At 43.2% G+C, this 57,671-nt stretch carries 57 protein-coding genes, 6 tRNA genes and 1 rRNA gene (1 of these 64 running past the window's edge); 48 read left to right on the top strand and 16 right to left on the bottom strand.

Annotated features, from left to right (window positions below):
* On the top strand, positions 1-1,118 hold the 3' portion of the coding sequence (locus WC805_02180) for a hypothetical protein (GenBank protein ID MFA5967300.1). It extends 232 nt beyond the left edge of the window; 1,118 of the gene's 1,350 nt are visible here — the last part of the coding sequence; its start codon lies off the left edge, out of view; its stop codon occupies positions 1,116-1,118.
* On the opposite strand, the gene ychF is transcribed toward WC805_02180, so the two are convergent.
* From ychF to rpsF, 5 genes are all read right to left on the bottom strand, one after another.
* On the bottom strand, positions 1,119-2,210 hold the full coding sequence (ychF, locus tag WC805_02175; protein MFA5967299.1) for a redox-regulated ATPase YchF: 1,092 nt from the start codon (positions 2,208-2,210) through the stop codon (positions 1,119-1,121).
* Positions 2,211-2,336: 126 nt separating this feature from the next.
* Positions 2,337-2,894, bottom strand: a complete 558-nt coding sequence (efp, locus tag WC805_02170) for an elongation factor P (protein ID MFA5967298.1) — start codon at positions 2,892-2,894, stop codon at positions 2,337-2,339.
* A 4-nt stretch (positions 2,895-2,898) separates the two neighbouring features.
* Positions 2,899-3,159, bottom strand: coding sequence for a 30S ribosomal protein S18 (gene rpsR / locus WC805_02165; protein MFA5967297.1), 261 nt, complete (start codon positions 3,157-3,159; stop codon positions 2,899-2,901).
* A gap of 80 nt (positions 3,160-3,239) precedes the next feature.
* Positions 3,240-3,752 (bottom strand): single-stranded DNA-binding protein, encoded by a 513-nt coding sequence (locus WC805_02160; GenBank protein ID MFA5967296.1) that lies wholly within the window; start codon positions 3,750-3,752, stop codon positions 3,240-3,242.
* 112 nt (positions 3,753-3,864) lie between these two features.
* A complete protein-coding gene (gene rpsF / locus WC805_02155; protein ID MFA5967295.1) occupies positions 3,865-4,494 on the bottom strand; it encodes a 30S ribosomal protein S6 in 630 nt (209 codons plus the stop codon).
* Positions 4,495-5,030: 536 nt separating this feature from the next.
* Between rpsF and WC805_02150 the strand changes: the two genes are divergently transcribed.
* The 24 genes from WC805_02150 (at position 5,031) to WC805_02035 (ending at position 24,494) form a co-directional block, all read left to right on the top strand.
* Positions 5,031-5,118: transfer RNA gene (locus tag WC805_02150), tRNA-Ser, on the top strand.
* A 121-nt stretch (positions 5,119-5,239) separates the two neighbouring features.
* Complete coding sequence (locus tag WC805_02145) at positions 5,240-5,722, top strand: hypothetical protein (GenBank protein MFA5967294.1); 483 nt, start codon at positions 5,240-5,242, stop codon at positions 5,720-5,722.
* Complete coding sequence (locus WC805_02140) at positions 5,723-6,283, top strand: uracil-DNA glycosylase family protein (protein MFA5967293.1); 561 nt, start codon at positions 5,723-5,725, stop codon at positions 6,281-6,283. It begins immediately after the preceding gene.
* Entirely contained in the window at positions 6,280-6,651 is a 372-nt protein-coding gene (locus WC805_02135) for a VOC family protein (GenBank protein ID MFA5967292.1), read from the top strand. The genes WC805_02140 and WC805_02135 overlap by 4 nt, the downstream gene beginning before the upstream one ends.
* A 16-nt stretch (positions 6,652-6,667) precedes the next feature.
* Positions 6,668-7,042 (top strand): M48 family metallopeptidase, encoded by a 375-nt coding sequence (locus WC805_02130; GenBank protein MFA5967291.1) that lies wholly within the window; start codon positions 6,668-6,670, stop codon positions 7,040-7,042.
* Entirely contained in the window at positions 7,042-8,094 is a 1,053-nt protein-coding gene (locus WC805_02125; protein MFA5967290.1) for an acyltransferase family protein, read from the top strand. The genes WC805_02130 and WC805_02125 overlap by 1 nt, the downstream gene beginning before the upstream one ends.
* A gap of 13 nt (positions 8,095-8,107) precedes the next feature.
* Positions 8,108-8,374, top strand: coding sequence for a DUF3850 domain-containing protein (locus WC805_02120; protein MFA5967289.1), 267 nt, complete (start codon positions 8,108-8,110; stop codon positions 8,372-8,374).
* Positions 8,375-8,449: 75 nt separating this feature from the next.
* Positions 8,450-10,183, top strand: coding sequence for a DNA primase (gene dnaG, locus WC805_02115; GenBank protein MFA5967288.1), 1,734 nt, complete (start codon positions 8,450-8,452; stop codon positions 10,181-10,183).
* 15 nt (positions 10,184-10,198) lie between these two features.
* Positions 10,199-11,644, top strand: coding sequence for an RNA polymerase sigma factor RpoD (gene rpoD, locus WC805_02110; protein MFA5967287.1), 1,446 nt, complete (start codon positions 10,199-10,201; stop codon positions 11,642-11,644).
* Between the two features lie 536 nt (positions 11,645-12,180).
* Complete coding sequence (locus WC805_02105) at positions 12,181-12,357, top strand: hypothetical protein (GenBank protein ID MFA5967286.1); 177 nt, start codon at positions 12,181-12,183, stop codon at positions 12,355-12,357.
* Between the two features lie 89 nt (positions 12,358-12,446).
* The gene (locus WC805_02100; protein MFA5967285.1) at positions 12,447-13,886 is read left to right on the top strand and encodes a radical SAM protein; all 1,440 of its coding nucleotides are present in this window, start codon (positions 12,447-12,449) and stop codon (positions 13,884-13,886) included.
* A complete protein-coding gene (locus tag WC805_02095; protein MFA5967284.1) occupies positions 13,780-14,655 on the top strand; it encodes an MTAP family purine nucleoside phosphorylase in 876 nt (291 codons plus the stop codon). Before WC805_02100 ends, WC805_02095 begins: the two co-directional genes overlap by 107 nt.
* Positions 14,656-14,845: 190 nt before the next feature.
* Positions 14,846-16,489 carry an ABC-F family ATP-binding cassette domain-containing protein gene (locus tag WC805_02090; GenBank protein ID MFA5967283.1) on the top strand — a complete coding sequence of 548 codons (1,644 nt, stop codon included), beginning with the start codon at positions 14,846-14,848 and terminating at the stop codon, positions 16,487-16,489.
* A gap of 125 nt (positions 16,490-16,614) precedes the next feature.
* The gene (locus tag WC805_02085) at positions 16,615-17,931 is read left to right on the top strand and encodes a radical SAM protein (GenBank protein ID MFA5967282.1); all 1,317 of its coding nucleotides are present in this window, start codon (positions 16,615-16,617) and stop codon (positions 17,929-17,931) included.
* Between the two features lie 208 nt (positions 17,932-18,139).
* The gene (locus tag WC805_02080) at positions 18,140-18,676 is read left to right on the top strand and encodes an AAA family ATPase (protein ID MFA5967281.1); all 537 of its coding nucleotides are present in this window, start codon (positions 18,140-18,142) and stop codon (positions 18,674-18,676) included.
* 42 nt (positions 18,677-18,718) lie between these two features.
* A complete protein-coding gene (locus WC805_02075) occupies positions 18,719-19,111 on the top strand; it encodes an NUDIX domain-containing protein (GenBank protein MFA5967280.1) in 393 nt (130 codons plus the stop codon).
* On the top strand, positions 19,108-19,749 hold the full coding sequence (locus tag WC805_02070) for a Type 1 glutamine amidotransferase-like domain-containing protein (GenBank protein ID MFA5967279.1): 642 nt from the start codon (positions 19,108-19,110) through the stop codon (positions 19,747-19,749). The genes WC805_02075 and WC805_02070 overlap by 4 nt, the downstream gene beginning before the upstream one ends.
* A gap of 20 nt (positions 19,750-19,769) precedes the next feature.
* Entirely contained in the window at positions 19,770-20,249 is a 480-nt protein-coding gene (locus WC805_02065) for a hydrolase (protein ID MFA5967278.1), read from the top strand.
* Between the two features lie 168 nt (positions 20,250-20,417).
* Positions 20,418-20,993, top strand: a complete 576-nt coding sequence (locus WC805_02060; GenBank protein ID MFA5967277.1) for a hypothetical protein — start codon at positions 20,418-20,420, stop codon at positions 20,991-20,993.
* A gap of 141 nt (positions 20,994-21,134) precedes the next feature.
* Positions 21,135-21,470, top strand: coding sequence for a hypothetical protein (locus WC805_02055; GenBank protein ID MFA5967276.1), 336 nt, complete (start codon positions 21,135-21,137; stop codon positions 21,468-21,470).
* Between the two features lie 158 nt (positions 21,471-21,628).
* Positions 21,629-23,263: a PQQ-dependent sugar dehydrogenase gene (locus WC805_02050; GenBank protein MFA5967275.1), complete on the top strand. Its 1,635-nt coding sequence runs from the start codon at positions 21,629-21,631 to the stop codon at positions 23,261-23,263.
* 104 nt (positions 23,264-23,367) lie between these two features.
* Positions 23,368-23,847, top strand: coding sequence for a CxxC-x17-CxxC domain-containing protein (locus WC805_02045; GenBank protein MFA5967274.1), 480 nt, complete (start codon positions 23,368-23,370; stop codon positions 23,845-23,847).
* Between the two features lie 206 nt (positions 23,848-24,053).
* Entirely contained in the window at positions 24,054-24,332 is a 279-nt protein-coding gene (locus WC805_02040) for an RNA-binding protein (protein ID MFA5967273.1), read from the top strand.
* Between the two features lie 85 nt (positions 24,333-24,417).
* Positions 24,418-24,494, top strand: a tRNA-Met gene (locus WC805_02035).
* Positions 24,495-24,579: 85 nt separating this feature from the next.
* Here WC805_02035 and WC805_02030 read toward each other — a convergent pair.
* From WC805_02030 to WC805_02000, 7 genes are all read right to left on the bottom strand, one after another.
* Complete coding sequence (locus tag WC805_02030) at positions 24,580-25,521, bottom strand: PEP/pyruvate-binding domain-containing protein (GenBank protein ID MFA5967272.1); 942 nt, start codon at positions 25,519-25,521, stop codon at positions 24,580-24,582.
* Positions 25,522-25,595: 74 nt separating this feature from the next.
* On the bottom strand, positions 25,596-26,432 hold the full coding sequence (locus tag WC805_02025; GenBank protein MFA5967271.1) for a hypothetical protein: 837 nt from the start codon (positions 26,430-26,432) through the stop codon (positions 25,596-25,598).
* 36 nt (positions 26,433-26,468) lie between these two features.
* Positions 26,469-27,899 (bottom strand): PEP-utilizing enzyme, encoded by a 1,431-nt coding sequence (locus WC805_02020; protein ID MFA5967270.1) that lies wholly within the window; start codon positions 27,897-27,899, stop codon positions 26,469-26,471.
* Between the two features lie 245 nt (positions 27,900-28,144).
* Positions 28,145-28,219: transfer RNA gene (locus tag WC805_02015), tRNA-Met, on the bottom strand.
* Between the two features lie 17 nt (positions 28,220-28,236).
* Positions 28,237-28,650, bottom strand: a complete 414-nt coding sequence (locus WC805_02010; GenBank protein MFA5967269.1) for a septum formation initiator family protein — start codon at positions 28,648-28,650, stop codon at positions 28,237-28,239.
* Positions 28,651-28,815: 165 nt separating this feature from the next.
* Positions 28,816-28,890: transfer RNA gene (locus tag WC805_02005), tRNA-Met, on the bottom strand.
* Positions 28,881-29,117 (bottom strand): GIY-YIG nuclease family protein, encoded by a 237-nt coding sequence (locus WC805_02000; protein ID MFA5967268.1) that lies wholly within the window; start codon positions 29,115-29,117, stop codon positions 28,881-28,883. Before WC805_02000 ends, WC805_02005 begins: the two co-directional genes overlap by 10 nt.
* A gap of 254 nt (positions 29,118-29,371) precedes the next feature.
* Between WC805_02000 and tilS the strand changes: the two genes are divergently transcribed.
* From tilS to WC805_01890, 22 genes are all read left to right on the top strand, one after another.
* The gene (tilS, locus tag WC805_01995; GenBank protein ID MFA5967267.1) at positions 29,372-30,376 is read left to right on the top strand and encodes a tRNA lysidine(34) synthetase TilS; all 1,005 of its coding nucleotides are present in this window, start codon (positions 29,372-29,374) and stop codon (positions 30,374-30,376) included.
* Complete coding sequence (ftsH, locus tag WC805_01990) at positions 30,373-32,184, top strand: ATP-dependent zinc metalloprotease FtsH (GenBank protein MFA5967266.1); 1,812 nt, start codon at positions 30,373-30,375, stop codon at positions 32,182-32,184. The genes tilS and ftsH overlap by 4 nt, the downstream gene beginning before the upstream one ends.
* Positions 32,185-32,190: 6 nt before the next feature.
* Complete coding sequence (gene murJ / locus WC805_01985) at positions 32,191-33,780, top strand: murein biosynthesis integral membrane protein MurJ (protein ID MFA5967265.1); 1,590 nt, start codon at positions 32,191-32,193, stop codon at positions 33,778-33,780.
* Between the two features lie 665 nt (positions 33,781-34,445).
* Positions 34,446-36,221: a translation elongation factor 4 gene (gene lepA / locus WC805_01980; GenBank protein MFA5967264.1), complete on the top strand. Its 1,776-nt coding sequence runs from the start codon at positions 34,446-34,448 to the stop codon at positions 36,219-36,221.
* 117 nt (positions 36,222-36,338) lie between these two features.
* Positions 36,339-37,580 carry a hypothetical protein gene (locus WC805_01975; protein MFA5967263.1) on the top strand — a complete coding sequence of 414 codons (1,242 nt, stop codon included), beginning with the start codon at positions 36,339-36,341 and terminating at the stop codon, positions 37,578-37,580.
* A 162-nt stretch (positions 37,581-37,742) separates the two neighbouring features.
* Positions 37,743-38,219 carry a hypothetical protein gene (locus WC805_01970; protein ID MFA5967262.1) on the top strand — a complete coding sequence of 159 codons (477 nt, stop codon included), beginning with the start codon at positions 37,743-37,745 and terminating at the stop codon, positions 38,217-38,219.
* A gap of 90 nt (positions 38,220-38,309) precedes the next feature.
* Positions 38,310-39,014, top strand: coding sequence for a DeoR family transcriptional regulator (locus WC805_01965; protein MFA5967261.1), 705 nt, complete (start codon positions 38,310-38,312; stop codon positions 39,012-39,014).
* 100 nt (positions 39,015-39,114) lie between these two features.
* Entirely contained in the window at positions 39,115-39,666 is a 552-nt protein-coding gene (locus tag WC805_01960) for a nucleotide exchange factor GrpE (protein MFA5967260.1), read from the top strand.
* 5 nt (positions 39,667-39,671) lie between these two features.
* Positions 39,672-40,490: a hypothetical protein gene (locus WC805_01955; protein ID MFA5967259.1), complete on the top strand. Its 819-nt coding sequence runs from the start codon at positions 39,672-39,674 to the stop codon at positions 40,488-40,490.
* A 50-nt stretch (positions 40,491-40,540) separates the two neighbouring features.
* Positions 40,541-41,413 carry a hypothetical protein gene (locus WC805_01950; protein ID MFA5967258.1) on the top strand — a complete coding sequence of 291 codons (873 nt, stop codon included), beginning with the start codon at positions 40,541-40,543 and terminating at the stop codon, positions 41,411-41,413.
* Between the two features lie 89 nt (positions 41,414-41,502).
* Positions 41,503-43,407, top strand: a complete 1,905-nt coding sequence (dnaK, locus tag WC805_01945) for a molecular chaperone DnaK (protein ID MFA5967257.1) — start codon at positions 41,503-41,505, stop codon at positions 43,405-43,407.
* A 50-nt stretch (positions 43,408-43,457) separates the two neighbouring features.
* Positions 43,458-44,246 carry a hypothetical protein gene (locus WC805_01940; GenBank protein ID MFA5967256.1) on the top strand — a complete coding sequence of 263 codons (789 nt, stop codon included), beginning with the start codon at positions 43,458-43,460 and terminating at the stop codon, positions 44,244-44,246.
* A gap of 68 nt (positions 44,247-44,314) precedes the next feature.
* A complete protein-coding gene (gene dnaJ / locus WC805_01935; protein MFA5967255.1) occupies positions 44,315-45,397 on the top strand; it encodes a molecular chaperone DnaJ in 1,083 nt (360 codons plus the stop codon).
* A gap of 99 nt (positions 45,398-45,496) precedes the next feature.
* On the top strand, positions 45,497-46,003 hold the full coding sequence (locus WC805_01930) for a hypothetical protein (protein MFA5967254.1): 507 nt from the start codon (positions 45,497-45,499) through the stop codon (positions 46,001-46,003).
* A 24-nt stretch (positions 46,004-46,027) separates the two neighbouring features.
* Positions 46,028-46,417, top strand: a complete 390-nt coding sequence (locus WC805_01925; protein ID MFA5967253.1) for a hypothetical protein — start codon at positions 46,028-46,030, stop codon at positions 46,415-46,417.
* Position 46,418: 1 nt separating this feature from the next.
* Positions 46,419-48,065, top strand: coding sequence for a hypothetical protein (locus WC805_01920; protein ID MFA5967252.1), 1,647 nt, complete (start codon positions 46,419-46,421; stop codon positions 48,063-48,065).
* Positions 48,066-48,326: 261 nt separating this feature from the next.
* Positions 48,327-49,840, top strand: a 16S ribosomal RNA gene (locus WC805_01915).
* Positions 49,841-50,101: 261 nt separating this feature from the next.
* Complete coding sequence (locus WC805_01910; protein MFA5967251.1) at positions 50,102-50,434, top strand: hypothetical protein; 333 nt, start codon at positions 50,102-50,104, stop codon at positions 50,432-50,434.
* 10 nt (positions 50,435-50,444) lie between these two features.
* Positions 50,445-52,886, top strand: a complete 2,442-nt coding sequence (locus WC805_01905) for an ATP-dependent Clp protease ATP-binding subunit (GenBank protein ID MFA5967250.1) — start codon at positions 50,445-50,447, stop codon at positions 52,884-52,886.
* Positions 52,887-52,895: 9 nt separating this feature from the next.
* Entirely contained in the window at positions 52,896-54,620 is a 1,725-nt protein-coding gene (locus WC805_01900) for a hypothetical protein (protein ID MFA5967249.1), read from the top strand.
* A gap of 111 nt (positions 54,621-54,731) precedes the next feature.
* The gene (locus WC805_01895; protein ID MFA5967248.1) at positions 54,732-55,031 is read left to right on the top strand and encodes a hypothetical protein; all 300 of its coding nucleotides are present in this window, start codon (positions 54,732-54,734) and stop codon (positions 55,029-55,031) included.
* Complete coding sequence (locus tag WC805_01890; protein ID MFA5967247.1) at positions 55,012-55,776, top strand: hypothetical protein; 765 nt, start codon at positions 55,012-55,014, stop codon at positions 55,774-55,776. Before WC805_01895 ends, WC805_01890 begins: the two co-directional genes overlap by 20 nt.
* Positions 55,777-55,842: 66 nt before the next feature.
* Here the strand turns inward: WC805_01890 and WC805_01885 are convergent.
* From WC805_01885 to WC805_01875, 3 genes are all read right to left on the bottom strand, one after another.
* Positions 55,843-55,918 (bottom strand) — tRNA-Ala (locus WC805_01885).
* A 9-nt stretch (positions 55,919-55,927) separates the two neighbouring features.
* A complete protein-coding gene (locus WC805_01880; GenBank protein ID MFA5967246.1) occupies positions 55,928-56,140 on the bottom strand; it encodes a hypothetical protein in 213 nt (70 codons plus the stop codon).
* 20 nt (positions 56,141-56,160) lie between these two features.
* A tRNA-Ile gene (locus WC805_01875) sits at positions 56,161-56,237 on the bottom strand.
* 191 nt (positions 56,238-56,428) lie between these two features.
* Here WC805_01875 and recO point away from each other — a divergent pair.
* Complete coding sequence (gene recO / locus WC805_01870) at positions 56,429-57,184, top strand: DNA repair protein RecO (protein ID MFA5967245.1); 756 nt, start codon at positions 56,429-56,431, stop codon at positions 57,182-57,184.
* Here recO and WC805_01865 read toward each other — a convergent pair.
* Positions 57,181-57,671: tyrosine-type recombinase/integrase (locus WC805_01865; GenBank protein ID MFA5967244.1), on the bottom strand; the 491-nt coding region annotated here is incomplete at its 5' end. The two genes, recO and WC805_01865, sit on opposite strands and share 4 nt — an antisense overlap.

Here is a 57,671-nt window from a genome sequence, read left to right as displayed (position 1 = left end):
GCACCGGGAGCGTGTCCAATGTGAAAATTGAGCTACAAAGAACTGTAGCAGGGGCTTGGGAAACCTTGACGGCTTCCACAACTAATGATGGAGATTATCCGTGGCTAGTTACTGAGCCGGCTACTACCACAGCCACAGTGCGGATTAGTAGTGTCACGGTTCCGGCTATTACGGATAGTAGTGACGCTGTATTCACTGTCTCAGCTGTTCCAGCGGGGTCGAGCTCGCCTGGCGGTTATCTGCCAACTTACCCGATGATCGACAGTGTTAGTCCGATGAGTTTTTATTATGGATCTGCTACCGAATTAGTTATTCGTGGATTGGGGTTTGAAAATCAGGCTTGGGTTACGCTTAATCAAATTGTTTTCCCAGTTGAAAAACCACACACCCGAGATCTCATGACACTGAATCTTTTACCTAACACATTAGCTGTCGGAACTTATCGGTTGTGTGCATACAACGCACTTATTCAATCCGATTGCTACTCACATTTGATTACTGTCACAGATAAAACCCAAATCACACCACCTACCACGGGTGGGGTGAATGAGGAATATATCGCTGATTTAGTTAATCAATCTCCTGCGCTCACGTTGAAATATAAAGAAACGGCAGTACTTTGGGTAGAATTTAAAAATACCGGTACGGCCACCTGGTATCAGGATGGTGAAAACCCGGTTCGATTAGGCACGGACGCCAAGCGAGATCGCCGGAGCAGTTTTTATCATTCGTCTTGGCTGAAATATAATCGACCAGTGTTAGTCAACCGGGTGGTTAAACCGGGAGAGATCGGCCGATTTGAATTTACCATTCAAGCGCCCTGGACAGCCAAAATCTATACTGAAGCTTTTCGTCCTGTAGCAGAATGGAAAACTTGGATGAAAGGAAACAATCAAGTTGAATGGACGCTGACAGTTAAAAAACAAAGTTTTTGGCAAAAGATCTTCTCCAAACCAACTACCCCAGTTGTAATTAAACCGACAGTACCTTCAACAGGTGGAAAAGTCGAGTTGCCATTCCAGCCTAAAGAGGCGCTGTTATTTACAGATAATATTGAAAGAATTTATCAGAAAGTTACTCAGACTCTGACAAGTATTTTCTCTAAACTCCGCCAATAATTAGACATTGAATCGGAAGAGCATGACATCGCCATCTTGGACGATGTATTCTTTGCCTTCTTGGCGGGCTTTTCCAGCCTCGCCAGCGCCCTTCCAGCCACCGTACTGGACAAAGTCAGCGTAGCTGATAGTTTCGGCCCGGATGAAGCCTTTTTCAAAATCGGTATGAATTACCCCGGCGGCCTGGGGCGCTTTGGCGCCCAAGCGGATCGTCCAGGCTCGGGCCTCTTTGGGTCCAGCCGTAAAAAAGGTAATTAAATTAAGTAATTTATAGCCAGCGCGAATGACTTTGTTTAATCCGGGTTCGTCCATACCCAATTCTTTCAGTAATAAATCCTGATCTTCCATGCACATCTGCGAAAGTTCGGACTCGGCTTTAGCATTAAGGGCAATAATTTCGGGGAAAACATCCTCAACCTGCTGTTTGAGTTTTTCGATTAAGTCCGGTTGTTTTAGTTGTTCTTCGTCCACATTAGCCACATATAAAATTGGTTTACTAGTGAGTAAGCAGAGTTCTCGGAGCCAAATTTTTTCTTCATCATTGGCCGCAAAAGTTCTCGCCGGTTGTCCCGCATCGATATGTGATTTGATCTTACGCAAAAATTCTACTCGGGGCTGTAGTTTAATATCGGTTTTAGCTTCTTTGGTTTCTCGCCCAACGCGTTTTTCCAGAGCCTGCATATCCGCGATCAGAAGTTCCGTATTGATAGTCGAGATGTCTTCTTTAGGGTCTACGGCACCGCTGACATGAATCACATTGGTGTCATTAAATAGGCGCACCACTTCAATAATGGCGTCGCATTCTCGGACATGGCCCAAAAATTGATTGCCCAGGCCCTGACCTTCACTGGCACCTTTGACTAATCCGGCAATATCCACAAATTCTACGGCCGTGGGAACGCTTTTTTCAGAATTTTCTAATTTGGCCAGTACGTCTAGTCGGGAATCGGGAACAGGCACGGTACCGACATTAGGTTCAATCGTACAAAACGGAAAATTGCTCGCTGCCGCCTGGGCCTTGCCCATCAAGGCGTTAAACAGCGTCGATTTTCCAACATTGGGTAACCCGACAATACCGATTGATAATCCCATAACTTATTTTTTATCCGTCATTCTGGCAAACGAAGTGCGTCCAGAATCTTATATTAATTTATACGATCCCCGACGAGGCGAGCCTGCCTACCGGTAGGCAGGGATGACGACACAAGGAATATGTCGTCAATTAACCCGTTCGATGTAGCTGCCATCGCGGGTATCTACTAAAATCGTATCACCCTCTTTCACAAACATAGGTACTTTGATATGCATACCCGTTTCCAGGGTAGCGTTTTTAGAAGGATTAGTGACAGTGTCGCCCTTAACGGCTGGATCGGCCTGAATAATTTTAAATTTCATTTTCAGCGGCAATTGGATGCTAATTGGGTTACCGTTAAAATAAACCAATTCCACTTCCCGGCCTTCTGCTAGATAATTGGCATTATGACCAATTACGTCTTGGCTCAGGTTAAACTGCTCAAAGGTGATGCTGTCCATAAAAGTAAAGTTCCCACCGTCTTTATAAAGATATTGGGCTTTACTGCGAGTGATATCGGCTTCGTTGAACTTTTCACTCCTGAATGTCCGTTCGACATTAGCGCCAGTCAGTAAGTTTTTTAGAGTTGTGCGTAAAATTGCACCGCCCCGGCCCATTTTAGTGTGCTGATACCGCACTACTTCCATAGGGGCGCCTTCTAATTCGATAATGACACCAGTTTTAAGATCAGTGATGTCTAACATTGATTTAGTGGATGGTGTAAGGCATTAAAGCCAGATGCCGGGCCCGTTTTAGGGCTGTTGCCACCATGCGTTGATGCTTGGCACAATTGCCGCTCCGGCGACGCGGTTCAATCTTCATATACCGCGACAAATATTTGGATAGAGTTTTGACATTTTTATAATCGATATAATCGATCTTTTCATGACAAAAATGACAATATTTTTTGACTGTCGTAGTGTAGCGGGGGAAAGTTGCTGGTTTTTTCTTGAATGATTTAAAAGCCATATTTATTAATTATTATTTAATTTATTGTTCGAACGAAGTGAGAACTATAGTTCTCGGCATCTGCCTCGAACAGTAATTTTTTAAAACGGTATATCTTCGATATCAATTTCCTCGGCGGGAGCGGCGGTGGCGCCCACTGCCATCGGCTGAGGCACTGATCCAGCTGGTTCTACCGGGGATTCAGCTGCTGGCATAACTGTTGCTGGAGTGGTTATTTCTGGCATAGTTGTAGCTTCAGTAGTGCCGTTCATGTTAATTCCTTGCGGTTTATCTAAAACGATTAAGTCGCTCGCGATTACCTCGGTCTTATATCTTTTGACACCATCTTGGCCTTCCCAGTTCCGGGTTTGCAATCTACCTTCCACATACATTCTGCGGCCTTTTTTGAGGATTTGTCCGGCGATTTCCGCCAGTTTGCCCCAAGCTACAATATCGGTATATTCCACCGCTTTCTGGAGTTCACCGGCATTATCGTTCCAGCTTCTATTGGTGGCGATCGAAATAGCCGCCACGCTTTGTCCGGACGGAATGGTCCGGATTTCCGGATCGCGGACGACATTACCAATCAGCATTACTTTATTTAGATCACGCATTTCCTTAAAAGTTATTCACTATAACTTTTGTTTCAGATCCTTCGACTCCGTCCAGAAAGGACTCCGCTCAGGATGACAGAAAGAGTGTCATTCCGAGCTTGTCGAGGAATCTCTATTCTTCTTTTAATAATTCGTCTAATTTCTTATCTAATTCTTCTCTCCGCTTGGCCGCTTCATCGGCAGTCTCTTCTACCACAGGCTCAGCAATATCTACCACCTCTTTTATGTCATCATTCTGGCCTGCCTGCCGGTAGGCAGGGGAGCTTTCCTCTGGGGCGACTCCAGAATCTTTGGTTCCTGGAATATCCGCAACTATCGCCGGCGTTATCCTGCCTCTACTCGCTCTAGTCTGATGTGGCCGGCTCGGTTCCATTTTTTCTTTGGCTATCGTCGCGATCAAAACCGCTTCTTTCTCAGGTGTAAATAATTGCTCTGCCGTGATTCCTTCTTTTTCCAATGAGATAATCAAATGCCGAATGATTTCCGGGGTTAGTCTAATATCTTTATCGATTTCGGCAATAGCCTCTTTAGGGGAGTCGAAAATCAAGGTCTGATAATACCCAAACTCGGCTTTACCGATGGGATAAGCCAAGCGCTTTTTCCCCCAAGTATGTTCCTGTTGAGCCGAACCTCCCTTAGAGGCAATAGAGATTTTGACCTTGTCGACAATCTTTTGGACATCGAACTCTGATAGGTCAGGGGAGATAACCACAGCTAATTCATAGACATTATTTTCTTCCATAAGCAAAAAATTTCCTTTCCCATGGGGAATCCCCCTGAGCATGGTCGAAGGGGAGAAAAGGTTAAGTTATAAAGTAATCCGAGTGTAGGGCATTTTGCCCTTCCCGTCAACCCTATGTAGTTTCCTATGATTTTTTGTCATTCCGGACTTGATCCGGAATCTAGGCCTTTTTCTTCCCGTCATCCTGAACTTGTTTCAGGATCTCCAGAAATCATTTTTTCTGTTACCTTTCTAGAAAGGTAACACCAAAGTCCCAGCTCGTTCGTCGGGATTATTCATTGGCCAAATCCTCTTACCGCTTTAGGTCGAAACTCGGCCGATAGCACATCGGCCTCAAACATCTCCCCGCGCCAAGGATTTGGCTCAATTCAGAACATCCCTCCTCCAATGGCTGGCTTGGGCGTCATTCTGGGGAGCTTACAAAGCGACTCCAGAATCGTATACTAACTCCTGCTACAATAATAAGGTAATTGGTGTTATATTGGTGCACATTGGTTAAATTGGCAATTGGTTAATTGCGCCGAGAGGCGTTTAGTGGAGAGGTCGCATAGTGGCCTAGTGCACTCGCTTGGAAAGCGGGCATACCGCAAGGTATCGCGGGTTCAAATCCCGCCCTCTCCGCCACTCGACTCGCTTAACTATAAAGTTAAGCTCGCTCGTGGTCTACGACCAGAGCGGACAGTCGAGTGCCTCGAGCGTAGCCGAGAGGCGTTTACCAGCTGGAATAAACTAATAATTAAGAAATATGAAATACCAAGAAAGAATGGGGGAAAACAATATGGATAATGAAGAAGAGCGCGAGACTTTGGAAAAAATAATAGCTTTAGCTCAGCGCAATGATTCCGAGGGTTGGAAAGAGATAGATGCCACTTTGCCAGAAATTGCCGATAGCCCCGCGGTAGTGGAATGGGCCAAGGATAATTTAGATAATGAAGATTCTGGATTGCGCGATTTGGCCGCCAGCACTTTAGAATTAACCAATCAGGAATTAGAAGATTCCGATATAGAGAATCTACTTAACTTAATGCAGAAAACTGATGAAGAGAATCCTTACCCTAGATTCCGAGCTGCTTGTGCTTTAGCTCAGCGCAGTTCTGATGAACGGATTATCTCTCTATTAGACAAAATCCAATCTACACTAACCGAATTTACTGAAAATGAAGGTGTGGCCGATATAGCTAAAGGATATTTACAGAAAACGAAAAATACCTCAAGTCAGTCAGAGTAGATGGTAGAAGAAATTCATAACTGTGGCAGTATCCAAACTAAACCGCCTTCATTTTTCTTTCAACCAGGGGTCGGGGTTGGCAGTAAGGTTCTTATCCTAGGTGAATCGCTAGCTCGGAATGGTTGGGTTAATTCTGGAAAAGCTTTCTATACTCCGGAAGGTAAGTTGGTGCCTACGGGCAAACGACTGAACGAAGAGTTAGCTGGTCTTAATCTCACTCTTGAGAGATGTGCTTTTACAGAAATAGCCAAGTGTTATATAGGAAATAATCGTAAAATACTAAAATCTTGTGGTCTTCGTTCGGGAGATCATCTTTTGTCTCAGGTAAGCACATATCCAATAAAAATTATCTTTTCCTTAGGAGTAATTACCAAAGATATATTAGAAGAAGTTTTTGGCGTTAAACTGGTGATAGGGGAGATCAACCCGGTTGTTTATCAATATAAAAAACTGTTTATATTACCGCTCTGGCATCCATCCCCGGCGAGCCCACATGGACATAATAAAAACTTGGAAATCATTCTTAATAAAAGAAATAAGATAAAACGAATTCTATTATGATTAAAAGATTTCACTCCAACTTGTTTTTTGTCAGTAATCTCGAGCAAACCGCGCAATTTTATACGCAGCTAGGTTTTGATATACAAAAATCAGAAGATCAATTGAAGATAAAACTGGGCGATTTCACTTTAGTGTTCATTGATGAGAATAAAACTCCCATTCGGAACGAATCGGGGCTGCAACCAAAAGGACTAGGTATATATACCTATATAGAAGTTGATGATGCGGATAAATACTTTGAAACCATTCAGAGTAATGGTATTGTTCCCAGGACCGAGCCGAAAACCTGGCCTTGGGGCAAACGCGAGTTTGTCGTAAAAGATCCGGATGGATACAAGCTAGTTTTTTATTCACCGATAAGATCATAAGAACTAAAAGTCTGAATTGGCACGATTGGGCTCTATTGTTAGATTCAGGATCCGGCGATATAAAAGGGCCGAATTCTTAGAGTATAAAGAACAAGCTCGGGCATTGGTGTCGGAGCGACTAGCTCATTTTAACCGACAGTATCAATTTCCGATTAAGCGGGTTAGTATTCGGAACCAGCGCAGCCGTTGGGGGAGCTGTTCTAAAAAAGGCAATCTCAATTTTAATTATCGAGTGGTCTTATTACCCCTAGAAGTAGCGGATTATATTGTTGTGCACGAATTGTGCCATTTAGGGGAGTTTAATCACTCAAAAAAATTCTGGGAATTAGTCGCCAAAACCATCCCAGATCATAAGCAGATCAGAAAAGAGCTTCGAGGTAGGGTAATGTAATGAAGAATCAATCCAAGATTAAATCGAATCGCAATCCATATATTTCTTATCTGCGGGGATTAGCGATTTTGGCTATTATCACGATTCATTTAGTAGATTGGTCGGGGGCTGAACTTAGTTCGTTTGGCAAGGCCGGCCAGGAGTGGCTTTATTTGGGGTTGATATTTTTTGTAGCTCTAGCTGGGAGTGTAGTGTTTATTGCCTATGCTCGCAACACAAATTCTCCCCAGGTAGGCTGGCGGTTAGTAGGGCATGGATTAAAACTAATCGGTATTTATTATGCGTATAATTTAATAAAATTGTGGGTGTTTAATTTTGACACCGAACCATTCTATTGGCAGTTTAGTGAAAAAGGCTGGCTGGATCTTGGGCATGTTTTGACTTTAAAATCATTTACCGTTCCCATCAGTATTCTTTTGACTATCGGAGCTTATTTAATTATTTCTCCGCTATTTATTTATCTGGTTCAACGGGTCAAGTATTCAAGAATTACTATTGCCATCACCTTGTTATTAGTAGTGTTGCTGAATTACGGAGTGACTTGGCCGCATAACATGTTCACAGATTTTTTGTGGGCACGAAGCAATATTATGTTTCCCTTGGCGCTTTGGCTGATACCGTATTTGGCTGGTTTTTATCTAGCTATGTGGGGATTTGAAAAGTATGCCGGTAAATTATTCATCGGACTGGCCGGATTAGCTACGCTGATTTATTTAGTTTGGCAAACCGGTCCTAGCCCGTGGTCATTTAATTGGCACATCTATCCGCTTAACTTGTATGCTATTGTCGCTGGTTTTGCAGTCATGCTTGGGCTGGTCTGGCTACTAAAAATCATTAAACTAATCAAATCATCAATAGTTAAATGGATTCTGGGGGTATTGCAAGTGTTAGGAGATGCTTCGTTGTTTATTTATGTAGCACATTGGGTAGTGATTGATCTAACTTATTGGTTATTACCCTGCGATCATATGTTGATCTGGACAACGGTGCCTCTTGCCGTAATTGTCTGGCTGTTTGGTAGAATAAAAAGGTTGGATAGAAATAGTTATTAATTAGGGAGGAAATATGGCGATTGTAAAGAAGAAAATGTGGCCGGGATATCTCGAAGATATAGCCTCCGGCAAGAAAAAGTATGATTGGCGTCTGAATGATTTTGAGGTTAATGAAGGCGACACATTAGTATTAGAAGAATGGGATCCGGCTACCAAACAATACACCGGGAGAAATGTCGAGAAAAAAGTGACTTATGTGGGCAAGCTTGATCTTAAAAATTCTTTTTGGCCCACCGAAGAAATCCTAGATAAAGGTATTCAGATAATTTCTTTGGAGTAAGAGAGGATTAAATAAAGTTTGTGATCAACGGCTCACCTGTGAGCCGTTGAATCCCACAGGGTATAATGGTGGGTGATGGACCAGCTGGACGAAATCAAAGCCAAAGTAGATATTGTCGAGTTTATTGGGCAGTATCTACCCCTGAAAAAAGCCGGACGCAACTTCCGGACGGTTTGCCCATTCCATGGGGACAAAGACCCCTCGCTGATCGTGAGCCCAGATAAGCAGATCTGGCACTGTTTTGGTTGTGGGGCGGGCGGCGACATCTTTGGGTTCTTGATGAAAAAGGAGGGGTTAGAATTCACAGAAGCTTTAGGAGAGCTCGCCGAGCGTGCCGGAGTAGAATTAAAAACCCGACCGCGGGATTGGGGGGTCAAAAGCAAGTTGCTCGCTATCAACGAGCTATCGGCTAAGTTTTTTGAGAAATATATGGCAGATACGGTGGCGGGGCGGCAAGCAATGAATTACTTGATTAATCGCGGGGTGGCCCCGGAAACTATTACCAAATTTCGGTTAGGTTATGCCCCTGCTGGCTGGGATTTCTTGTTTAAATTTTTACGGCGCAAAGAATTCACCCCGGAAGAAATTGAAAAAGCTGGACTGATCGTCAATCGCAACGGTAAACAATACGATAAATTTCGTCATCGCTTGATGTTCCCCATCACAGATGTTGGTGGGAGAGTGGTGGGGTTTACTGGCCGGGTTTTGGATAATAACGATCAGCCTAAATATCTAAATTCACCCGAAACCCCCATATTTAACAAAGGCAGAATTTTATATGGCCTGTCAGTGACTAAAGAAAGTATCCAAGAAAAGAAAACAGTTGTATTAGTGGAAGGACAAATGGATGCCCTATCTTCGTACCAAGCTGGCGTGACCAATGTAGTAGCCTCATCGGGCACGGCACTTACTCTCGAGCAACTGGATATTTTGCGCCGACACGCCGAAACTTTGATTTTAGCCTTAGACGCCGATGGAGCGGGCAGTGAAGCCACCAAGCGGGTAATTGAATTGGCTTCGGCAAAGGATTTAGAAATCAAAATAGCTGTTTTAGAAGGATTCAAAGATCCGGATGAATGTGCTAAAGCTGATCCGGCCAAATGGCGAGCGACCGTCGCGGCAGCGATCCCGATCGTTGATTTTTATATCAGTTATGCTACTAAAAAATATGGCACTACTTCCGTTAACGATAAAAAGAAAGTTGTCGCCGAAGTGCTGCCAGCGATCAATTTATTAGGCAGTCCGGTCGAAAAAGATCAGTATGTCAAAAAACTTTCCGAAACGTTAGGTATCAGTCAAACCAATTTGTACGAGGCGTTGAAAAATCTAGAAGTTAAGCGTAAGCCGAATAAGATCGGCTTGCCTAAAGGAGAAATTAAGCCGGCAGACAGAACGGATTGGCTGGAAAAGCGGATTTTGGGCATACTAACTTTTAGGCCAAATTATTGGGAAAAAGTCCAGAGTGAGCTGAATAATCTGAAATGGCCCCACCCTTTTACAGAAAAAGTTTACGCGGAACTAAAAAATTGCTATACTGGGAGAGAATTTTCTCTTGACGGTCTGCTGGCCAAACTGGACTATCAGGAAAAGGTGGATCTCCTAGAAACTCTCATGACGACAGAGGAGTATTATGCCGATATGCCAGAGAAGGATGTGGAACAAGAGTTGAAATTTTACATTAATCTACTGAAGCAACGCCAAACCAAACTGACCCTGGCAGAACTCAATCGCCAGATTATTGTAGCCGAGCAGATGGGTGATGCAGTTAAGTTGCAAGAATTTTTAGAGGAATTCAACCGACAATTTTAATTATTTTATTTTTATATGGCGAAGAAACAATCAGCCAAGAAGTCTGCTTCGGCAAAAGCTAAGCAGAGAAAAACCACTATGCCTTCAAGAAAGAAGGCTAAATTTGCCAAAAAGGCAACTAAGCCGGTGAAAAAAACGGCTCATAAATTGAAGAAAGCGGTGAAGGCCCCGCACCGCGCAAAACCAGCGGCCAAAAAAGCAGCCAAGAAACCTGTCAAAGCAGTAATTAAACCAAAAAAGAAAATAAAAAAAATCGAAGAACTAGTTATTCCAGTCGTAGAACAACAGGAGCCGGAATTACAACTGGAAGACGAGATAGAAGAAGTTCAAAGTTTTAAGGATAAACTAAAAAAGTACAATTTTCCGCCAGAGATCGAATATTTATTACTGAAAGCGCAAGACCAAAATTTTGTTACGCAGCAGGAATTAAATCAAGCAGTTCCTGATGCCGAAAATAACATCGAGCTACTGGATAAGCTGTACGAATCCTTCTTAGATTTAGGGATAGAAGTGGTAGATTTGCGCGAGGATCTGATTTGGCAATCCGGAGCTTCGGATGTAGAAACTAAGAAAGTCCGCAAGAGTAAAAAACCGGTCAAAAAAGGATTGAGCGAAGAAGAATCCACCGAAGCGATTGGCGAAGATTCGGTGCGGATGTATTTGAAGGAAATTGGGCAGATCGCCTTATTGAAGAAGCCGGAAGAAGTGGCTTTAGCTAAACGGGTGGCAGCTGGCGACACGATGGCTGCCAAAGCCTTAGCCGAAGCCAACTTGCGGTTAGTTGTAAGTATTGCTAAGAAATATATCGGCCGGGGATTGTCGCTCCTGGATTTAATCCAGGAAGGCAATATCGGTTTGATGAAAGCGGTAGATAAATTCGACTACAAACGCGGGTTTAAATTCTCTACTTATGCGACCTGGTGGATTAAACAGGCCATTACCCGGGCGATCGCAGACCAAGCCCGCACTATCCGGATTCCGGTGCATATGGTCGAAACGATGAATCGCTTGGCACGCACTCAGCGGCAGATGGTGCAAGAGTTGGGTCGGCCGCCTTCACCTGAGGAAATTGCCAACGAAATGGGGATTGAATTAGAAAAGGTTAACCACATCCTTAAAATTTCACAGGAAACCGTGTCGTTAGAGAAATCTGTCGGTGATGAAGACGATAGCCTGCTGGGCGATTTTATCAAAGATGAAGATAGTTTAACGCCAGATGAACAATCCGCCCAAGATTTATTGAAGTCAGATATAGGTAGTGTGTTGCATCTACTTACCCCGCGGGAACAGAAAATATTAAAGATGCGCTTTGGCTTAGACGGGGAGTGGGCACATACTTTAGAAGAAGTCGGGCATGAATTTGGAGTAACGCGCGAGCGCATTCGCCAGATCGAAGCCAAAGCCCTCGCGAAACTCAAAAAATCTAAAGATTCTAAGAAATTAAAGGATTATCTCGAATAGGTTAGAATATATAGGTAAGTAATTTGACAATCCGGGGTAGCTCAGCGGTAGAGCAGTTGACTGTGATCATAAAACGCAGCCTTTGGTGGAAACGCCAAAGTGAACATCTTGGGATAACGGTGAAGACTAAGTCGTGAGATATGTTAACACCGTGGGAACCTCAATTTAAAATTGAGGGCGCCGTAGAGACTAGATACCGAGATGCCTAAACCTCTCCAAATGAGGCATGGTAAAGATATAGTCCACGCCATAATGAAAATTATGGATTTGTGTAATCAATTGGTCGTGGGTTCGAATCCCTCCCCCGGAGCCAAATAAAAACGAATCAAATGACCGAGGTGCCTATCTTGGTTGATTTGACTATTAGACTGATTATTAGGCCATATATGAGATATTTTCATATCCCCTTGCCATTGTCTCATTTGTGCCTGTAGAGACCGTCATATGGACTAATTCTGTTTAATGAGGTAAGTTTGGGTTAAGCAGAAGTAGTTCTGCATGATCTTTGACCTCAAATTCATGAAAAAGGAGGGCCAATGATGCCCAATAATGAGGACATTAAGCGCTACAAACTCTGCGGTGTTAAAGGCTGTTGCCCCACCGTGGAAGTCAACAAGCGCGAAGGCAACGTGAAGATCACTGACGATGATGGCAACCAGGTCAAGTTGACCAAGGAGCAGTTGCTCGAAGCGGCCGAAAAGGTAAGAGAGTAACCGACCGCAATTCGCTTTTGCGTACAGTGAGACCACATGTAGCCCCCGTTTGGACACGGGGGCTTTTTCTTCAGAAAGAAGGGATAATTATGGATCAGTTTTTCCAGGAATCTCGATTTCTTTGTCATTTGGAGCAGGATGGAATATCAGCACTTTTCCATCAATTACATCCGGAGCCTGTGTATTTGCCAACCACAGTTTGGAATGCCATGGATGGCAGGTTGCCGGGTAATCTCTGCTTGAATGATCTAGTCGTTGAACTATGCGAGAAAAAGATGTTGATAGCATCATCGGAGATCGACCAGCAAGAGTTGGAAGTTGCCCAGAAATGGGCAATCCAGCTCTTAGATCGGCCAACCATCCTGTATTTAATGTTGGCACAGAACTGTAACTTTGCCTGCGGATATTGTCCGATCCCCAAATTGGCAAAACAATACGGTGACAGTAAATTGTCTTGGGACGATGCAGTTGCCGGGATCCAATTATGGGAGAAACATATCGAGGACTTTTCAGGTGAAGACAGTGAGCCCTTCTTTCTAGTTTTCTACGGAGGAGAACCTCTATTGAACCGCCCAGTGTTCGAGAAGGTTTTGCCTTTTGTGGAAGCAGAGAAGGCTCTGGGAAGGCTACCCCAGAATTTGGAGCTAATGTTATGTACTAATGGCATATTGATCGATGAGGAGCTAGTCAAGCTGTTAGCGGACCATAAGGTTATGGTAGCAGTCGGCATTGACGGTCCTTCTGCAATCAATAACAAATCAAGGCGGACCTCTGCCGGGGAACCAACTTTTGCCGGAATTGCCCAGGCAATCAAAATCCTGACGGCTAACCGAGTAAAGGTTGTAGCATCGGTGATCATTAATGCAGAGAATATCGCCATCCTGGACGAGTATCCGAAATTCTTGCAAGATCTAGGCGTGTCCAAGTTTGGCTTTAATTTACTGAAAGGGAATGCTTTGTTAGAGTCTCCGTTAGCGATCGATCCGGACAGTTATTACCTAGCCGCTGCTCAGGGTGTCCTTTCCGGCTGGAATGATGCACATCAAACCGATGGCGATGATTTTTTTGAGTATCAGCTGGAGAAAAAACTGACGGCCTTGCGCCAAGCACTACCTTTTAGCATTGATTGCACTTGTTATGGCAGCCAGTTGGTAATTCAGCCTGATGGCCAAGTAACTAATTGTCCATTTCTTCGGTGTGATCAGGGACATGTTAGCGAACTGCCTGCTTCTTTCAGAATTGCTGACACTAAAACAGTGAAAGCTTGGAGGCAGCGTGTTCCTCTCATTAGTGATCGTAAAATCCTTGGCAAGAATTACGGCATGTTGGATGGTGGAGGATGTGCATGGGGAACACACGAGCTATTAGGCAGTGTTACTGCTACAGATGCAGGAAATACTGTCTTTACCCAGGAGATTACACATGGACTCATCTGGAGAATTCTTGAGCCAAACCGGCGATGCCAACTTCTCAACGGGCAAATCCCTTTCTGGAGTTATCGGTATCATCGGAGGATCGGGCCTATGTAGTCTGCCGGGGTTTAATATCCAAAAAGAAGTGGATGTAGACACGCCATATGGAAAACCTTCGTCTGCAATTAGTGTGGGCGATTGTAATGGCAGTCGAATTGCTTTTTTACCTCGGCATGGCAAAGACCACACCATCCTACCGCATAAAGTGCCCTATAAGGCCAACTTATTCGCGTTAAAATCCGTCGGCGCGAACCATGTTATTGCGACTTGTGTGGTGGGTAGTCTGCAGGAAAGTATAGCTCCAGGTACACTGGTGATCCTAGACCAGTTCATCAACTTTACCTGGGGGCGTGATGATACCTCGACGGTGGACTCTGAAGTTGTTCATCTTGGCATGAGTGCTCCTTATTGCTCTCACCTGAGCGGGATAATGGAGCGGGAGCTGGAGTTGAGCGGAATACCCCATCGGATTGGCGGAACAGTGGTTGTTATCCAAGGGCCACGGTTTTCTACCGTGGCGGAAAGCAAGATGTTCATGCTGTGGGGAGGGCATGTAGTCAATATGACTCAGTACCCAGAATGTTATTTTGCTCACGAGCTCGGAATTTGCTATGGCGCAGTCGCATCAGTAACTGATTACGATGTAGGAGTGCCTAGCAGTCTATCAATGCAACCTGGCAATATGGAGAAGGTTTTAGCCATCTTCCAGAGCAACACTGTCAATACACTAAAACTGATTTCCCGGCTGGCGGGGCATGCTACGGAACTGGTGACTTGTAACTGTGCGGGTACCAGAATAGCGGAGTATTACAAAGCTCGAAGTTGACCCAGTTAAATTTGAACCTGAATCTCCCCACAATCTGGGGAGATTTCCGTATGTGTTTATTCATGGACAAAGCTACCAGGTTGTGCTACCCTCAATTGTAAGAATGGGAACATTCTGTCCCCAGGGGGAAATGGGGCTTTGACAAATTTTTCTTAGTTCCATGAGAAAATAATAAAAAAGGAGCGAAATCATGGAAGTCAAGATTGAACGAATTGGCAAAACCTACGAGACCGTTACGGTCATCAATGATATTTCGTTTTCGTTGGAAAAAGGTCAGAAGGTAGGGCTAGTTGGTGGTAATGGCACGGGTAAATCAACTCTCCTGCAAATCATTGCGGGGTTAGTTGAGCCTGATGCCGGCACTGTCACTTTGCGCAAGGGCCTAACTATTGGCTATATGCCGCAGGACACCAGCCTGATGACCGACGAAACCATTGGTGACTATTTACGTAGAGTAACGGGTATTGGGGATCTGGAAGCCCAGCTTGAAACATCTCCAGAAGCAGTTGAAGAATACGAGAGCCGAGGAGGTTATTCTTTCGACTATCGAATGCAAATAACCCTAGCGGGATTCGGTTTGAGCGGTGTTGACAATGATCGATCGATTAACACATTGTCATCCGGTCAGAAAAGCAAGGTATTGATGGCCGGTGTGCTATTGTCCGATGCGGATTTACTGCTATTAGACGAGCCGACCAACAACCTTGATCTCTCAGCTTTGATTTGGCTCGAAGATTTTTTGATGCGATCACCAGCAGCTTGTTTGGTGGTTTCTCATGACCGCACGTTTCTTGATCGAGTGGTTAGAAAGATTTTCGAAATTGACTGGCATACTCGTTCGCTCAATGTTACTAATGGTCGATATTCCGACTATTTGGAACGGAGAGAAAAGGAACGCAGAAAACAGGCAGCTGATTATGAGGCACAACAAGAGGAAACTCAACGGCTGGTTGGGGCAGCTAAGTCTAAACGGGCTCAAGCGGCCAAAGGTGCCAACTTTCGCGGCTCCGCTAGCGACAAGTTTCTGCAAGGGTTTAAACGGGATCGGGCGGCCGGCTCTAGTCGAGCTGCAAAGGCAATCGAAAAGCGCATTGAGCAGATGGAGAAAGTTGAAAAACCGCTCGAGCGAGAATTGTTTCGCATCAATATCAGACCATTAAAACCCGGAGGATCCAAGGACATAGTATTGCAAGGTGTGGTTGCCGGATATGCCCAAAGCGGTTTTCAAATCGGGCCCATATCTGCTATTTTTCCTTACGGTAGCCGAGTGGTGATTCTTGGTTTGAATGGATCAGGCAAGTCCACTCTCCTCAAAACAATTGGGGGGGAGTTGTCGCCCCTAGCGGGGGAGGTGAGAGTCGGCAATGCGCTGATTATAGGCAATTTAATGCAAGAACATGACAATCTTCCTCGTGAGACAACCCTTTCTGATCTGTTAACGCAAAAAGGTCATTTGCCAGTTCCTGATGCATATGCTTTAGCTGTTCATTACGGTTTTAGTCCTGAAGAAATTGGCAAGACTGTGAGTAACCTTTCTCCCGGCGGGAGATCACGGTTGCTATTGGCGTTATTCTCTGCTTTATCGGTGAATACTTTGCTTCTTGATGAGCCGACTAATCATCTGGACATAGAAGCACTAGAAGCACTGGAAGAAGCAGTTACTCACTATGAAGGTACGATTGTGTTGGTGTCACACGATCGATATTTTCTCCAGAAGTTCAATCCCACTGACACCTATGTTCTTTCTGACGGTAAGCTCGACCGTCAACAAAACTACGAAGCATATTTGGCTGACGCTGAGCGGGAAGCTAAGCGACTGATCAATATGCTTTAAAGTAATAACCATTGAGTATTCCAACGGATGGCCGTTCTCGGCCATCCGTTTTTTTTTGTATCAACCATATTAATTAATATGTTATGATATTCTATCTTAATCTCGCTCTTTGAAAGGAGGCCACCATGACTGCCAAGTGGGTAGCAAAGGAAATCACCTTGATTTTTCCCCGTCCAGCGGAGGAAATTGAATTTAGATTATATCCACCGCTGGGATTGCTCTATTTGATAGCAGCTTTCCAAAAGAACGGCTGGGAAACTTCATTTATCAATGGCCAGCTCTTGGCCGAACATGATTACCAGGCTAGTATCGACAACATCCGGACTCGTATCATTGGCATCAGCACTACTATCACTGAAATTGGCGAGGCGCTACGTATCGCTCGATGTATCAAAGAAAATGATCCCCAGAAAATGATTATCTTTGGTGGACCCGGTATTAGTGCCATCACCCATGGGGGCTTATCTGCAGATAATGTAGATATGGTTGTCCAGGGAGAAGCCGAAAATTTTCCCGTGATGTTGGTTGATTTGTTGGCATCAGTTTCTTTGGAAGATTGGATTCGCCAAAGAAAATTGATTGGACCGGCAATGGTGAAATGCCAGCCACCGCAAGATTTGGATGCCATTCCAGAACCAAATCGCGAATTGTTGCCGTTGGAAAGATACCTGGAAAATCTAAGTAAAGAAGTGGGCATTTCCATCGCCACGATGTTTAGTTCCAGAGGATGCCCTTATGGATGTAGTTTTTGCGATAAGGGCGTTTCTGGGAAAGGCTTCCGGCCGCATTCACCACAACGAGTGGTTGGAGAAATGCAGTATCTCTATCAGCGCTACTCCGTTGACGAAATCATGCTCTGTGACGACTTCTTATGCTACCAGCGTGATCGAGTCATGTCGATTTGTGAAAAGCTGGTCAAAGGAGGTCCAACAATTTCCTGGAGTGCCGAAACCCGAGTTGATAGCGTTGACTTGGCGCTGTTAAGGAAAATGAAAGAAGCTGGTTGTTCTCAACTATGTTTTGGTGTTGAGTCGGGGAGCAATCGAATTCTGAGAGAACTCCATAAAGGATTCACTGACTCACAGGTGGCGTTAGCCTTCGATTTGTGCAAACAAGTCGGGATAAAAACCGGGATGTGCTTGATTGTAGCTATACCCGGAGAGACACGGGCAGACATCGAAGCGACTATTCGTCTAGTGCAGAAATGTAAGCCCTACGAGCTAGGGGTGTCATACTTAGTTCCTTTCCCGGGGACCGAGATCTACGACAAAACCAAATCATGGATTTGTCATCAAGACTACAGCCAGTGGCATCGTCGGAGCATACTTTACGACTATCCTTACGAGGTAGACCCAAGAGTAGCCCGAGAGGAAATTTTCACTGCTTTCAAAGCAACGGTCAACGATGGATACAGTCCGTTTCAATTCAAGGTTGATTATTGATCCTTGGTCGTTAAGCCAAAGAATACATGATCGCTCCAATGTTGGGGCGATCTTTTGAATCTCAGATAATTACCGTCTAGTATATCGACAGTGAGTACTGACAATTTACAATGTCATTTACCTGTGGAGCAATTAATCCCGATCCTAGGGCAAGAATAGCGCTTCCTCGAGTTTTACTCAGCCGCTTCTAAGGGGATACAATATCAATATGGAAAATAGTCCGATAGTATATTTTATTTCCGGTGTTAGCGGAGTCGGTAAGTCCTCAGTTATTAAGTATCTGAAAAGCCTGCTCTCAGCAGATGAATATGATATCCGAGATTTTGATGAACGAGGTGTCCCAGCTGGTGGTGGTCACGAGTGGCACAATGCCGAGACTCTCTATTGGTTAGAAACTGCTGCCGAAAATGCAGAGCTCGGGAAGTCTACTATTGTTTGCGGTTTTGTAGAACCGGAACGTTTTTGGAAAGTATACAGTAAAGAAAACCACCCTCCGGCTCAGCTGGTTTTGCTGCATGCTTCAAATGACACTATCAAAAAACGGTTGCTAAGCAGATACCAAACCCCAGAGAGTATAGCAGAAATCAGCAGGGCGGCAGGTGTTCCCTTAGATAAATTTATTGAGGATATCTTATCAGCTGCACCTTGGTTATACGACATATTCAAGAAAGAAGGCGCGCCCATTATTGATACGGAAAACAAAACACCAGAAGAGGTTGCTCAAGAGATAGTAAATCTTCTTTAGTAAAAGTTTGTATGCCTACTGCTGAGTTAGAATTGGTAAGATATGAATATGGAAATAAAGAATGATGCAGGAGAGATATTAAAGGCTGGTTGTGTAGTGGTTGATGGCTCTAATGTTCTTCTTGTCACCACTGAAGACAGAAGTGCCTGGGCTTTTCCAAAAGGACATGCCGAAACAGGTGAAGATATTGAGCAAGTTGCTTTAAGAGAAACGCTGGAAGAAACTGGCTATAAGGTAGAAATAATCAAGCGTTTACAAGATGTGGTTTACCACCATGGAGAAACTGGTGAACCTATTAGAGTAGCTATGTTTTGGGCTAAACCTATAGAAAAAATTGATGAAGGGGAAGGGAATGTTGAATGGGTGGATGCTACTAAAGCCAGAGAGTTAATTTGGCCAAACGGAATCCCTTTATTAGATGAAATAGGATTATGAAATTGCTTCTTACATCGTCAGGTTGGTGGAAATGTCCGTCTATTGGTGATGAGTTTATTAAACTGGTTGGCAAAAAACCAACTAACATCAGAATATTATTCGTAATCACCCCAACTAAATACGCTGACCGCGATAAATATATTCGTCGGCTATTTAGACAGCTTAAGGGAGTTAATATACCAAAGTCGAATATAACTTTTTTCCAGTTTGAAAGAAAAATTAAACCGGAAGATATAAAGGGAATAAATGTTATCTTTGTTTTTGGCGGCAATACCTTTGAATATCTTGCCGGTCTCAGAAAAACTGGCTTAGATAAAGTTATTAAGGCGTTTGTTAAAAAAGATGGGGTATATGTAGGGGTTAGTGCAGGTAGTTATGTGGCTTGTCCAACTATCGAAGCAGCTTCTTGGAAGCACGCCGATAGAAACTATATGAAACTGACTGATTTAAGAGGATTAAACTTGGTTCCCTTTCTAATTACAGCTCATTTTGAAGAGGGTTTAAGAGAAGTGATAACCAAAGCTGCCAATAAAGCTAAATATCCAGTTATTGCCTTAACTGACAAGCAAGCCGTCTTAGTTAAAGGCAAAAAGACAAAGATTATTGGCGAAGGTGAGAAAAATATTTTTAAATCATAATGAATAATAAATATATGGTTATGCAAACAATAAAATCAACTGGTTGCTGCGAACCTTTTAATCCGGAACCGTGGCAGGATAAAGAGGTAGTTTGGAATGACAAACTATTTGTCAAAGATCATATCTGTAATTTCTTGCACATACCGCTTGATATGGGGAAGAAGATAGTCAAGAATATGGGCTTGATTGAAAAAGCTAATGCTAAATCTCCCTACCAATTAATGTTGACTAATGAAAAATCACTGTGGGGTTCTGATATTTACATTGATGTGGCGAAAGATGTTCCGGGCGCGCAAATGGCAAAACTTTCCGGCACATTTTTAACTAAAATATTTGAAGGCCCTTACCAAAATGTGGGTAAATGGGCAGCCGAGATGAAAGCATACGTCAAAAGTCAGGACAAGGAACTAAAAAAGCTTTATTTTTCCTACACCACCTGTCCAAAATGCGCCAAGGCCTACGGCAAGAATTATGTGGTGCTTTTCGCGCAGATAAACTAATCTAATCTGCCGGCTTGGTGTCTGTTTATCAGTCGAGGTTGGCGAATCAAGGCGGGCAGCTCCGCCCCGGAGAATACATAGGGGAATAACTTGACCAGGAGCTAGTTTTCTTGGTATGTTTTAATGTCACCTAAAGAGGGAACTTGAAAACAAGGAGATGAAATCGAAATGAATTTAGATCCAATTTACTGGTTACTAAAAAGGTTTGTTCTGAATGGATTTTTCCATGCTGATCTCACAAAAGAAGAGCATAGATTCTTGCTCGACAATCTCAGTAAGCATCGAAAAGTACTATGGTTAAATGTAATAGCCGCCATAGTTGTTTATTTTGCTCTCGGAAAAACTCCAGAAAATGATATTGCTACGGTAATATTCGCTCTCTTAGCGCCAGTGGCTGTTATGGGAACAGCTTGGTTTACAGTTTCGTTTGGTGGCATACCGGCGAAGCTGATACAAGTGGCGATGATTATTACATTCTGGATGTTTTCTGCATTCACTGTGTCGTTCACTGCTTTGATTGTTGCAATTATATATGTAACCCCACCGATATCGTATATTGTTTGGTTGTTCATTTATCTAGCAGCTATCATTGCTTGTGTGCAGTACGACACAACAGATGGATTGAAAGCGGGTCTAGATGAAGCCGTATTTAAACACTCGCGGGCAGCACTGGTTTATTATCAGAAAAAGGGTATAAAACCAGAAGATCTATCTGCTAACCAACAGAACCAATCAGATAATTAATTTGTACGGATTATTAATCCCCGCAAGAGGTGATGGACTATCAAAACTTATACAGAATGCAATCTACCACCAGACGAAGTAGAACTTTTCTATCGCATATCTAAGGCAGTAAACAGACTGCCAGATGATATCGATGACGGTATGCTGGACTTAGCAGGTAAACAAACAGTGGTTTTGTCCTGTCATATCCTGGTGCGTGCGGCCGCTAAAGTGTACAACCTGAAATATCAGGATGGTTTTTTCCCTGCTATTGGATTCGAACATAGTTGGCTGCTTACTCCGACAGGGAACGTTATCGATGTTTATCCGGTTGGGATAGTGGGCGGTCCAATTATGATTGACCCGACGGTTGGCCATCTGATCTACTTACCCAAAAGTATAAGGTCTATTTCGTGCGGTCGGTTCTCTCAGCCCTGGTTTCGCAAAGCTGTTACGAAAGTAACTGCGATGTTGCGTGAAATCGATGCAATAAAATAGCATGAATATTAACCCCCTGAATGATTCAATTCAAGGGGGTTTTCTATATCAGCAGGTAGGCCAAAATATTATCTGCTATGGAGGCGGAGAATTTTGGTATATCTATATAAGAGGTAGAATTGGTAAAATGAAGTCGTCATTATTAACCATCTATTTATATGAATACGACAGAAAAAATAGGGGTAGTATTGGGGGGTATATTAGTTATCGCTGTTGTATATTTTCTTATCAAAGGGTACAAGTTGCCAGCCAGTCAAAATACAATAAACAACCAACCAACTCAAGAAGTTGCTATTAAGTTAATAGCACAGGGGTTTACTTCTCCTGTCGCTTTTGTTTCGTCCAATGATGGTACGGGCAGAATGTTCTTGGTAGATCAAGTCGGAGTTATAAAGGTAGTCACTTCTACAGGAGAAGTGTTAAAAGACAATTTCTTGGATCTGCATAGTAAATTGGTAAAATTAACCACGAACTATGACGAGAGAGGTTTGCTGGGGTTAGCCTTCCATCCCGATTTCAAAACCAATGGCCGCTTTTTTGTCTATTACAGCGCGCCATTAAACAAGACCGCACCAGCAGGATGGAATTGTACTAACCGTGTCTCCGAATTTAAAGTCAGTGCCAGTAATCCGAATATAGCTGACTTGAGTTCCGAAAAAATAATTTTACAAATTGATAAGCCGCAGTTCAATCATAACGGAGGGCATATTGCATTTGGGCCGGATGGGTACCTCTATATTCCTACCGGCGACGGTGGTCAAGGCAATGATGTCGGTCTGGGGCATTCTGCCAGTGGTAACGGCCAAGATCTTACTACTTTGTTAGGGAAAGTTCTGCGGATCGATATTGATAAAGGCGATCCCTATGCTGCCCCTCAAGATAATCCTTTTATCGGCAAAGACGGTAAAGATGAAATATTCGCTTATGGCTTCCGTAATCCTTATCATATTTCTTTTGATGCGGGAGGAAACCACGAATTATTCGTCGCCGATGTCGGCCAAAATTTATGGGAAGAAGTAGATATAGTTAAAAAAGGGAATAATTACGGTTGGAATATCAGAGAGGGGAAGCATTGCTTTAGTGCGCAAACTCCCGATCAATCACCAGCAGAGTGTCCCACTACCGGAGCTAAAGGTGAACCGCTGGTGGATCCTGTATTCGAATATGGTCATCCGGGTAATGGGGGCGTGGGGATAGCCAATGTCGGAGGATATGTCTATCGAGGGGCAGCCCTCGCCGGCTTAACAGGCAACTATGTGTTTGCCGATTGGAGCAAAAGTTTTACTGCGGGCGATGGCGGCGTGTTCGCTGCTCTAAACAATAAAGGAAGTTGGTTATGGCGGGAGTTAAAAATTTCCGGCAATAGTAATGGACGCTTAGGTTTGTTTGTCAAAGGAGTAGGGCAGGACGATATGGGCGAATTATATTTATTAACCACCGAAGCGCTCGGCCCCAGCGGGACTAGCGGTAAAATATTCAAGTTAATTCCGGCTGAAAGCAATGTACCGAATAATTCAATCAATAATTCAACTAGTGGAATGAACAACAAAGAAGAAAGAGTCAGTATCAAAAATTTTGCTTTTAGTCCGGCCACTCTCACTATCCCGGTCGGGACGAAAGTGACCTGGAAAAATGAGGATGCGATGCTCCATACTGTGACTAGCCAAGGCAACTTTGATTCGGGCAATTTAACTCAAGGAAAAGAATTTTCTTTTACATTTAATACCAAGGGGACATTCAGTTATATTTGCACCCTCCATCCCTTTATGAAAGGGAAGATAGTTGTCCAATAGAAATCCTTGTTTTATCTAGAATTTCAACGGCTCAACCAGTTGAGCCGTTGAAATCAAAGTTTCTACTTGCTTCTTAGGTGATACTGGCGTATAGTACCAGAGCTATGAGAGATTTTAACCAGCGGGGAGGCAGTCGAGGGGGGTTCAAATCAGGCGGCAACAGGGGTTTTGGCCGTCCGAGTTTTGGCGACCGCGACCGGGGGCCGGTAACTATGCACAAAGCCACTTGTGCCAGCTGCGGAGAGGCCTGTGAGGTACCTTTTCGCCCTTCTGGCGACAAACCGGTATATTGCAGTGCTTGCTTTAGAAACACCCAAGACGGTGGCGATAGGGCTCCCAGAAAGGACTTTGGCCGTCCCAGCTTTGTCAAAAGCCCAGATTATAGGAACACTGGCGGCGGAGACAATAAACGTGAGTTCGAAGCCATTAACGCTAAATTAGATAAACTTACAGTGTCTATCAATCGGTTGGTAGATATCATGGCAGAAAACAAAACTGATAGTAAAACAGAGAAAGAATCAGTGCCAGTTACTAAAAAAGTGGCAGTTAAGAAAGCCGCTGTCAAGAAACCCAAGAAAAGTTAGTTAAAAACCAATTTATCAGCCGGCTAAGCCCTTGCAGGGGTTTTTTAATGTGTTCCATTGACTTTTGGCGGGGATAGGATAAGATAAGCCAGTTGCGGGTTTCTTGTGTAAAGTTCCCTCTGGTCAAAAGCAGTTTGCCTATACCCGAGGATCTAGCCAGGAAAGTAGATCGACCGCGGGTATATTAAGTATTATGTGAGGTAACTATGGGCAAGAAATTGTTTGTAGGTGGACTTCCTTGGGCTATGACCGACGAAGATTTAGGTAAGTTGTTCGCCGGTGTTGGTACAGTGGAATCCGCTACTATCATCAAGGACAAGATGTCTGGCAAATCCAAAGGTTTTGGTTTTGTAGAGATGTCTACCGAAGAAGAAGCTCAAGCAGCCATCTCTACTGTGCATGGCACAGAAGTAGAAGGCCGCAATATTACCGTTAGCGAAGCTCGGCCGATGACTGATCGTCCGGCTGGCGGCCAACGGTTCTAAATTTGCTTTATCAAACAAAACGGCTATTCATAGCCGTTTTGTTGTAGACAACCATCAGTTTCTCTGCTAACATTACAGGCGTCGCCGCGGGGTAGAGCAGTCTGGTAGCTCGCAAGGCTCATAACCTTGAGGCCGTTGGTTCGAATCCAACCCCCGCTACCAAAAAACTGACATTCTTTCTGAATGGCAGTTTTTTGTATGCTGTGATTCAAATTCAGGAAAGCAGAGTAAGATATTTAATTCTCGTTTATAAAGTAGTTATAGGCCTAGACTGCACTATATATAATCTATTCTTTTCCATAGCCCATTCGATATCGCAGGGAAAGCCGTAATGTTTCTCAATGTTTAAACAAATTTTAGCTAAATCAATTATCTTGTCATCAGCTAATTTCTGTTTTCCTCTATCTGCTTGTGGTATCTCTTCTTCTTTCGTTGGAGCATCTTTGGCTTTAATAATCATCATTGATTGTTCAGAAATGTATTTATTGGTAATATCCAAAGTAGATTTATTGATTATATAATTATCTGGCGTGATTTTCCCGCCGACGATAGCTTCCCCTAAACCATAACCAGCCTCAATAATCATTTGATTTTCATCCTTTGTTACCGGGTGAACCGTAAAGACTATGCCTGAAACATCGGATTGAACCATCTTTTGCACTACAACTGCAACGGAAACTTTTTCTAGATTCATCTTGTTCTCAAATCTGTAGAATATTGCCCTGGGTGTAAAGAGTGATGCCCAGCATTTCCTGATACAATCCAACAATGCATCTTCGGTGACATTTAAATAGCTTTCTAGTTCACCGGCCCATGATGCTGCTGATGAATCTTCGGCTGTTGCGGAAGATCTTACGGCGACATAGATAGTATTTAGTTCTGAAAATTGCTTTAAAGCTTCTTGGGCAATGTCTTCAGGAAACGGCATATGGTGAATAATGCTTTGAATTTCAGCAGACGCGCCATCAACCGAATTAATGTCTTGATGATTAACCTTTTCTAAAATCGCTTCAATATCGGCTTTAATCTCGTTTTTTTCCAAAAAATGGTCAAACGAACCTGCTAACACCACAAATCCCGGAGGTATTGGGATATTAATCTGTACCATTTCACCAAGCGAGGCGCCTTTTCCGCCAGCGATATCCGTATCTTTCTTAGTAAGTTCGTGAAATAATCTGGAATATTTCATTTTTATTTATTATTTTTTATCATACCTTTATCAACATCAACTCCTGCTGCATCTCCATCTTTTCGAAGTTGATTTTATTCATGCTCGTTTAAATCAATCTCCAAGCGATCACCATACGAAAATTTACCATCAATTATTTTTATTGGTTCTAACTCTTGAATGCCTGTTGCATTAACTTTTTCGTATCCCTCCAAATTTACTTTACCGTCATTTGCAAGATAGATGGCCAACGCATCAAGACCCACGCTTTGTCCTACGCCGCCGATAATTAATGGATTGTTGGGAATATATTCTTTTGCGAGATCTGACAATCTTTTAATTCCATACAAATGCTCTTCTGCAACCTGGGCTGGGCTAGGGCCTTCGAGACCGTCTAAATGGCCCTGATTATTCAGCCATTCCTTTAACATTTCTTTTTCGTTGCCATCGCATTTTTTGCTCAGTTCATTATAATATGCGATTGGTTCGTTATCCTTGCCAATCCATCTATTCTTTTCTCCGCTAAATTCTTTAATAAATAATGGGGCGGAAATTATAAATTTTTTATCCGGGCTCGAGTTAATTTTTTCTGACAATTCTTCGATCGCTTTATTAAAACCTTTTTCAAAGTCAATACTATCATTGGCAATCAATTCAATGTTGTTATTCTCTCTTTGGGATAAAATATTATTAATTTCTTCAGTCAAGGCTCTAATGGTAGATTTAGTTCTTATTTGTTCTGATGCCCCGCCTAGCCACATGACAGTGCCTTCCTCAGCGTTATCAAGTAGGCCAAGCCACTTGCTGGCTTCCTGTTTTGCCAATTCCACTCCTTCGTTTGACAATCCTTCATACTCTGTCGAATCCTTTCCTTTTTTGCTATGCCTTGCCATAACAAAATCAGTCTCAGGAACAAATCGTTCATTTTCCATACTATATCCTTAAATTACTATTTTCTTGATATTTTATTATTGAATTATTTTTACTACTCCATGGTTTGCTTTTACCTCCACGGTCATGCCATCTTTCAAGACTTGAGTCGCAATTTTAGTACCAATTATACAGGGGATGCCTAACTCCCGAGAAATTATTGCGGCATGGCACGTTATACCTCCCTCGTCGGTGATTATGGCAGAGGCTTTTTTCATGGCAGGCAAATATTCAGGCCTGGTCATGCTTGCAACCAGAATGTCGCCCTCCTGAACTTTATGTATAGAATCAATATCCGTACATACGATTACTTTACCTACAGCGTATCCGCTGGAAGCAGTCATTCCATAAATTTCTTGTACTTGTTCTACGATTTCTTTTTGCATATCTTTCATAAATTCTGTAAAAACTTTACCGGTAGCAATAATAGGTTCTTTTGGAAATGAATATAGGAAAACAACTCCGTCTGCTCTCTGTTTTAATTCTTCAATAAAGTTTTTAGATTGATACTTTTCTTCTCTAATTTCAGAAGGAATCATTAAATACATTAAGTTGCTAGGAATATTAATTTTTTTGGCTAATTTATCTATTAATCGATCTAGATAATCTACTGCGATTAAAATATTCTTTTTTCTTTCATCTTGCCAATCAGTTAAAAAGCTTAGAACATTTAATTCATTGATTAACTTTTGAGGTAAATTCAATTTGTTAATTATTTGTTGCCGGTCTGGTTTATCAATCTTTGGCCTAGCCTGATTATTATATTTACTTTGGTCTAAAGACGCAGCTTCTTTTAGTACTTCATTTAGAGTTAAGGCATACCTTCCCGCATATCCATTACGAATCCAATAAAAATTCTGTACTATCTTTTGCGCTAATTTTTCTTTGACGGAATTATCATGCGAAGTGGCAATAGCGAAAATGAGCGTTTCATATTCTGATGCAAATGATGTTTTTGTAGGGCTTGTTAAAACTACGAACATATCATTTAACTCTTTTGCACTTTGAATATATTTACCAAGATCATTTTTAATTTTAAAATCAGCCGTTAATGCAAACGGCTCAATGACATGTGCTACGCCCATGGATAACACTAAACACCGAAGAGCAGTTTCGACAAGTTTTTTTGTTTCTTCGATTGTAATGGTGTCGATATCGATACCGTCAATTTGACTATAATGTTGGTTATTTTCTTGTATATCTTGATCGTATTTTGTCTTAAGTTGAGCTAAATAATTTGGATTTTCTTCAACTTTTTTTCTTATTAAATTACCTACGCGGTTTAAGTCTGAATTACAATACGACATACCCCCGTAGTTATTCTTACATGTCATTAAATAATCATGATAGGTAACGCCAGTGTATTCACTGGCGTATTCGTTGCATTCAAATGCCGAACCTAAAAACACTGGTTTTAAGTTAAATGATTGACTATACCATTCTTCTTTGACAGCTTGTTCTAAGTTCATACATTTATTATTTAATCAGACTCTTGTGGTGGGCCAGGTAGGGATCCGCTTCGCTAGAACCCGTCGGTATTCGGGCTATCTCATACCTCCTCGGACCCTTGCGGTTCCGACACCTGCTAATAACATATTAGCAGGTTGCCTCCACTGCGGGAAAACTCTAGTTTTCTAGGGCCCCTTTCCCAAGGTTCGATCCCTGCACACAAACAAAAGAAATGCCATCCATCAAAAGATGACTGCCATTTCTTTGGTGGGCCAGGTAGGGATCGAACCTACGACCAACCCCTTATGAGGGGGCTGCTCTCCCGCTGAGCTACTGGCCCAAACTATTTAAATTATACTATCCTAGGATGTAATCCCACCACTTTTGCGGATTGCTTAACTGGGGCTGATCTTCTGGCGCCGGCTCAGTTTTGGTGTTGCCCGGGTCGGTATGAATAAAGTTGTCCTGGGGGATAGCGACTACTTGCTCACCAGGCTTCTTATAGCCTAATTTACGGCGAGCCTCTTTTTCTCGAAATGACTCTGTCTTTAAATAAGCGATCAGATTTTTGAATTGCAGATTCTCATTGCCTAACTGCACAATTTCTACTTTGAGTTTGGCAATTTCTTGATTAATCTGGTAATTTTGCCATAAAGCCTCGCCATTAGCGAAAAACATATAAGCAAAAACAATCATACTAGCTAAGACACCGAATTTAATGTTCAGTTTTTTTCGACTGATAAATTTTCGGATGGGATTATCTTTCCACATAGCCTAAAATCATACCCATCATCCCATAGTTAATGATAGGTGATCAATGTATGACAGTTGTTGCTGTACATGCTTGGCGCAGCCAGGCGAAGCCCCTCCTCAATTTCCCTGAACATTCTAAGTTTAGTTTTTAGCCAAGCACAGAAATTGGGGAGGGGCGAAGACTGGTGCCAGAGGCGAGATTCGAACTCGCGACCAATGGCTTATGAGTCCACTGCTCTACCACTGAGCTACCCTGGCAATGATTTAAGAAATTCTTTACCGAATCCAGATTTCAATTTCTTTTCTATTTGTCTCGCTTGTGTCCTATTTCCAACTTCTTCTTGGTGGATTAATATCCAAGGTTTCCAGAATCTAGTTGACTTAACAGTTCCTTTATTATGTTCATTCAACCTACGTAGAACATTTGCCGACATACCTACATATATTCTACCTGCACTGTTTCTAATGGCATATACAGAATACATAGTTGCTAATGTTGTCCACTGCTCCCTGCCTGCCGGCAGGCAGGTACCACTGAGCTACCCTGGCGTGCTGTGCTATATGTTGATGAACCACTGCGCAGTCCTCCGAAGCGCTATCTAAATTGGGAGAGACAAATGATATATTCCCAATAAGATGAAGCGTAGGAGGAAGCTACCCTGGCAAGTTGCTCCTATATCGTAACTTAATTTAGATTAGGTAAAAAGCTGAAAATTGTAAATCCCATTATAATGGGGGCATGGAGATTAAAGATAAGCTGGTTTCTGAACTAAACAGCCGCTATTTCCCCTCAAAAGGCGCTACCTTAGTTGTGGCGGTGTCCGGGGGGGTAGATTCGGTGGTTTTGTTGTATATCTTATTATTGTTATCCGTTAGGTGGGATTGGGAAATCATTGTTGCTCATTTCCATCATCAATTAAGAAAATCAGCGGATCGGGATGCTAAATTTGTCGAAAAATTGGCTGCCAGTCTCGGGTTGAAGTTTATTTTAGGATCTGCAGATGTAAAGAAAATCGCTGCTACCAATAACCTCACCATTGAAGAGGCCGGGCGGAAAGCGCGGTACGAATGGTTGCGCAATATAGCTGCAAAATATAAGGCCCAAGTGATTGTGACTGGCCATACTGCCGACGATCAAGTCGAAACTGTGGTTATGCAGTGGTTGCGCGGGGGATTAGTGCGAGCTTTAGCCGGGATGCAAGAACGGGAGGAGGGCAAAATTTGGCGGCCATTGCTGCATTGCTACAAAGCAGATTTACAAAAATTTGCTAAACATTATCATCTGCAATTTCACGAAGACACAAGCAATAAAAATCCAATTTATACGCGCAATTTGGTGCGCCATCAGATTCTGCCAATTTTAAAAAAGGTTAATCCGGGGCTAGAGAAAGTTATTTTGAGGAATGCGGATACTTGGGCCGAGCTAGAAACGTGGCTGGACCAATATGCGCAGAATTTATATAAAAAAGTAATTTTCTCTTGCAGAAAAGATGAGATTAAGTTCGATGAAACTAAATTTCTAGGACTAGTTGGTTTTTGGCAAAACGAATTATTTTTGCTGGCTATTAAAGACTTGAAAGGTAATCGCCAAGATATTAATAAAGTTCATCTAGGGGAGATGCAAGCAATCATCCATAGTGCTCAGGCTAAGACCTGGAAACAGCTTCCGGGTAAATTGTTCCTCTCCAGAGGCTATGGTAAGATTAGTATTAGCTGCCACCAGCCTAAATTTGCCAATAAATGAGATTCACTGCCAGTAAATTATTTGGTTATGCTCTACTTGTAATTTTAGTAGGCAGTTTGCTATATAGCCTTTTCGGAGCCAACACAAGTAATATTAAAGAAATTCCTCTCAGTCAGGTGATAGAAGATGTGGCGGCAGGCCGGATAGACAAGATCGTTATCAGTGGCGACAACCTGACAGTTATTGATCGTAGCGGGATGGAATATCGTTCACGCAAAGAAGCTAGTACATCACTGTTTGATGCGGGGATCAATCCAGGGAAAGTTACTATCGAAGTAAAAGATGTGAGTAGCACACAGCTGTGGGGCAGTATTATCTCATCGCTAATTCCGTTTATCCTCATTTTTGGCTTTTTATATTTTATGCTCCGCCAAGCGCAAGGGGCCAATAATCAAGCCTTGTCATTTGGGCGTAGCCGGGCTCGGTTGGTGCCTCTGCAAGGCAAGCATCGCATTACGTTTAATGATATAGCGGGAGCGCATGAAGCCAAGCAAGAGTTGATGGAAGAAGTCGAATTCTTAAAATATCCCAGCAAGTTTTTAAGCATTGGTGCGCGTATCCCTAAAGGAGTTCTGTTAATGGGTCCTCCTGGTACTGGCAAAACTTTACTCGCTAAAGCTGTGGCTGGAGAAGCGGGAGTGCCCTTCTTCCATATTTCCGGATCGGAATTTGTCGAGATGTTTGTGGGGGTTGGCGCTTCCCGAGTACGCGACTTGTTTGCTAAAGCTAAGCGCAATGCTCCGGCTATTGTGTTTATTGATGAAATTGATGCGGTGGGACGGCAACGGGGAGCCGGGCTGGGGGGGTCGCATGATGAGCGCGAACAAACATTAAACCAGATTTTAGTGGAAATGGATGGCTTTGAAACCGACACGAATGTAATTGTGATCGCAGCCACTAACCGTCCGGATGTGTTGGACCCGGCGCTGCTTAGACCTGGCCGCTTTGATCGGCGGGTAGTCTTGGAGCGTCCAGACATCAAAGATCGACTAGCCATTCTGCAAGTCCACATTAAAAACAAGCCTTTAAATGATGATATTAATCTGGACAAACTAGCCAGCCAAACTCCCGGTTTTACGGGCGCTGATTTGCAAAACTTAGTGAATGAAGCCGCCATTTTAGCAGCTCGGCGAAATCGTAAGCGGATCAGTCAAGCCGATTTTAATGAAGCCCTGGAAAAAGTAATTTTGGGCCCGGAGCGGCGAAACAAGATTCTGACTGAAGAAGAAAAAAAGATTACCGCTTATCACGAAGCCGGACATGCCATCGTTTCACATATTTTGCCTCACGGCGATCCGGTGCATAAGATTTCTGTGATATCTCGCGGTATGGCGTTAGGTTATACCTGGAGCATGCCGCTGACAGATAAATATTTGCATTCTAAATCTCAATTTGTCGATGAATTAGCAGTGATGATGGGGGGTCGGGTGGCCGAAGAATTAATCTTTAAAGAAATTACTACGGGAGCAGCTAACGACTTGCAAAGAGCTACTGAGTTGGCTCGGCAAATGGTTATAAAGTTTGGTATGAGCGATAAAATCGGTCCGGTAGTCTTTGGTGGCAAAGAAGAATTGGTGTTTTTGGGGCGGGAAATTCATGAGCAAAAGAATTACAGTGAGAAAGTCGCTGCCATAATCGACGAGGAGGTCACGGCTATTATTAATGAAGCCCAAGTTAAAGCCGAAACTGTGTTGAAAAAGTACCATCAGGAATTGAATGCCATTGCTGAAAGACTAATCAAAGAAGAAGTGGTGGAACGGGAAGATTTTGAAGCGTTTTTCCCGAAGGCGTCCGAGAAATTGGAATAATAAATTATGCTCCATAAGTTAATTCATCGGAAATCCAGTGTTCTGGAAGCCACGGTGGTTCTCGCAGTGGCTTCTTTAGTTAGCCGCCTGTTTGGGTTACTCCGCGACCGCAGTTTAGCCGCTCACTTCGGGGCCGGCGATGTTTTGGACGCTTATTTCGCCGCCTTTAAAATTCCTGATTTCATTTTTAATTTATTATTGCTCGGGGCTTTGTCATCAGCCTTTATTCCGTTATTTACCGAGTATATGCACAAAAACGGCAAGGATGAGGCTTGGAGTTTTGTGAATACTCTCATCAACTTCGGCATTATTATTCTGACTGGATTACTGCTGTTGGTGGCTGTATTTGCCCCGATCCTATCTTATGTTATCGCGCCCGGGTTTGATGATGCCCAGAGAGAAATGACGGTTAATTTGATGCGGGTAATGTTACTCTCGCCCTTATTTTTTGGCTTGAGTAATCTCGCGGGAGGGATCCTGAATTCTTTCAAAAACTTTATTGCTTATGCTGTTGCTCCTATTTTATATAACCTGGGGATTATCGCCGGTGTGCTGTGGATGGTGCCCAGATTCGGTTACATGGGCCTCGCTTACGGCGTAGTTTTAGGTGCTTTCTTGCATATGTTGGTACAAGTGCCGAGTGTATTTGCTTTAGGATATAAATACAGAATGCATATTAATCTCCGCCATCCGGCCTTGCGTAAAATGGCGGTTTTGATGATCCCGCGTACCTTGGGAATCGCCGCCCAACAAATATCCGTGTTAGTTAACACCATCATCGCTTCTACTTTAGCTGTCGGCAGTATCACAGTATTAAATTTTGGTGATAATCTGGCCAGCCTGCCAGTTAGTATATTTGGTGTTTCATTCGGAGTAGCGGCTTTTCCTTATTTGGCAGAGAAATATACTTTGCGCAAAATAGATGAGTTCAAACAAGACGTCATCAACACTCTCAGACAGATTCTGTTCTTTATTATTCCCACTATGATGCTGTATTGGTTGCTTCGGGCCCAAATTGTTCGGTTAGTTTTAGGAGCGGGACAGTTCGGTTGGGAGGATACTCGTTTTACTATTTCGGTAGTAGCGTTTTTTGTTTTTGGTATGTGGGCACAGGCTATCATCACAGTTTTAGCCAGATCATTTTATGCTATGCAAGATACGAAAACTCCGTTTTTCACCAGTTTACTAGCATTGATGATTAATGTAGCGAGCGCATTTGTGTTTATTCGTTATTATCAAGTGGTAGGCTTAGCGATGGCAATATCGCTCTCTAGTATAACTAATGCCTTGATTTTATTCTGGCTGTTGCAAAAAAAACTAGGCGGTTTATCGTTGCTGGGATTAAGTAGAATGTTGGGGCAGGTTATTTTGGGAAGTTTAATTATGGGAGCAATGGGATACGGCGCTTTGCAAGCCATGAGTTGGATTATCGATACGCACACTTTCGCTGGTTTATTAGTACAAGCCGTCGTGGCAGCCGTGGTGGCAGGGATGAGCTATTTGGTAATTATGCAAAAATTAGCTGTTCCTGAAATTAAATTAATATCTCGATGCTGGGAATGGTTGTTTAAAAAAACGCCAGTTACTGAGCGATAATTGAGCAAAATAAAACGCCGTGAAAATAGGCGCAAAAAGGGTGCCTGAGAGCCCCATTTGTCCAAGGTGGTTCCTTGGCAGGTTGACCTTAGAGCGGAGCTCTCAGGTCGCTTGCAGTATAAGCTAAAGTTAGTTATGAATCAAGGTTTTTGATTGCTTCTAATTATGCTAACATAGGATTAACTTTGAAAATCAGGGGTGATAGTTATGGCAACCACTTTTTTCCGTCTCTGCTCAAAACGAGTTAGTATTGGCGGGATTAGGCAGTCATGCCATTGTCCGATGACTTTACGTAAAACTACGCCAGGTGGGGGAAGGATTATGGTCTGTTCAGTCGGGCATACTAAAGAGTACCGACCTATTTCCTGTCAACACCTAGGGCTTACTACTGACTACATCTTTCGTGAGCTGCCGGACAGTTGCCCTGTCTGTAGTATGCCGTTACGTGATAAGAATAGGGTAACTCAGGAAGATGCTCAGACTATAGGGCGAATAATCTGTGATAAATGCCAATGTGCATGGGTCTGGAACCAGGCAGAACAACAATGGATTTTGGAAGATTAAAAACTATCCAGATGGTGTCACCAACAGCTATCGAACAACAGAGCAAATTTATTAAGCGATCTTTCAGAGGGGTCGCTTTTCTTTTCTAGTACAATAAGACTATGATTCAAGACAAGATTAGAAATTTTTGTATTATAGCCCATATTGATCATGGGAAGTCCACCTTAGCGGATCGGTTTTTGGAACTTACCGGCACAGTAGAAAAACGCAAAATGAAAGAGCAGCTCTTAGACACTATGGATCTGGAGCGGGAGCGGGGGATTACCATCAAGCTCCAGCCAGTCAGGATGAGCTACAAGAGCTATGCCTTGAATTTAATTGATACCCCTGGCCATGTCGATTTTACTTATGAAGTGTCGCGATCTTTAGCCGCCGTGGAAGGGGCCATTCTATTGGTTGATGCTAGTCAGGGAGTAGAGGCCCAAACCCTGGCTAATTTACATTTAGCGGAAGAGTTAAATTTAAAAATTATTCCGGCAGTGAATAAGATTGATTTGCCGGGAGCCAATGTGGATCAATCTAAGAAAGAGCTGGCCAATATTCTAGGGATAGACGAAACAGAAGTTTTAGAAGTATCCGGGAAAACCGGTGCCGGAGTAGAAATTTTGTTAGATAAAGTGATTTCCGAAGTTCCCAGTCCCCGGGGAGATAAGGCCAAACCTTTACGGGCCTTAGTTTTTGATTCTGCCTTCGATAAATATAAAGGCGTCATTGCTTATGTCCGCATCGTGGATGGCGCCGTTAAGCCAGGGGATCGGATTGTGATGATGGCAAATGGGGCAACGTCCGAAGTGTTGGAAGTAGGCACTTTTACTCCGCAACTGCAAAAGTCAGATAGTTTGGCTACTGGTGAAATTGGTTATGTCGCCACTGGTCTGCGGGATGTGAGTAAAGTCAGAGTAGGCGACACCATCACTTCTGAAACTAATCCGACCAAACAATCTTTGCCCGGATATAAACCAATAACTCCATTTGTCTATGCGGGAATTTTTACAATAAATAATGCTGATTATCCCAAGCTGCGCGACGCGCTGGAAAAACTTAGTCTAAGCGACTCATCGCTAGTCTTTGAACCGGAAAATTCTCCGGCTTTAGGGTTTGGTTTTCGCTGTGGATTTTTGGGGCTACTCCATTTGGATATTGTTCAGGAAAGGTTGGAACGGGAATTTGGTTTGGCGTTGGTGGCAACCACGCCTAGCGTTAATTACGAATTGGTAATGGCGAATGGGAAAAAACAAATCATTAACAATCCCACAGAACTTCCTGAACCCCATCAGTTTAAAACTATTGCCGAGCCTTGGATCCAATTAGAAATCTTTACCCCCAGTAAATTTATGGGTGGGATCATCCCGCTACTACAAGATCGCCGCGGGGTACAAAAGGATATTAAGCATTTTGACGGTGACAAAGTGATGCTAGTTTATGAAATTCCCTTGGGCAGTATCGTGATGGATTTTTATGATGCTTTAAAAAGCGTATCTTCCGGCTACGCCTCAATGAACTATGAATTTTTAGGATTCCAGGAAGCTGATTTGGTTAGACTAGATATTTTAGTGGGAGGAAAGTTAGTCGATGTGTTGTCTGTGATCGTGCATCGCTCCATTGCCGGGAATGTCGGTAAAAAATTAGTGGAAAAACTCCGAAAACTAATTCCCCGGCAAAACTTTGAGATTACCTTGCAGGCGGCGGTGGGGAGTAAGATTATTGCTCGGGAAGATATCTCCCCCTTAAGGAAAGATGTGTTGGCCAAACTCTACGGGGGAGATCGCACCCGCAAAGATAAGCTCCTGGAAAAACAAAAGGCTGGAAAAAAACGGATGAAAAAAGTCGGCCAAGTCGAAATCCCCCAGGAAGCCTTTCTTAAATTGCTTAGTTAGAAAGTGTGGTTTGTTTTGATAGCGACTTCAGAGGCAAGAAGATCCAGTTTTGGCTGTGAATTATACAATAACTGCTATAATTAAGATGTTATTTTATCAGGGTAATACAATTAGATTATGAAAAAAAATGCTTATAAAAAGTTAGTAGGGGGAATAAGGAAAAACCCTGCATTGGTTTTAACGGTAGCTGTTATTATATTGGCCATAGCTTTTATCTACCTGCCTCAACTACAACAATTTAAAGGAAAGTCTAGTGAAGCATTCGGAACAATTAATCCTGGACTTAATCCGGTCAACAGCCCCATAGATCCTTTGCCAAGCGTGTGGACTAATTTTATTCCCCTTACTAATGGTCCAGAAATAGAGAGAGCGGAGGATATTGATGGTAGCAAATTTGTGTTTAGTACAGGCACAAACGAAAGTAGTAATCCCGAATCTATTATATGGAATATTCAGCGGGCTTTTCGGTATAATTTAGGTAACAACACCGTGATAAACCTACCTAAAGAAGGTGGTGAATCTGATTATTTATACTCTTTGGATTTGGAAGGTAATATTGCTTATTGGCTTCAAAACGGGCTTGGTAGCTCGTACCAAGTATATAAATCAGACGGTGCAACAACCACCTCAATACCGACTGATAATGTTCCCAAAGATTACTTTAGTACGGATGGTGACAAAATGGTTTATAAGTCTCCTCCTTCTGGATCAGGAGATATTATTGTGAGAAGCCTGGTTTCGGGAGAAATTATGGCAACTATTCCGCCTCAGGCTGGAATCTTTATGAATGGCGGATGTTTGGACATAAGTGGCAATAGAGTAATTTGGTGTGAATCTGTTAACTATGGACCAGCAGATTTATGGATGTATGACATCTCTTCTGCATTGCCCCCTATTAATTTAACCGAGGAAGATCAATATCCTGGCTCCTCTGTTTTTCAAGCAAGGATAGATGGCAATAAAATAATTTATCCTACCCATAAAAGCGGGGCGTCAGGTATAAAAATATATTCTTATGATATTAGCAACAATACACATACTCAGATTGCCCAAACTAATTTGGGTTTAAGAGATCTTAATATATTAGGAAATGATGTTGTATATATAAGTATGGTATATCCCTATCAAGAAGTTCATCTAGTGGACATAAGTAAACCGAACCCAATGTTGTATGACCAAAAGATTAAAACTATAAACGTGCCAACCGACGGGATAGAGATTTGGAATGCTTTCTTGACACGATCATCGTCATCATGGTGGCCTTGGTGGACCGGCAAACGAGCGATAGTATTTACTGCATTTGTGTACAACACCAATTACAAGGATTCAAATATCTATATAATCAAACAGTTGCAGTAGATCTGGGCTAAAACCGTGAACGGCTCAACACGTTGAGCCGTTGAATTATTACAAACCGAATCTTATTGACCAGGAGTGCATAATTTGTTATTTTGAAACTGGCTAGAGGAGTTAAACACTCTAGACTATTGGTCCTTAACAAGGAAACAAAGGAGCAGTCCCGTGGAACACATTGGTTATATTGCCCAGATAGTATTACTGGGATTATGCATTGTATTTGTGGTTGTAGCGGCAGTTATGGGTCGTACCCAAAGTTCCTATGATAAGTTACATTTCACAGAAACAGGGTCGAGCCAATGGATTGATCTTTGTCTAATCCAAAGTATCCTTACCGTTATGGTTTGGCTGTGGCTAGGCTTCCACTTCCCGGCCAGCCAGTATGGGTGGTTAAAATTTTGGTGGAACTATTGTTATTTGGGCTTGACTCCTTTTTCGATCATGTTGGCACATGAGTGGATCTATAATAATGATGAGCTTTTGACAGCTGAAGAAGCCTGGTGGGCGTCATTATTTGTGATTGCAGCAGCCCTAGTAAGCCCCATTCTTTTTATAATCCTTTGGGTATGCGCCATAAGCAAGTCAATCTCAAATTATAGAGCCAAATGGCACTTAGTTTCCACTAAAGAGTTATCTAAATAACAAAGTTAGCCTAATTAAGAGGAGGCTTACTAACTCGCACTACTTTAGCACTCGCTTGACACGAGTGCTAATTTGTATATATTAAGATTTATGGACGGAAATACCCGCAAACAAGATGTGCTAAAAACCATTGTGGAGACCTTTGTCCATACTGGTCAGCCGGTGGGGTCCCTGCAGGTGGCAGAGCAGTTACCTTACGAGGTAAGTTCGGCTACCATCCGCAATGATATGGTCGAATTAACCGAGTTAGGGCTACTGGAACAGCCCCATACTTCGGCTGGCAGAATTCCTTCCGATTTCGGCTATAAATCGTATGTAAAAATTATTACCCAGGAACGCCGGGAATTAACTAAAAAGCAGCAAGAAGTATTAACGCGTCATTTTGAAAAATTACGCAGTTTGCAGGAAAAATACCAAGCGGCGGCTAAATTGCTGGCGGAGATGTCCGGGAGTGTGGGCATGTTGATGGATGATGCCCAGAATGTTTACTTATCCGGGTTTAGCAATATTGCCAGAATGCCGGAGTTTGGCGAGCAACAGTTTGGCATTAAATTAATGGAGGCCTTGGAGCAACCCAAAGCATTAATGGAGACGGCCAGTTATGGCACTAATCCGGAAGATGTGAAAGTGTTGATCGGCCAAGATAATCCCCAAATGAATAAAGCGACCATTGTTATTACTAATTTTGGCCCGCAGGGGAAGCAGGTGATCAGTATTATCGGCCCCACGCGGATGGATTACAACAAAGCCTTGCCACTAGTTGATTATATGAAAAAATTATTAACCGACCTGTAAATATTTTAGGTGTCATCCCGACCGTAGTGGAGGGATCTGGAATCTAGTGCGAGAGATTCCTCGACTCTGCTCGGAATGACAAAGAGAGAAAGGAAAACCTATGTCCAAAAAGAAAGACAATCAGCCGGAGAACAAGGAAACTCAACGGCTCAATCCCGATGAGCCGTTGAAAGATCAGTCAGAAATTAAACCCGAAGTAAATTGGGAAGATGTGGCCAAGCGCGCATTGGCCGATCTGGATAATTATAAAAAACAGCAAGAAAAACTGCGCGGCGAGCTTACTCAATTTATGAATATGGCTTTGCTCACCAGATTTCTGGATATTAACGATGATCTGTCCCGGGTGTTGCACACCGTCCAAAACAAAAAACTGGATCCCTCCACTATTCCGCCGGATGTCCTGCAGTGCCAGATGGGAGTGATGGAAGGCATAACCAATATTTTGAAGAAATTTGATGAGGTGTTTAAGGCAGAAGGTCTGGATAAAATTGAAGTCAAACCGGGCGATAAGTTTGACCCTTCAATTATGGAGGCCGTTTCTCACGAAGACCACACTGAACACAAAGATGACACCGTGATCGAACAGCTCCAAGCCGGATTAAAGTATAAAGACCAAATTATCAAACCCGCAAAGGTAAGAGTAGGGAAATAACATATATGCCACAACAAATTAAAGATCTTAGGACAGCTGAACAAAGAATATTTATAGATATAAGTAAAGCGTTGAAAGACGACTCTGTTTTATTCGAAGACACTGTAAATCTATTTGAAAATCTAAAAGTTGATGGTTTGTCTTCGCCTGTAGAAATCAATACTCCCCAATCAATTATTATGTTGATTACACAAGCTATTAAAAAAGATTTGGTAGAAAGCTATAATAATTTATTGAATGGCCATTTGGGTACTGCAGGATTCCTTTTAAGAAGAGCGATAGACTACACAGTAGATGCAGATACCATTAGAAAAGATGAGAATAATTGGAGGATATGGGTTGATTTAGATGAACTGCAGATAAAAAATAAATCAAAATATGATAAATGGATAAGGACAGATAGGTCTGCAACAGACAATTTGACATCCGTCAGCAGAACCGATCTTAAATGTATTTATGATCTTAGTTGCCAATACTTTGCTCATTCTGGGGTAGCGCCACTTTCTTATTGTTGGTCTAGCGCAATTGGAAATACGTATCATTCTATTGAATTGTCGTCTGTTGATAATGTGGCCCCCAAAAATGATACCAATTATATTATTAACTACGAAAGATTTTCTATCTATATAATTAGGGCAATGTTTATTATCTTGCATATCCTGCAAATGTGTTTCAAGGAATATACCTTGCTTTCTGACAAATTTGAATATTGGTTCAGTAAAAAACTAACCAAATATGATTCTCAGAGAAAGAAATTCATAGAAGATAATTTTATCGAGGTCAAAATGTTACTAAACAATAAATTAACCACAATAAACAGATAGAATTTAAAAATCTGAGCAAATATGAATAAAATAATTGGAATTGATTGTTTATGGAAACTACATTAATTGCAGAACAATTAGGAGTAAAAATTTTAAAGCGCTTGCGAGGAGCAGAAGTTTTAGATGCTATCGATGCAGAAGATTTAAAAGGAAATGTCTTTTTGGTAGAAAAGGACGGGCAGAAGATGGTATTAAAAACCGGAAATTTCAATAAAAATGAGGTGGCAGATAACCAGAAATTATCTAGTTTAGGCATTCGCACTCACAAAGTTCTGGACAGCAAGTCAGGCGAATATATTTTATATGAATATCTGGATGCACCGCTGTTGGCTCAAAAGGATTATTGGAGTGATGAGAATCTTGAAAGAGTAATAGCACTGCACCAGCAAATCCGAGATGGACTAGCCAGTCAACAACCAACCGACGCAGATATAAAAGAAGCCGAAGATAGGTTGTGGGAACGGATAAATACTAAATGGTTACCAATTCTAGTGCCAAATGTGTTGACTGCCGATATTGCCGAGAGAATTAAAAAATTTTACCAGGAGCGCAAAGATATTTGGGGTAAAATCGCTTTAATTTATCGAGATAATAACGCCGAGCATTATGTAGACTTGAGCGATCAATTAGCTGTACTGGATGTCGATCTTATTTTTGGCCCAAAAGAATATATGAATATGCGTTATTTGTGCTGGGTGTTGTTTAAATCTCCCCAAGAGCATATTGGGGATCCAGCGGTCTGGGCGCAAAAGTGGACTGAATACCTTAAGGCTACTCCGGAACATTACGCCACCTGGCTCTTAAGCCTGATTGGTATTTTGTGGGATATTTATGGCAATGAAAACAGCAAAGGCCAACAAATAGAAAAAACAGAGAATATTAAAAAATTGTTAGCATTTGTAATGGATAAATTAGGAATATAACGAATAATAAGGTAACCCCCTGCCTACCGGCAGGCAGGCTCGACTTCGCTCGGGGCGATAAAATAATAAATTAAATTAAGGAGTTTATCGTGAATAAAATAATTGGAATTGATTTGGGGACAACCAACAGTGCCGCCGCCGTCATGCGCGGAGGCAAAGTTGAAGTTATACCAAGCGCCGAAGGCGGCCGGACCGTACCATCAGTAGTGGCAATCAATAAAAATAACGAAAAACTGGTCGGCCAAATTGCCAAACGGCAAGCCGTGACCAACCCGGATAACACTATTTTTTCGGTGAAACGGCTGATCGGCCGCAAATTTACCGATTCGGAAGTGCAGCGGGACCAGAAAATTTTGCCATACAAAATAGTTCAGTCTAATGGCGGGGTCGGAGTGATGATGGGGAATAAAGAATATACTCCCCAGGAAATTTCAGCTTTCATTTTACAGAAGATCAAAGCCGATGCCGAAAAGTATCTGGGCGAGCCGGTCACCGAAGCTGTCATTACCGTCCCGGCCTATTTTGACGATTCACAACGCCAAGCTACTAAAGATGCCGGGCAAATTGCCGGATTAACTGTCAAAAGAATCATCAACGAACCCACCGCTGCCACCCTGGCTTACGGATTGGATAAAAAGAAGAATGAAAAAATTGCGGTTTACGATCTGGGCGGCGGCACTTACGATATCTCTATTTTAGAGATCGGCGACAGCGAGGGAGAATCGGTATTTGAAGTGAAAGCCACTAATGGCGACACTCACTTGGGCGGCGATGATTTCGATCAAAAGATTATTGCTTGGATTATTGATGAATTCAAAAAAGAACAGGGGATTGATTTAACTCAAGACAAATTGGCTTTGCAACGGCTTAAAGAAGCCGGCGAAAAAGCCAAGCAGGAATTGTCCAGCTCCACTGAAACCGAGATTAATATTCCGTTTGTGACGGCCGATGAATCCGGCCCTAAGCATTTGATCATGAAATTAACCCGCGCCAAGTTAGAACAATTAGTTGGTGATTTAATTCAGAGCACGATTCCGCCGATGGAAAAGGCTCTCTCGGATTCCGGTTTCAAGAAAAGCGACATTGATGAAGTGGTATTGGTGGGAGGAATGACGCGGATGCCGGCGGTGCAAAAATTGATCAAAGATTTTTTTGGCAAAGAACCCAATCAAAGCGTGAATCCGGACGAAGCGGTGGCCATTGGTGCCGCCGTGCAAGGTGGGGTGTTGCAAGGTGATGTCAAAGACATCCTGCTTTTAGATGTCACGCCGCTGTCATTGGGGTTAGAAACGCTGGGCGGAGTGGCTACTAAGCTAATTGATCGCAATACCACTATCCCTACTTCCAAAACTCAAATATTTTCTACCGCCACGGATAACCAAACTTCAGTGGAAATTAATATCGTGCAAGGCGAGCGTGAAATGGCGGCTGACAATAAAACTCTCGGCCGGTTTGTACTGGATGGTATTCCTCCTTCACCCCGGGGCATTCCGCAAGTAGAAGTAATTTTTGACATTGATGCCAATGGCATTCTGAATGTTTCCGCTAAAGATAAAGCGACAAATAAGGAACAGAAAATTACGATTACCGCTTCCTCCGGCTTGTCTAAAGACGAGGTCAAGAAAATGGCTGATGAAGCCGAAAAACATGCCGCGGAAGACAAGCAAAAGCGCGAAAAAGTCGATACAAAAAATCATGCCGATACTCTGATTTATACTACCGAGAAGGCGATCAAAGACGCGGGTGAGAAACTGGATGCAGGAGTGAAATCTGAAATTGAAGAAAAAGTTAAACGCGTGAAAGATCTCTTAGATTCAGATAATACTGACGAATTAAAGCAGGCCACAGATGATTTGGGGAGTGCTTTATCTAAAATCGGCGAAAGTATGTATAAATCCGCCAGCGCCGAAACGCCTGCTGACCAAACTAGTGCCCAAACCGATCAGCCTAAAGAAGGTGAGTTCACCGAAGGCAGCGATGGAGAGAAGAAATAAGATAGATATGATATATTGTAAGAGTTAAAAATAAAATTAATGTAGTCCTGATGTTCCAATTAGCATTGGAAAGCGGGACGCATCTAACGATGCGGGGGATACAGATGAAAAGTAAACAAATAGTTGGAGTGGCTTTAGCGCTAACGTTGGTATTAGTATTAGCGGGCGCGGGCTGCCAACGCCGAGTAATTGATAATGAAATTACCAATAATACGATTGATAATACCATTGGTAATACCGCCAATAATACAGTTGGCAACACTATCAATAATACGATCTCGCCAGTGAGTGGCGTGCCCGATAGCGGTTTGCCCAATCCCACTTTGATTATAGAAAGTCTGAAGAAAGAAACTAAAGATGCGACCGATCGGATCCGCACTCTTAAAGCAGATGCGCAATTAACTATCGTATCGTCTAAGTACATTAACTCGTTGTCTGATTTTTATGGCCTGAATACTAACTGGTATATTTTTGCTTCGGCTAGTGATCCTGCTAATTTCTATTTGGTGAATATGCCGCGCAACGGAGAATCACTTAAAAGGTTAATTATGCCAAAGGTCGATTTTAGCCTCGGTTTCGACGTACTGCCTATTCCGATGGGCCCGACTGATAATAAATGGTTAAAGAGTTATGCCGATGCTTTGCAGATAGCGGAAACTAATGGGGGATCGGCTTTCCGGGCTCAGCATAAAACTTTTGAGACATCTGTCATTCTGGCTTATCCAGCCGGTCAACCTCAGTTGAATTGGTATGTGACCTACAAAGCCACCGATGGAACCGCCGCTTACCTCAAAGCGCAAATCGATGCCACTACTGGGAATATCACTATTGTGCAGTAGGTTCAGCTAATAATTTGATCCCAAAAAGCCAGGGGCGGGAACTCTCCGGTGTCATTAATTACTAAATTATGCCATCAGAAGATTACTATGAAATACTGGGTGTCAGTCGAGAAGCGACTCCCGAAGACATTAAAAAAGCTTATCGTAAGTTAGCTTTAAAATACCATCCCGATAAAACTAAAGGCGACAAAACGGCAGAAACCCAATTTAAAAAAATCAACTCGGCCTATCAAATACTGTCTGATCCGGAGAAAAAAAGACAATACGATCAATTTGGTGCCGCTACCGGGAATGGTTTTAACGGTTGGCAAGGAGCGGACTTTTCTAACGTTGATTTGGGCGACTTAGGCGGTTTTGGCGACATTTTTGATACATTTTTTGGAGGTAGGCAACGGCGCCGGCAAAATCCGGAAAATATTAAACGGGGGAATGATATTGAAGCTAACTGGCAGATTACTTTTGAAGAAGCTGTTTTCGGAGCCACTAAAAAAATCAGCATTAATCGACTAGTAACCTGCGAGGCTTGTCAGGGAACAGGAGCGACTGATGGCAAACTAGTGCAATGCACAGCTTGCAAAGGAACCGGCGAGCTCAAAAAGACTCAAAAAACTATCCTGGGAGCTTTTACCCAGACTTATATCTGCGATGAATGTAAAGGATTAGGCGAGAAACCGGCTAAAGTTTGTCGGCACTGCCGGGGCGAAGGCCGTAAAACTAAAACAGAAATGGTGGAGGTTAGTTTCCCTGCCGGGATTAATAGCGGTCAAACTATTAAATTAACTGGTTTGGGCGAATCAGGTTGGCGCGGAGGAAAATCAGGTGATTTGTACATCACCGTTCACGTTCTGCCAAGCAAAGACTTTCAAAGGGATGGTTTCGATGTGTACCGGACAGAAATTATTACTTACCCGATAGCAGTGTTAGGCGGAGAAGTAAAAATTAAATCTTTAGATGGTTGGCTAAATTTAACTATTCCGGCCGGAACTAAAAGCGGAGAAGTCTTCCGTTTACGCGGTAAGGGGATTAAAGAGTTGGATCAAGCGAGCTATGGTGATTTGTTGGTCAAGACAGAGATTGCCGTACCGCAACGCCTGACATTAAAGCAGAAACGACTATTAGAAGATCTACGCGAAGAATTTCTGGAAAAATAAATCCCGTAACTGTATTTTCCGTTATACAGATTTACTTTCGGGCTGTTTTTTGTTATGGTGGAGCCAGTTTTATTAGGATAAATTTTTTACAATTTTATGATGCCAACCTGGGATGTTGTGTTATTGGTTTTCTTTGCCGCTAGCCTGGTCTACGGATTTTTATTGGGCAAGGACAAAATGATGATAACAATCCTAGGAGCTTACGTTGGTCTAGTCATTGCTAATCAATGGGGAGCTCGAGTATTTGAACTGGTCTCTCAGCAGTCCGGCGTCTTGGATACGAGTTGGATGCAAGGTAGTCTTTCGATATTTGTAGTTAAAACTGCTCTCTTTGCACTAGTGATATTGATAATTGCCCTGAAAGGAGGCTGGTTAGCGCATCCTCCGGGGAATATGGGGATATTTGGCACGGTCATGCCCGTGGTGTATAGTATGCTCAATGCCGCGCTTATTTCCGCTTCCATACTAGATTTCTTACCAGAAGAAACTTTAAAACAAGTAATTGAAAAATCTGTTATCGCCGGTCCCTTGGTGGCATATTATTCTTGGTGGCTAATCTTGCCAGTTGTGTTTATTCTGGTGTCCGGCTGGCTGACAAGAGAGTAGGGTTATAAAAACTTAACGTTGACGATGAAACCGATACGACTATTTGAATGGGGTGGAGGCAATTTGTTGTTTTACCAATGGGGAAGATTGAAGCGCCGCGAACAAACTCTGCGTCTTCTAGTTTCTTTGGTATGGTTTTTACATCTTGGTTTTTGGATCATCTGGATTATTTTCATCGCCCCCTATCCGATTGCTCTGACGATGCCCTTGGGATTTAATTTAGGCATCTTCTCTTGGTTAAAAGATTATTTGTGGCCGTTATTTAATTTGTTGATTATAGCTTGCAACACCTGGTTGATTAATAGAATCTATCCTCGGGATATTTTAAGTGCCTGGCTATTATTGGGGGCGACCTTATTTTTGCAGATTATTGTATTGGGGATCGCCTTATCCTTAATGGTCATGGGATTATAAGATGACACCGCAAGCTCGCCGTTTTTGGGAAATTTTGCCAGGGGCCATGTCTTGGTCGGTTTTAGCACTACCGATCATCTTTTCTGTGGTGTGGCCGGCGGGAGTAGCCTATTTCATTATTATTTTTGATACCTATTGGTTAGTGAAAGCGCTGGTGATGGGCGGACATTTAATTTCTGGTTATCGGCATCTTAAACGCAACACGGCGATTGATTGGGGAGAGCGCTGCGAAAAAACCGAAAACTTGTCGGCCTGGGCGGAGGAATTGTTTCATCAGTTTCATTTAACTAAAGGTTGGCGCCGCTGGAAGTTGCAAGAAGAATGGGAACAAGTCGAGCAGATGAAAGCCCTGCCGAATAAACAAAAAGATTGGCGCGAGGTTTATCATGTCTTTCTATATCCGGTTTATAAGGAAAGCTACGAAGTAATGGAAGCGTCGGTGCGGGCTTGTTTAGCCAGTAATTATCCCAAAAACAAGATCACTATTTTACTGACTGTGGAAGCGAGAGGAGGTGATCGGGTCCGGGCCGATGCGGAACGGGTGCGCACGGAATATGGCGCTGCTTTCCGGGACTTTATTGTCACTGTACATCCCGACGAACCGGATGGAAAAATGAAAGGAGCCAATGGTTATTGGGCAGGGAAATTGTTGCAAAAACAGGTAGATGAACAAGGCTTAGCTTACGACAATATTGTCGTGCATTACTTCGATGCTGATACGCTGCCACATCGCGAATATCTGGCCTGTGTGACTTATCAATATATTATGAATCCCGAGCGGACTTTCCGGAGTTACCAGCCGATCCCGTTGTTTAATAATAATCTGTGGGATGTGCCAGCCTTAAATCGCTTAGTTGCTTTAGGCTCTTCTTATTGGCAAATGATCGAATCGACTCGGCCTTATCGATTGGTTAATTTTTCCTCTCAAGCCATGAGTCTGAAGACCCTCGTGGATATAAATTTTTATGATCGGCAGGTGGTATCGGATGATTCCCGGCAATTTTATCGCGCTTATTTCCAATACAACGGCAATCACAAAGCCGTGCCTATCTTTACGCCCGTATCGATGGATGCCGTGCTGGGTAAAAATTTTTGGGATACTTTGCGAGCCCAATATATTCAAAAACGGCGCTGGGCGTGGGGGATCGAGCACTTTCCTTACTTAGTAGAAAAATTTTTCACTACGCGCGGCCAGTTAACCTGGTATCAAAGAATTATTCACCCCTTCCGTACCTTAGAGGGGCACGTATCTTGGGCAACCTCGTCACTCCTGATTGCTTTAGGCGGGTGGATGCCGCTACTATTGAATCCGAATTTCCGCATGACCGTTTTAGCTTTTAATTTGCCGGTATTAGCTCGGGACATTTTGAGTATCACCTGGTTGGGCGTATTGGTGTCGACGTTTATTTCCTTCTCGCTACTCCCTCCGCGTCCCAAAAAATATAATCGTTGGAAAACCTTAGAAATGTTAGGACAATGGGTGCTGGTTCCGATCTCAGGAATCATTTTTGGGTCCATTCCAGCGCTGGATGCCGAGACGCGGCTGATGCTCGGAAAGTACTTGGGCTTTGCCATCACCCATAAAGAGCGCAAAAGCCGGATTGTATCGATTATGGCCAACGATCAGCCGATCAACAAGGAAATATAGGTCTGGGAGCTGCTTTTAAACCCCCGGTAGCCGCATCTCTTGACTTCCCACCCCGGGGAGCCTATACTGCACAAGTTGTTAAATATCATTTAAAAAGGAGAGCTCAGCGCAGGATTTCCAATCAGGGTTTTATAACGGGAATCCCCAACCAGCAATGGTGGGATTTTCTTTATTGCTAAGTTTTCCTTATAAATTGAACGTTGATAGTTAGAGAGTAGCCAGAAAGTGCGCAAACCTAAAAAAATTATTTTGAGTTCAAACTTTTTTGAGAGTTTGATCCTAGCTCAGGATTAACGCTGGCGGCATGCCTAACACATGCAAGTCGAATGTTGCCGTAAGGTAAACATGGCAGACGGCTGAGTAACACGTGGGTATCTACCTTTGGGTCGGGCATAACTCCGCGAAAGCGGAGATAATTCCCGATATGTCCCTCCCCAGTTTTGTTAATAACATAACCATCATTAATGTTGTTGATAAAACTGGAGAGGGATGAAAAATTTATTGCCCGAAGAGGAACCTGCGTCCGATTAGCTAGTTGGTAGGGTAACGGCCTACCAAGGCGATGATCGGTAATTGGTCTGAGAGGATGACCAGTCAGACTGGAACTGAGACACGGTCCAGACTCCTACGGGAGGCAGCAGTGAGGAATTTTCCACAATGGGCGAAAGCCTGATGGAGCAATGCCGCGTGCAGGAAGAAGGCCCTCGGGTCGTAAACTGCTTTTGTAGAGAAAGATTATGACGGTACTTTGCGAATAAGAGCCTGCTAACTACGTGCCAGCAGCCGCGGTAATACGTAGGGCTCGAGCGTTATCCGGATTCATTGGGCGTAAAGAGTGCGTAGGCGGATTGGTAAGTCAAATGTTAAATACTTCAGCTTAACTGGAGGAAAGCATTTGAAACTGCCCATCTAGAGAGTGGTAGAGGCAGATGGAATTCTCGGTGTAGGGGTAATATCCGTAGATATCGAGAAGAACACCAAAGGCGAAGGCAATCTGCTGGGCCATCTCTGACGCTGAGGCACGAAAGCGTGGGGAGCGAACGGGATTAGATACCCCGGTAGTCCACGCCCTAAACTATGGACACTAGGCATTGGTGGCTTCGGTCCCCTCAGTGCCGTAGCTAACGCGTTAAGTGTCCCGCCTGGGGAGTACGATCGCAAGATTAAAACTCAAAGGAATTGACGGGGACCCGCACAAGCGGTGGAGCACGTGGTTTAATTCGTTACTAACCGAAGAACCTCACCAAGGCTTGAATCCCACTGAAAGCTCGCAGAAACGTGAGCCTCCTTCGGGCAGTGGAGACAGGTGCTGCACGGTTGTCGTCAGCTCGTGTCGTGAGATGTAGGGTTAAGTCCCATAACGAGCGCAACCCCCATGTAGTGTTGTATTTTTCACTACAGACTGCCCTGGTTAACAGGGAGGAAGGCGGGGATGACGTCAAATCAGCGTGGCCTTTATGCCTTGGGCAACACACATGCTACAATGGGTAGGCACAGAGGGTTGCTAAATCGCAAGATCAAGCTAATCCCTTAAAACTACCCCCAGTTCAGATTGCAGGCTGCAACTCGCCTGCATGAAGCCGGAATCGCTAGTAACCGCAGATCAGCTATGCTGCGGTGAATACGTTCTCGGGTCTTGTACACACCGCCCGTCACACCACGAAAGTCAGAGGCGCCCGAAACCCCCTGTAAAGGAGACTAAGGCGAAGCTGATGATTGGGGTGAAGTCGTAACAAGGTATCCGTACGGGAACGTGCGGATGGAACACCTCCTTTCTAGGGAGTTATTGAATATCCGTGGCTGGATGCTGGATGCAAGGCCAACCCTTGTTTCTGGCACCCAACCACTGATGTTCCAACTTCATTTAGAAGTAAGACCGCCATCTTTTATTAGATGGGAAAAGCACTGCTGGCTACTCTCTGACTATCAACTCTTAGAAAATCGACCACGAGAGTGGTTTATTTTGGTGTCAATTTGCCCCTTGACCTTTTTAGATTTTTATGATATAATCAAATAATAGCTAAAATAAAGATAAAATGTCTCAAATTTGGTTAATACCATTAAAGGAAGTTTATTTATTTTTACGCTGGTGGAGTTGGGAAATTCCGGCAGATATTTTTCGGGCGACTCAGACTGCTCTCCTAGATTTCGATAATATCTTGCAGTTCGAAGCGAATTTCCGGCTCTGGTTAGCCGTAGAACCATTATTCGGTGATTATACTTGGGCGGGCAGACTAGTTGGGCTATTGCTCCGAGGAGTCCGAGTGTTATTTACGCTCGTAATTTATACCGGAGTGTTGTTGCTGGGTCTCGTCATAATTGCCAGTTGGTGGTTACTCCCCGTGGCAACATTTTATTTTGGATTTTAAATAAATCGTCATGAATATTAACGCGCAACCACAACTAACTAGTTATCCGAGCTATGCTCAGGTAATTTGGTTGCGCACGAGTTTTTATAGTTGGCTAGGACTAACGCTTATTTGGTTGATATTAGCGATCAGCGCGGTGGGGTTAGGTTGGGAAAGCAGCTTAACTGTGGTGGACTGTATCCGATGGACAGTCTGGTTTGTTTTGATTAGCTTTTATTGGATCAGCCGATTAAAAGGAGCGCAACCAAATAAAAACCAACCCTTCATTTTTGCTAATGGTTTAAATTGGTCAGCTAGACAAATAATTTGGCAGGCAATTGGATTGACTCGCGGCCGTCCTTTAACTAATCAAGATATCTTACGAGTTTTAGGAAAACAACGCCCAGTAGTTTTAGCTATGATGCGGTTAAATGTCACAAGAGCAGAGTGGCAGCTAGTGTTAGAGCAAGCTGCTACGGAAGCGGTAGAAGCCGTCTTAGTGCAAGCGGTGGCTTATGCTCAGGATGATGGTACGCAAATTTCCTGGGCGCATCTATTAAAAAGTATTATGAGCGTATCGCCGAGTTGCCAAGCTATACTAACTAATAAAAAAATTACTTTAACTGAAGCTTTGGGGGTAATAGATTGGACGCGCAAACAATGGGATTTTCGTCAGCCAACTTTACACTCCGGCCTATTGCATGATCTATTTTCGCCCAAACGGAATTTAAACAAAACCTGGACCGCTAAGGCCACACCCATCCTCGATCGGTTTAGTCGCAATCTCTCTGAATTGGCTCGAGTCGGGCTGCTGATTTCCGCTAAAGTGCGTGGTAAGGAGGTGGAAGAAGTGATCCAAGTATTATCTAAGAGCCAAGGTAACAGTGTAATTTTAGTAGGAGAGCCGGGAGTAGGTAAAACCTCAGTAGCGGGAGACGTAGCTCTCAGAATGCTGCGGGGAGATATCCCGAGCCTCGATGATTATAAGCTCATAGAATTAGATATCGGAGCCATGATTGGCGCGGCTGGGAATAATTTTCAACAATTATTTTCTCGCGCCATCCAAGAAGCCTCCGGGTCAGGCAATACCATCTTGTTTATTGGTAATCTTGATCAGCTTGGTAAAGCCAAATCCGGCGAAGGCTTTGATTTATCCGCTATTCTATTAGACGCCCTGCGCAGCAATAATTTGCAGTTGATCGGTACTTCGGACCCGTTAAATTATAAAAAATACATTGAAAATAATACCAATCTCGCCACTTTATTTACTCGGGTCAATATTGCAGAGTTGACTCCCGATGCCGCTGTACTAGTGTTAGAAGACTTAAGTCGGCAGATCGAATCTCGCCAAGGAGTGTTAATGACGCTCGCAGCCATCAAGCAAGCCGTTAGTTTGAGTCAACAATACATTCATGACAATCAATTACCTGATAAAGCCGAAGATATTTTAGATGAAGCGGCTGTTTATGTGGCGCGGCGAGGACTACGAGTAGTAACAGACAAAGAAGTTGGCATAGTGATGAGTTCTAAAACCAATATTCCGATCGGAGATATTAGCCAAGATGAAAGAATTAAACTAGCTGGCCTGGAAGCTAAAATCCACGAACGATTGATTGGCCAGACCGCAGCGGTTACGGCTGTAGCGCAGGCGCTCAAGCGGGCGCGTTTGGGGGTAGCTGCTAGCGGCAAACGTCCGATGGGCACCTTTTTGTTCCTGGGACCTACCGGTGTAGGCAAAACTGAATTAGCTCGCAGTTTGGCTTGGGCTTATTTCGGCGATGATACTAAGATGATTCGTTTGGATATGGGCGAATACCAAACCAAAGAGTCTGTCCATAATCTAATCGGGGCTCCCTTAGTAACCGGAGATATTGCTTTAGCCGGAGGCAGCTTTTCGGAAGCGGTCAAAAAAATGCCTTTTGCCGTTATCTTAATTGATGAAATTGAAAAAGCTCATCCGGATGTTTTAAATATTTTCTTGCGCGTATTGGATGAAGGTAAATTAACTGATAATTTAGGCAATCTGATCGATTTTACCCATACGATTATCATTGCCACTTCCAACGCCGAAGCGAGATATATCGAAGAGGCAGTGCGGCAACAACTGGCCTATCCGGAAATCCAAAAACAATTAACCCAGCTGTTGACCCAGCAGGTTTTTAAACCGGAATTCATTAACCGATTTGATGGAGTAATTGTTTTTGAGCCTTTAACTATGGCGCAGATCGAGCAAATCGCTACGCTAAAAATCCAACAGTTAAGCGCCAGATTACAAGCCGAAAAAAGTATTATTTTACAAGTGGCTCCAGCTGCTATCACTGCTTTAGCGAAGAAAGGTTACGATCCTGCTTTTGGAGCGCGCCCGCTGGAACGAGTTATTCGCGAGGTGATCGAAACCAAAGTAGCTAATAGTTTATTGAACAATCCTGAAACTAAGCAAGTAGTGATAGATATTACTGATATATTAAGTTAAAATTAAGCTATGAAAACCAAGTCGCGAACCAAGAATAAACACGCTCAATTGCAGTTTAAAGCTCTGCGGAATTTGAGTTTTATTCTAGCGGGAGTGATTTTAGTGGGAGCGCTGATTTATTATGTTAAATCTGGTGTGACCGGGAGCTCTGCCTTCGAACAATTTCCGCGGTCGCTAGTTTATGCAGTAGTCAGTCAAAGCGGCGTGCCGCAAGTGAGTGCTGCTGACGGTACCAGTTATGCGGTACATTATGCTAAACCGGGCGATACGGTAGACATGTATGTAGTAGTCAAAAACTTATCCAAAAACACTAAGGCTTTAGTCTGGTATCCCCAACATGAGTTAGCGGCTGAAACCAATATGCCTAATGCGCATGCAATAGGAGCAGGCACTTTCGGCGATGTGCAGCCAACCTGGTTGGATAATTCCAGTTTTATTATGAACGGTAATCGCTTAGCTTATTATGATGGTCCCGCTGTGCACAAAGGCAAATACATGGTATTAGCTTGGCGGATAAAAATTGCCAACAGCGCGGTGTTGGGCAATTATCCTCTCGATGTGGCGCTAGTCAGAGAATATGACGAACAGGGCAACCGGGTCTACAACAATGGGAAAACTTATCCCATCTCTTACATTCATTGGGTATTTAATGTTTCTAATATTGATATGTATAGCAGTAACTTCCATGAGCGATCAGGATATACCCCCACTGCTGTAGCAGTTAAATATGAAACAGCCCCTGATAAAATGAGCATCTCTACTTACAACTTAACTAGCGGACAGGTCAGAGAAATTTATCAGGCAACTATTAATAATTTGAATTGGGGGATGCACCCGGTCATTGCTGATCCTTATGTAGGTAAGTTACTCCTGACTACTGACCCCAGTCGAGGGACATCCGATCAAGTAATTGATTTAAATGGCAATTCGGTCAACGTCCCGGGTCTTGACCTTAACCAATGGTGGTTTCGGGCATTAGCTGCACCGGATAGCCAAACTTGGATGCTGGAAAAAAATTTCTTTGACGGAGTACATATTTATGACCTGGCTAAACAGGCAGCTTCAGTATTTGCTTTCGATCGTAATTTGAATGAAAGGTTTTGGTTGGCTGACAGCAGCCGAGTTTTCTGGTCGGCTTATCGGGGGAATAAACTGGCCTTCTACCAGTTATTTATGAATTCCGATCGGCAGCCTGAGCCGGTCTGGTGGTTAAATCATCAAGGTTTTAATGAAGCTAAATTTAGCTTAGAAGGAAATGTTGGTATTGGTACAATTGTTAATTACAATAGCGCCTGGAAATGGGTGCCTCCATCAGAAATTAAATCAATCAGAATTGATACGGGTTTGGTACAGAGCCTAATTAAGAGCTCGGTAGCCAAATATCGGGTAGAAGCAATTTCTCCGGATGGCAGTATGTTTATTTTCACTGCCGACTATCCTTCAGGCTCGCTAGTTAACAGTATGGAAGGCGGCGGCCAAGTCGGCGTCGACAATACCGTAACTTTTATTTCTCGTACTGGTGATGTTTTTCAACCAATGGTCTTATCGAAGGATATGACAGGCATTAGTGTAAGAGGTTGGTCGAAAGATAATCGGTATGTTGTTTACGAAGAGTATCCTTACTGTGGCGAAGGGGCCGGCGAAGTTTGTCCGGATTCTAAACTATGGTTGTTTGATCTAAGTGCGAGACAAAAAATTACTCCTGCCATAACCAATATCATCGGAATTATTTAATTCACTTCTTCATTAATCTACCGAGAGAAAGGCGGGAAGTGATTTATAATACAAATAGAGGTGCCAGGACCGACCCTCGCGAACAGTGAATACGAACCATATTCGTTTACTATGACTAAGAATAAATTATTTGGATGGATTCTAATTATTGCCGCCGCCGCCGCTTTGTGGTATTGGGCCAAGGCAGGTTTTCCGAGCCCAGCACCCATTACTAATCAAACTAGCCAATCAGGAAACGTTCTGCCAACCAGCCAGGGGACTTTCGGTAGTAGTGAAATAGCTAGCCTCTTAAAAGAGGCTGCCGATGAACAAGCCAGCGCCAGCGCTGAAGTCGGAGAAACAGCTTTAATCAAGTATATTGGTCAAGCGGTAAGCGATTTAAATCAATCTTATGAAGAAAGTAAATTCTAAAATCTGGGTTGGATTACTCATTTTCGGCTTAATTAGTAGTTTGTGGCTCCCCGGGATAGTTTTTGCCCAATCTGGTACCGGATTGCCTCTGGGGAAAGGAATCGGCAGCGGTAATTTTTGCGCTAAGATAAAGAATTCTAAGATTGATCAACAAATTGCCAACCAAATTGCCCGATTAAAAATTAATTATCAGACTCGCTGGGATAAAATATCTTCAGTGCGGACTGATCAAATTGATAAATTGGCCACACAACGAACTCGCTGGGAAACAAATCATGAAAAACAGTTTTCCGGACTTCGGGCTAAGGCAGAAACGGATGCCGAGAAAGCAGCCGTAGAAGCCTTTATTAAAGCAGTCAATGCAGCTATTCTGGCTCGGAAAACGGCAGTAGATGCTGCTATAACTACTTTCCGGACAGGAGTAGATAAAGCCATTGCTGCGCGGAAGACGGCCTTAATCAATGTTTCCGACAATTATTACAAAGCAGTGAAAGGGGCTTTAGATCAAGCCAGGCTGGATTGTGCCAAGAGCGGGGCTGATAATACGGTGCTAAGGACGGCTTTTATTGATAGTTTAAAAACCGCTAAAGCCAAAATGCAAACCGAGAAAGTTAATGTAGATAAATTGGGGGAGACTATTCAGAAGTTGTCTGATAGCAAAAAAGCAGCTCTGACTAAAGCTGTGACTGATTTCAAGACTGCCGTAGAAGCTGCCCGGGCTAAAATGCAGTTGGCCTTTCAATAGATTGTTGTAACACCAAATCATAAAAACCCTGAGTTTTCAGGGTTTTTATGAAATCCATTTATATTTTGGTGGACCGACGGAGATTCGAACTCCGGACCCCCACATTGCAAATGTGATGCTCTACCAGCTGAGCTATCGGCCCAAATTTTTATTACCACGGAAGAGAAATCCAGCCAAAACCTATCAAAAAGCCCAAGACAATGGCGACTAATCCGAATAAAAGGTGAGCGGTATAGGTGCCCCCCGACCCAAAATATTTTTCTGCCCAACCGATGCGCATGTTAATTGTTTCGGTGATTTTGCGATGATAAATAACGTATAAAATACCGCCAAATACACCAACGACAAAAAAGAAAAACTTCATTTATTTTTTATTTAGATGAGTGGTGGGCGCACCTGGTCTCGAACCAGGGACCTCAGTCTTATCAGGACTGCGCTCTAACCAACTGAGCTATGCGCCCATCTTTCCAAGAGCCAGAGGCTTTCTTAAGCCAGTGGCCGGTCCAGAGCCGCCATAGGCGGCTGGAGGACCTCCGGGTCGGAGACCCGAATTTCAATGTTGTTGTAAACAATTTATCAGTCTACATATAGTAAAATATCAGGTCTAGCGAGGTTTGGCAATTCAGTAATCTCCTTCTGTTAGAATAGTAGTATGGCAGTGATCAAAACTAAGGGTATCATTATCCGACGGATTAATTTAGGAGAAGCCGACAGAATTCTGACTATTCTCACGGCCGATCGGGGTAAGATCAGGGTGGTAGCGCGGGGGGTGCGCCGGGCCAACGCTAAGCTAAGCGGATTTTTAGAATTATTTCGTTACAATGAATACCTTTTAGCTGAGGGGCGCAATTTAGATATAATTACCGGAGCGGCTACCATTGAGAACTTTCGACAGATTAGCCTCAATCTTCGCAAAATCGGCTTGGCTTATTACGTCGCTGAAATTAGCGATCGATTAGTAGAAGAAACCCAAGAAGCTGATCAGGTATTTGATCTGGTTTACACGGCATTGAAAGAAATCAATGCCAATAAATTACCTCTCGACTTTGTTAAGAGCTTTTTTGAATTCAACATACTGTCCGTTTTAGGATTTAAGCCAGAGCTGACTAAATGTATTGTTTGTGAGAAACCAATCGACCTGACGCAAAAGACGGGGTTTAGCGTTACCCTTGGCGGTCTGATTGATCGCGATCATTTATTCAGCGACCCAAGCGCTATCATGGTCGATCAGCTTGTAGCAAAAACGCTTTGCCTGATGACCAGCGCGCCCTTAAAACATTTTCATACCTTTGAGCAACTCTCAGAAGTCACTCCACAGATTGCGCAAATTAGTGCCAACTTTTTGGATTATATGATGGAGAAGAATTTGCGGTCCAAAGAATTTTTAGAAGAGGTCTTAGAGTTTTAGGATTTCACGATTTTGCGGCGGTTGTGGAAGGCGCGATGGACTTCTTTGAGTTGGGGGTTAGTGAGGTGGGTGTAGATTTGAGTGGTGGTGATGGAAGAATGTCCTAGCATAGCCTGGACGGAACGAATATCAGCGCCGTTAATCAGTAGGTCGGTGGCAAACGAATGGCGCAAGACATGGGGCGTCACTTTTTTGACCAGCCCGGCCGAAGTCGCATATTTTTGCACGATACGTTGAATGCTACGAGGGGTTAGAGGCTCGTGCGGAGTCGGGCCGGCATGAGAGATAAAAGCCGCTTCGGCATTATCGGTTCGCCGGTCAAAATATTTTTGTAGCAGTTCTTTAGCGTCACTGGACAAGAAAACCACCCTGGGTTTGTCACCTTTGCCGCGGACCATAAACTCGCCTCGCTTGAGATCGATATTTTTGCGGGTTAAGCCGGTCAGCTCGGATACTCGGAGACCGGTAGAGAATAAAACCGTAAGAA

Source organism: Patescibacteria group bacterium (assembly GCA_041659905.1).
Classification (GTDB): Bacteria; Patescibacteriota; Kazan-3B-28; order Kazan-3B-28; family UBA10110; genus UBA10110.
The sequence above is the reverse complement of the archived record's forward strand: the minus strand, read 5'-3'. Positions and strand labels throughout refer to the sequence as shown.

What these genes read in the sequence shown, in the direction of transcription:
- ychF (MFA5967299.1), bottom strand. Translation starts at nt 2,210, where the DNA reads ATGGGATTATCAATCGGTATTGTCGGGTTACCCAATGTTGGAAAATCG.
- efp (MFA5967298.1), bottom strand. Translation starts at nt 2,894, where the DNA reads ATGTTAGACATCACTGATCTTAAAACTGGTGTCATTATCGAATTAGAA.
- rpsR (MFA5967297.1), bottom strand. Translation starts at nt 3,159, where the DNA reads ATGGCTTTTAAATCATTCAAGAAAAAACCAGCAACTTTCCCCCGCTAC.
- WC805_02160 (MFA5967296.1), bottom strand. Translation starts at nt 3,752, where the DNA reads ATGCGTGATCTAAATAAAGTAATGCTGATTGGTAATGTCGTCCGCGAT.
- rpsF (MFA5967295.1), bottom strand. Translation starts at nt 4,494, where the DNA reads ATGGAAGAAAATAATGTCTATGAATTAGCTGTGGTTATCTCCCCTGAC.
- WC805_02145 (MFA5967294.1), top strand. Translation starts at nt 5,240, where the DNA reads ATGAAATACCAAGAAAGAATGGGGGAAAACAATATGGATAATGAAGAA.
- WC805_02140 (MFA5967293.1), top strand. Translation starts at nt 5,723, where the DNA reads ATGGTAGAAGAAATTCATAACTGTGGCAGTATCCAAACTAAACCGCCT.
- WC805_02135 (MFA5967292.1), top strand. Translation starts at nt 6,280, where the DNA reads ATGATTAAAAGATTTCACTCCAACTTGTTTTTTGTCAGTAATCTCGAG.
- WC805_02125 (MFA5967290.1), top strand. Translation starts at nt 7,042, where the DNA reads ATGAAGAATCAATCCAAGATTAAATCGAATCGCAATCCATATATTTCT.
- WC805_02120 (MFA5967289.1), top strand. Translation starts at nt 8,108, where the DNA reads ATGGCGATTGTAAAGAAGAAAATGTGGCCGGGATATCTCGAAGATATA.
- dnaG (MFA5967288.1), top strand. Translation starts at nt 8,450, where the DNA reads ATGGACCAGCTGGACGAAATCAAAGCCAAAGTAGATATTGTCGAGTTT.
- rpoD (MFA5967287.1), top strand. Translation starts at nt 10,199, where the DNA reads ATGGCGAAGAAACAATCAGCCAAGAAGTCTGCTTCGGCAAAAGCTAAG.
- WC805_02105 (MFA5967286.1), top strand. Translation starts at nt 12,181, where the DNA reads ATGATGCCCAATAATGAGGACATTAAGCGCTACAAACTCTGCGGTGTT.
- WC805_02100 (MFA5967285.1), top strand. Translation starts at nt 12,447, where the DNA reads ATGGATCAGTTTTTCCAGGAATCTCGATTTCTTTGTCATTTGGAGCAG.
- WC805_02095 (MFA5967284.1), top strand. Translation starts at nt 13,780, where the DNA reads ATGGACTCATCTGGAGAATTCTTGAGCCAAACCGGCGATGCCAACTTC.
- WC805_02090 (MFA5967283.1), top strand. Translation starts at nt 14,846, where the DNA reads ATGGAAGTCAAGATTGAACGAATTGGCAAAACCTACGAGACCGTTACG.
- WC805_02085 (MFA5967282.1), top strand. Translation starts at nt 16,615, where the DNA reads ATGACTGCCAAGTGGGTAGCAAAGGAAATCACCTTGATTTTTCCCCGT.
- WC805_02080 (MFA5967281.1), top strand. Translation starts at nt 18,140, where the DNA reads ATGGAAAATAGTCCGATAGTATATTTTATTTCCGGTGTTAGCGGAGTC.
- WC805_02075 (MFA5967280.1), top strand. Translation starts at nt 18,719, where the DNA reads ATGAATATGGAAATAAAGAATGATGCAGGAGAGATATTAAAGGCTGGT.
- WC805_02070 (MFA5967279.1), top strand. Translation starts at nt 19,108, where the DNA reads ATGAAATTGCTTCTTACATCGTCAGGTTGGTGGAAATGTCCGTCTATT.
- WC805_02065 (MFA5967278.1), top strand. Translation starts at nt 19,770, where the DNA reads ATGCAAACAATAAAATCAACTGGTTGCTGCGAACCTTTTAATCCGGAA.
- WC805_02060 (MFA5967277.1), top strand. Translation starts at nt 20,418, where the DNA reads ATGAATTTAGATCCAATTTACTGGTTACTAAAAAGGTTTGTTCTGAAT.
- WC805_02055 (MFA5967276.1), top strand. Translation starts at nt 21,135, where the DNA reads ATGCTGGACTTAGCAGGTAAACAAACAGTGGTTTTGTCCTGTCATATC.
- WC805_02050 (MFA5967275.1), top strand. Translation starts at nt 21,629, where the DNA reads ATGAATACGACAGAAAAAATAGGGGTAGTATTGGGGGGTATATTAGTT.
- WC805_02045 (MFA5967274.1), top strand. Translation starts at nt 23,368, where the DNA reads ATGAGAGATTTTAACCAGCGGGGAGGCAGTCGAGGGGGGTTCAAATCA.
- WC805_02040 (MFA5967273.1), top strand. Translation starts at nt 24,054, where the DNA reads ATGGGCAAGAAATTGTTTGTAGGTGGACTTCCTTGGGCTATGACCGAC.
- WC805_02030 (MFA5967272.1), bottom strand. Translation starts at nt 25,521, where the DNA reads ATGAAATATTCCAGATTATTTCACGAACTTACTAAGAAAGATACGGAT.
- WC805_02025 (MFA5967271.1), bottom strand. Translation starts at nt 26,432, where the DNA reads ATGGAAAATGAACGATTTGTTCCTGAGACTGATTTTGTTATGGCAAGG.
- WC805_02020 (MFA5967270.1), bottom strand. Translation starts at nt 27,899, where the DNA reads ATGAACTTAGAACAAGCTGTCAAAGAAGAATGGTATAGTCAATCATTT.
- WC805_02010 (MFA5967269.1), bottom strand. Translation starts at nt 28,650, where the DNA reads ATGTGGAAAGATAATCCCATCCGAAAATTTATCAGTCGAAAAAAACTG.
- WC805_02000 (MFA5967268.1), bottom strand. Translation starts at nt 29,117, where the DNA reads ATGTATTCTGTATATGCCATTAGAAACAGTGCAGGTAGAATATATGTA.
- tilS (MFA5967267.1), top strand. Translation starts at nt 29,372, where the DNA reads ATGGAGATTAAAGATAAGCTGGTTTCTGAACTAAACAGCCGCTATTTC.
- ftsH (MFA5967266.1), top strand. Translation starts at nt 30,373, where the DNA reads ATGAGATTCACTGCCAGTAAATTATTTGGTTATGCTCTACTTGTAATT.
- murJ (MFA5967265.1), top strand. Translation starts at nt 32,191, where the DNA reads ATGCTCCATAAGTTAATTCATCGGAAATCCAGTGTTCTGGAAGCCACG.
- lepA (MFA5967264.1), top strand. Translation starts at nt 34,446, where the DNA reads ATGATTCAAGACAAGATTAGAAATTTTTGTATTATAGCCCATATTGAT.
- WC805_01975 (MFA5967263.1), top strand. Translation starts at nt 36,339, where the DNA reads ATGAAAAAAAATGCTTATAAAAAGTTAGTAGGGGGAATAAGGAAAAAC.
- WC805_01965 (MFA5967261.1), top strand. Translation starts at nt 38,310, where the DNA reads ATGGACGGAAATACCCGCAAACAAGATGTGCTAAAAACCATTGTGGAG.
- WC805_01960 (MFA5967260.1), top strand. Translation starts at nt 39,115, where the DNA reads ATGTCCAAAAAGAAAGACAATCAGCCGGAGAACAAGGAAACTCAACGG.
- WC805_01955 (MFA5967259.1), top strand. Translation starts at nt 39,672, where the DNA reads ATGCCACAACAAATTAAAGATCTTAGGACAGCTGAACAAAGAATATTT.
- WC805_01950 (MFA5967258.1), top strand. Translation starts at nt 40,541, where the DNA reads ATGGAAACTACATTAATTGCAGAACAATTAGGAGTAAAAATTTTAAAG.
- WC805_01940 (MFA5967256.1), top strand. Translation starts at nt 43,458, where the DNA reads ATGTTCCAATTAGCATTGGAAAGCGGGACGCATCTAACGATGCGGGGG.
- dnaJ (MFA5967255.1), top strand. Translation starts at nt 44,315, where the DNA reads ATGCCATCAGAAGATTACTATGAAATACTGGGTGTCAGTCGAGAAGCG.
- WC805_01930 (MFA5967254.1), top strand. Translation starts at nt 45,497, where the DNA reads ATGCCAACCTGGGATGTTGTGTTATTGGTTTTCTTTGCCGCTAGCCTG.
- WC805_01925 (MFA5967253.1), top strand. Translation starts at nt 46,028, where the DNA reads ATGAAACCGATACGACTATTTGAATGGGGTGGAGGCAATTTGTTGTTT.
- WC805_01920 (MFA5967252.1), top strand. Translation starts at nt 46,419, where the DNA reads ATGACACCGCAAGCTCGCCGTTTTTGGGAAATTTTGCCAGGGGCCATG.
- WC805_01910 (MFA5967251.1), top strand. Translation starts at nt 50,102, where the DNA reads ATGTCTCAAATTTGGTTAATACCATTAAAGGAAGTTTATTTATTTTTA.
- WC805_01905 (MFA5967250.1), top strand. Translation starts at nt 50,445, where the DNA reads ATGAATATTAACGCGCAACCACAACTAACTAGTTATCCGAGCTATGCT.
- WC805_01900 (MFA5967249.1), top strand. Translation starts at nt 52,896, where the DNA reads ATGAAAACCAAGTCGCGAACCAAGAATAAACACGCTCAATTGCAGTTT.
- WC805_01895 (MFA5967248.1), top strand. Translation starts at nt 54,732, where the DNA reads ATGACTAAGAATAAATTATTTGGATGGATTCTAATTATTGCCGCCGCC.
- WC805_01890 (MFA5967247.1), top strand. Translation starts at nt 55,012, where the DNA reads ATGAAGAAAGTAAATTCTAAAATCTGGGTTGGATTACTCATTTTCGGC.
- WC805_01880 (MFA5967246.1), bottom strand. Translation starts at nt 56,140, where the DNA reads ATGAAGTTTTTCTTTTTTGTCGTTGGTGTATTTGGCGGTATTTTATAC.
- recO (MFA5967245.1), top strand. Translation starts at nt 56,429, where the DNA reads ATGGCAGTGATCAAAACTAAGGGTATCATTATCCGACGGATTAATTTA.